This is a genomic window from Paenibacillus sanguinis 2301083 = DSM 16941, from assembly GCF_000374825.1.
Lineage (GTDB): Bacteria > Bacillota > Bacilli > Paenibacillales > Paenibacillaceae > Fontibacillus > Fontibacillus sanguinis.
This window is the reverse complement of the sequence record NZ_KB895376.1, coordinates 234,138-291,808: the sequence shown is the minus strand read 5'-3', so window position 1 is coordinate 291,808 and position 57,671 is coordinate 234,138. Positions and strand designations below refer to the sequence as shown.

The window sequence follows — 57,671 nt, the reverse complement described above, 5'->3', positions numbered from 1 at the left end:
AGTTGCGGCGGAGCCGGGTAAGGCAACGGCTAGCGTCAAAGAAGAAACCCCTGTATTGAAAATTCAGCCATCTTGGGCTTAATTTACTTATAGAGGTAGTTCAACAGGTCAACTAAACCAGACTTGTTGAACACACACTTATAGCGGCAGTAGCACGAGTGCAAATCAAAAGATAAGTTTGTGAACAAACTTTATACGTTATTAGGCAGAAAGAAGAAGTTCCCTCATGTAGATGCGATGGGAGCTTCTTTTTGGCATGTTGTAAAGGTTGTGTAACTAAGGGATGTACTCTAAAATAAGGATACGATCATAAAAGCGTATAGATTATATTTATATACCGATGGAAGGGGTGAGTGACATAGGAAGCCGTAAAAGTGAGAAAATGGCCCATCCCCGGGGTGATGATTGTCCTGTAGAATTTACGTTGCATATTATTGGCGGCAAATGGAAGGGATTATTGCTCTATCATTTGATGGACGGGCCAATCCGGTTCAATGAGTTCCGGAGAATTTGCCCAACCATTACCCAGCGGATGCTGACCTTGCAACTTCGCGAACTGGAGGACGACGGTATTGTGCATCGTGAGGTATACCGACAGGTGCCGCCGAAGGTGGAATATTCCTTGACCCCATTCGGTACTACGCTGATACCGATTATTGAAAGAATGAAGGAATGGGGAGAGCTTTACAAGAAAGAGGCTCTTCATCGAAGCCAAAATCAAACAGAAGTATAATTGCCTTGCGATCCGGTATTCCGGGTCGTTTTTTTATGCGGCGAAATGATGTACGTGCGGCAAGCTTCTATTTGCGAGGAAGACATCCATTTCAGAGAATGGGCTGAAGCCGGGTTCTAGCATCCGGGACAAATACATATCTATAAGTATAGCGGGGAAAAGGTATAAGAGAGAAGACGTGGGGAGTGCAGATGGGAATGATGCAGCAGCATAGACTAATTGATGAGCATAAGAGAAAAGGAACGGCGGATTCTTTGAAAATAAATATAATACCTAGAGTGACACAACCAGCAGGACGTGAAGAGAGCGACAAGATGGAGGCGGTAAAACGCAGAGGGAAATTGTCGGGTGGCCCAGGTTTGCCAAGCGATAAGGAGAAGCCGCAGGGACGGGGGCAGGTGGCCGTGGCCGATACAAGGAGCGGTCGCCTGCTAGCCGGCCTGCGGGGAAGCGCTGCCGCCCGCCGTGCTGGCAGCAGGCGGCATGGGCCGCCCGCCGCGCCTTGGCTGGCGGCGCTGGCCGTGCTCGCGCTGGCGCTGCTGCTGCCAGCGTTGCTCACCTGGCGCGCGGCTGCGCCAGCAACGCCGCCGGACCCGGCCGCGGCGCAAGCGGCGGAGCCGGGCCCGCGAGACGCGCGCCCCGCTGCTCCGCCAGCCCCCCCTGCCGATGTGGCGCTGGCGGATGGGGTGCCGGTGCGCGTGCATCTTACGCGCACGGGCAAGATCGAGACCGTGCCGCTCGAACAATACGTCACCGGCGTGCTCGCCGCGGAGATGCCGGCGGACTTCGAGCTCGCGGCCCTGAAGGCCCAGGCCATTGCCGCCCGTACCTATATCGTCCGGCGATTGGCCATGGACGAGACCGGCGATATGGCTGGCAAGGCCGCCGACGTCAATGACACGACGGCACACCAGGCTTACCTGTCCCGCGTGGTTCTGATGACCTGGCCGAAGCAAGGCAAGGCAGCGCAGCTTGCGAAGCTCCAGGAGGCAGTGCGTCAAACGGAGGGGATTGTCATGACATTTCGCGGACAGCCCATTACCGCTGCTTTTTTCTCATCCAGCGGAGGGCATACGGAGAATTCGGAGGAATACTGGTCCCTGAAGGTGCCGTATCTCCGCAGTGTGGCCAGCCCATGGGATGCCGAGGTGCACCCCGAGAGCAAAGAGACAATCGAGATGCCGCTCGCACAGCTTTATCGCAAGCTGGGTCAGCCGATTCCCAAGACAGTTCAGTCTGCGATTGCTGCTTTCGCTCAAGGGGAGGGGGGAAAGGAATTCAAGCTCAAGGCGGATAAGCTCTTTCAAACCCTCTCCTGGACGACTGGGAGACGGGTGAAAGAATTCCGAATTGGAGACAAGACATATAGCGGACGAGAATTACGAGAGAAGCTGGAGCTGCGATCCAGTCAGTTTACCTTGGCTTTGGACGGCGACAAGGTGAAGATTACAACCTATGGATACGGGCATGGTGTCGGAATGAGCCAGTGGGGGGCCAACGGCATGGCCCGGCAGGGATTCACCACAACGCAGATTCTCAAACACTACTATACGGGGATTGATTTTGGGCAGGCGTCTTCCTTTTTGGAAAAAATTTAATATAAACGAAGTATAAAAGAGTTGACCCCGGTAACACTGGTTACTGAGGTGATGAACAAATGAATGAAAATCAGAACAAACAATCCCACGAGGAGTCTTCTAAAAAAGGATTGGGAGAGCCGGCAGCCCCGGTATCCGCGTGGAAGAGATTATTGTCCAAGAGATGGGTTTACCCGGCAGCATATGTGGCGGCAGCGGCAATTATACTAACCTTAGTGTGGGTCTACCAGGATGCGAGCAACAAGCCGATGGACTCGACCCCCGCCAGCGTGACCGATGTCGTCGATTTGTCCGGCGAGGAGGCTGGAACACAACAAGGGATGAACGGGGAAGAAGCGACCGAAGTGATTGCGTCTGCGGAAGACCTGGCCTGGCCGGTAGCTAACAGCGCCGAGGTAACTGTCGTCAAGCCGTTCTATGAGAAAGAAGGCACGGCAGAACAGCATCAGGCTGCCTTGGTTCAGTACAATGATACGTTTACGCCGAATACAGGGATTGACCTGGCACGGGAGGACCGCAAGCCATTTGAAGTAACCGCCGCGATGAGCGGCAAGGTGACAAGAGTGGAAGAGGTGCCGCTGCTGGGGTATGTGGTGGAGATTACTCACGCCAGCAACCTGAAGACCTTGTATGAGAGCCTGTCGGAAGTAACGGTAAAGCAGGATATCGAAGTCAAGCAAGGCGATGTAATCGGTAGTGCCGGGCGCAATGAAATCGAGAAGGATCTCGATAACCATCTGCATTTCGCCGTTTACGAAAACGACGAACTGGTCAATCCGGAAACTGTGCTTCCGAAGAACTGAGTTAAACCCATCTAACCTATAAGGCAGGCGCTTATTCTTCATAGCAAGGATGTGCTGCTGTTGCCCAAGGAGAGCGAAAGCTCTCTTTTTTTACGTTTATAAGCTTAGTCGGGAAGGAGATCATCACATTTGTTGCTCCCCTTATTTTCAAGGTTGTCCGTAAAATAAATGGCCTCGCCTAGGCTTGTCAGGCTTGGAAACAAAGAATATATAGGCCCGCCCCTCATATAATGTACCAAACTATCTCGAGTTGAGGGAGGCGGGAGCGTGCACGATTACATCAAGGAACGGACAATTAAGATAGGTCGGTGCATCGTGGAGACGCGGCATACGGTTCGGACGATTGCCAAGGAATTTGGCGTATCGAAAAGCACGGTGCACAAGGATTTAACAGAACGCTTACCGGAGATTAATCCGGATTTGGCCGATCAGGTCAAGCACATTCTCGAATACCACAAATCCATTCGCCACCTGCGTGGAGGAGAAGCGACAAAGATTAAGTACAAAAAAAAGGGGGAACCTAAACGAGAGGTGATCAGCTCCTTGAACTAGTGTTTTGTGCAACAGCGTCCTAGCGGACGATTATCATTGAATCCATCCCCTAAAGTATGGTATTTTTAAATATGGTATAGGATAATGTGGATTTTCATCGATTTTTGCGGAATTTCGACTTATTGCGCTAACGACTTTTTTACCATATGGCATGGAAATAGGCAGCACTTCCTTTCCGTGATCTACAAAAATACGCTTTGGGGGATCAAATGATGAGCAAGGATATTGGTATTGATTTGGGCACAGCCAATGTGCTGATTCATGTAAAAGGAAAGGGAGTTGTTCTTGACGAGCCTTCTGTCGTGGCCATTGACAGCGATGGGGGACGGGTGCTGGCCGTGGGTGAAGAGGCGAGACGCATGGTAGGCCGCACGCCTGGAAATATCATTGCGATTCGTCCTTTGCGGGATGGGGTTATTGCTGATTTCGAAGTTACGGAAACGATGATGAAATATTTTATAGATCAGGTAGGGGGCCGAAGCTGGTACAGCCATCCGCGAATCTTGATATGCGCACCAACGAATATTACATCCGTCGAGCAGAAGGCGATTCGGCAAGCTGCCGAGCGTAGCGGCGCCAAGGAAGTATTTCTGGAAGAAGAGCCGAAGGCGGCTGCCATCGGCGCTGGCATGGATATTTATGAACCTAGCGGCAACATGGTTGTTGATATCGGTGGCGGGACGACGGACGTGGCGGTGCTCTCTATGGGAGATATCGTCACGGCCTCGTCTATTAAAATAGCAGGGGACAAGTTCGACTCGTCCATAATCAAATATATTAAAACCAAATATAAGCTGTTGATCGGGGAACGTACCGCAGAGGACATCAAGATTGGGATCGGGACGGTATATCCGAACGGACGCGTGGCCGAAATGGATATTCGCGGTCGCGACATGGTATCCGGGCTTCCGCTGACGATTACAATTACGGCTAATGAAATTCAAGAGGCGTTAGCTGATCCAATCTCTACTATTGTAGCTGCGGCAAAATCGGTATTGGAGCGCACTCCGCCTGAATTATCCGCTGATATTATTGATCGGGGTGTTATCCTGACAGGGGGAGGCGCTCTGCTGAACGGGTTGGACGAGCTGCTTGCCGAAGAGCTGCGGGTGCCTGTGTTGATTGCTGAAGACCCTATGCATTGCGTTGTGAAGGGAACGGGCATTATGCTTGATAATTTGGACAAGGTGCTTAAGAAAAAGTTCTGATTCGCCGATATATAAAGAAATGATCCGGCTCGCAAGGGCGCTGAATGTAACTGAATGAGCTGAATATATAGATGGTTTGGAGGGAAGGCCATGTTAAGAGGTCTCTATACCGCAGCTTCCGGTATGCTAATGGAGCAGCGGCGTCACGATACGGTGACGCAGAATATTGCCAATTTGAATACCCCGGGTTATAAGCAGGTGAACACAGTAGCCCATTCTTTTCCCGAAATGTTGATTTCCTTGGTTGGAGATCAGCAGACGGGTGGACAGCGTGCTATCGGAAAGCTCATGAACGGAGTGTTTGCGGAGGAGAGCCTTGCCTCGTTTGCGCAAGGGGATCTGGAGGAGACCGGCAAACTGACCGACTTTGCCTTGATTTCCAGACTTAGTCGGCTTGATCCGGCGACTGGAGAGGCGATTACTTTTGATGCTTCCGGGAAGTTTGTGACTGAGAATGGCGAAGTAATTTACCAGCCCCAGGCATTTTTTGCTGTGGAAGATCAGGAAGGCAATGTTCGCTATACGCGAGATGGCACCTTTCAAATAAATGCACAAGGCGAGCTACGAACCTCTGCGGGGTACCAGGTGCTTGATGTAGATGGTGCCCCTATCATTTTGCCTGTTGACGTAGCGGTTGATACTTTAACTAGTGATGGTGCAGGGAATTTGACAGGAGTCGACACTATGGGGTTACAGATTGACATTGCTACCCTGGGGATTAGCATTGTGGAGCAGCCTCATCAATTGGTCCGGGAAGGACAGGGGGTCTACCGTGTTGACAATGAGCAAGCCGCTGGCGTACGCCCTTTGACCGAAGAGGATGCAGCAGAGGTGCGGCAAAGATTCCTGGAAGTATCCAATGTGAGTACAGCCCAATCGATGGTTGATCTCATGACGGCTCAACGGGCTTATGAATCGAATCAGAAGGTAATTCAATATTACGATAAGAGTTTGGATAAAGCGGTTAATGAAATTGGCCGTGTATAAGCCGTGTATAATATGTAGATTGCTTATAACAGGAGGTGCGGTATGAATAACTCCGTCGTTAGTGCGATGGTAACCATGAGCGGGATACAGCAACGGCTGGATTTGCTCGCTGATAATATAGCCAATGTGAATACGGTAGGTTATAAACGCAAGGAAGCCAGCTTTGAGGATACCTTGACCCAGGTACAGGGTCATACTGCCGATTTATCCTTACCTGGCCGGTCAACGCCATTGGGCTTTAACCTTGGCTTTGGCTCGAGAATGTCGCATATAGGGTTGAATTTTGTACAAGGCTCCTTTAAGGAGACCGGAAACTTTACCGATTTGGCGATTGAAGGGAATGCCCTGTTCAGTGCTCTGACTCCAGATGGCAACGTGGTCTATACTCGGGCGGGGAATTTCCATGTCCAGCCCGATCCGGAGGATGGGGAAGCCGCTTTTCTGATGAATAATCAAGGTTATGTATTGCTTAATGCAGAGGCTGAACCGATTACCTTTGCTGCTAATGCAGCGCTAAGTATTGATGAACAAGGGAATATTTTTGCTACAGAAGGAGAGGGGATCACTCCTCTTGGCCGAATTGCCTTGCTCACTCCACAACGGCCGGAAGTACTTGAGCAAAGAGGGGAAAACCTGTTTGTTCTGCCTGGCGGAGTGGAAGCAGCAGATGCGCTGGTGGATACGCTAACCCTTCCGGAGGACCGTCAAGCACGTGTGCGTCAGGGTGTGCTGGAGCAATCTAACGTAAATTTGACTGATGAAATGGCTGAGATGGTGCAGGTGCAGCGCGCGTACCAATTGGCGGCCCGGGCATTAACTTCTGGTGAGACGATGATGGGCCTGGCCAACAACTTGCGCGGATAGGTGGTTTGGGCATGAGTAAAGATGAGAATGAACCGGTAGTGAGTCGTGCGACGTGGGTTGCGATCCTGCGCATCGTCGTTATATTGCTGATTCTTGTACTGGCTTTGGTCGGAGGTGCATTCGTCGGCTATGTTGTCTTCGGCAAGCAGGACCCGTCGGAGATTTGGAATTGGTCCACCTGGCGTCATGTATTTGATCTGGTATTTGCCCCTTAGTTTTAAGGGGGGGAGTTAAGGCGGGTTGCTTCTCTCTCCAATTCAATGTTAGAATAATTTTATATGATTTTTAATCATATGTTTTATTACTATATTTTAAGAAAAGGAGATTAAGCCAAAAATGAGATTCAAAAAAGCAATCATCCTGAGTACCGCATTAGCTTTAACCATTTCCGGAGCTGCTCTTACTAATCCTGTATATGCCGCGAAAGCTACTAAGACGATTAAAGCGGTGTATAATGATATTTCCATCGTTTATAACGGTACTATCTTGCCATCAGATGCTGCTACTGAACCGTTTATGATTAATGGTACGACCTATTTGCCTCTTCGTATGGTGGGCACTGCACTGGATAAGAAGGTGTCGTGGGATTCCGCCAATAAACGGGTAGTCATCGTGGATAATGGGATTACGATAGACCAAAGTACGGTTACGTCGCTGAATAATCAAATCAATTCGTTAAGTCAGCAGCTTGCTGCAGCCAAGTCCGAAGCAGCTTCCAAAGATGCTATGATTGAACAATTGAAGAAAGAAAAAGAAGACTTGCAGAAAAAGGCGAATGACAAAGACGATGTTGATCTGGATGATCTGGAAGATGATCTGAACCATGATTATGGTGACTATAAAAGCACAGAAGCTGAAATTGTGTTGAGTGGGAATGAAAGAAATGTCACGCTTCGTGTGAATGTAGATGAGAAGGGCTGGAACGATTTATCAAACAGTCAGAAGAAGAGCTTTATTCAAGATATTGTAGATGAAATCTATGATTCTTATAAATCTGTAAAGATTTCTGGCACGGTTCGTAATGATAGAAATTCCAATACGCTTTCCACCATTTCTGTAACATCCTCCGGCACGGCAAGTCTGAAGGATAAGTCTTCCAGCTCTAGTGATTTGGGGGATCTTGAAGACGACTTGAATGATGATTATGGAACTTATCAAAGTGTCGATTTTGACATCAAGCTATCCGGTGACGAAGATGATATTACTGTAAAAATTTATGTTGACAGAAAAGATTGGGAAGGCTTGAGCAGCAGCAGAAAAAGTAGCTTTAAGAAAGCCATCATAGATGATATTGAAGATGAATATGATGATGCTGATATCAATGGCTATATTTACGATGAAGACAAAACAAGCAGCAGATTAGATGATTTTTCTAACTAATTCACAATTGTTGCAATAATTAACTGAAATAAATACTACAAATAGTAGCACGGCCTCAGGTTCTATTTTTCGGACTGAGGCCGTTTACTATTTCTGCAGGTTTTAAGGCCAAGTAATCGGACAGTAATTCGACCGATAGGAGTTTTCTTTTTAGGCGCGGAAAATGTATAATGATGGGGGACTGTATGTGAAAAAAGGGCTTTATCTGTAAACGACATGCGGTCGTTTGCGGATAAGCCCCTTATCTTAACCTTCGCTTCTGCAGAGGCGAAGGATAATTACAGTGTGACCGGAACCTGCCGTTTTTATTCACTTTGAAAGGTAGTTCAAAAAGTCATCTGTTGATCACGAAACGGGTCAGATTGAAAACCATGATGCCGGATACAATGAACTGAAAGGAGAAATACATATGTTGAATACAAATGAAATTCAGGAGATTTTGCCTCATCGTCCTCCCTTCCTGCTGGTGGACCGGATTATTGAATTGGAGGAAGGAAAGCGTGCTGTCGGGATTAAAAATGTAACGATTAATGAGCCTTTTTTTACCGGGCATTTTCCCGGCTTTCCGGTAATGCCTGGTGTACTGATTACTGAGGCGCTTGCTCAGGTTGGAGCTGTAGCTATGTTAAATGTGGAAAGCAATCGGGGAAAGATTGGCCTCTTGGCCGGACTGGACGGATTCCGTTTCCGTGGACAAGTCTTCCCGGGGGATACGTTGCGCCTTGAGGTCGATATCATTCGTATGAAAGGCTCGATTGGCAAAGGCCGGGCCGTAGCTAAGGTAGAAGATAAGATCGTCGCCGAAGGCGAAATTATGTTTGCTTTGTCTTAACAGGTTAAGGAGGAGAACCAGCGATGACAGAAATCAGCCAAGCCGTTCTGGAGAAAGTAGAAGGATGGTTGCAAGATCCGTCTATTGATGAAGAGACCAAACAGGAATTACGTGACTTGGAGAAGACGAACCCGGTAGAACTGGAAGATCGGTTTTATCGGGATTTAGAGTTCGGTACAGGAGGGCTGCGTGGTGTTATCGGTGCGGGCAGCAATCGCATGAATCGCTATACGGTAGCGCGGGCCTCCCAGGGCTTTGCGGATTATATTTTACGGGCACATGCAGGCAAGGCTGGCCAACCTTCGGTTGTGATCGCTCATGATTGCCGCCATTTCTCGCCGGAGTTTGCACTGGAAGCTGCCTTGGTATTGGCCGGTAACGGCATTGTAGCCAAGCTATTCCCATCGTTGCGCCCAACGCCGCAGTTGTCCTTCAGTGTGCGTGATCTCGGCGCTACTGGCGGTATCGTTATTACGGCAAGTCATAACCCGCCTGAATACAATGGCTACAAAGTATACAATGCCACCGGGGGACAGTTGGTGCCGCATGAGGCGGAGGAGGTCATTGAGCGGATTCAGGCCATTTCCTCATTTGCGCAAGTGAAACGTCTGGGCCGTGAAGAAGCCGAGACCAAGGGAATGCTTGTTTGGCTTGGAGAAGCTGAAGACGAGGCATTTGCGGAAGTGGTGGCAAGCACTAGCGTGAACCGTGAGCTTATGGCCGCAGGGGCTGCCAAGGACGTGGTGGTAGTCTTCACTCCATTGCATGGAACCGGGAATTTGCCGGTGCGGCGCGTATTGGAGAAGATCGGCTTTACCCAGGTTCATATTGTGAAGGAGCAGGAGCTGCCTGACGGCGATTTCCCTACCGTTAAGTCCCCGAACCCGGAAGAACGGGAAGCCTTTACTATGGCTATTGAACTGGGCAAGCAGGTGGGGGCTGACCTGCTCATTGGCACCGATCCTGATGCCGACCGGATGGGAGCTGTTGTAAGAACGGCAGATGGAGAATATGAAATTCTGACAGGTAACCAATCTGGCTCCTTGCTCGTTTACTATGTACTTAGCCAAATGAAGGAAGCGGGAACGTTGCCGGAGCATGGGGCTGTAGTGAAAACAATCGTAACCAGTGAGCTAGGGGCTGTTATTGCCCGCCACTATGGAATAGAAGTGTTTAATACGCTGACAGGCTTCAAATATATCGGCGAGAAGATGAACGAGTTTGAAGTCAGCGGAGATTATACTTATTTGTTCGGTTATGAGGAAAGCTATGGTTATCTGGCCGGGAATTATGCCCGGGACAAAGATGCTATCGTGGCCTCTATGCTGTTTTGCGAAGCGGCAGCTTACTACAAGCGCCAAGGGAAAACGCTGCTGGATGTTCTTGAGGAACTGTATGCCCAGTTTGGCTACTACCGGGAAACACTGGCTTCCCGTACATTGAAGGGCAAGGACGGTCTGGCGCAAATCAACTCATTGATGGAGGAGTTCCGTTCTACGCCACTTCAGGAGGTTGCCGGTATCCGTGTGGCCAATGTGCTTGATTACACGCTAGGCCTTGATGGACTGCCAAAGGGCGATGTTTTGAAGTTTTTGCTGACGGATGGCTCGTGGTTCTGCTTGCGTCCTTCCGGCACGGAGCCGAAAATTAAATTTTACTTCGGTGTGCGAGGAACATCAAATGAGGATGCCAAGGCCAGACTGGAAGCGATGCAGCGGGAAGTGCTTGCCCGGGTAGACCGTTAGGAAACATTTTGAGGAGGTACCTTAGTGATTCAGAGTTGGCAACGATGGAATAACGGCTCCCGCAAATGGTTGTGGGTTTTAGTGATCGTGGGAATATTGGCATCTTTGCCAGTAATCGTACAACGGGTACAGACAGATTCATCTGCAAATAAAGTGGAGTTTGTCTTTAATTATCGGGCCTTGGTGGATATTTCGTCCTATCAAGCAGATCCAGCAACCTTTATGGATGAGCAACTGGACCGATTGAAGGAAGCTGGCGTGACAACGATGGCCATGTTCGAAAGCACGCTGGATGAATTGTCGAAGGCGCGGCGGATTATGGTTTTTAGCTCGCTGGAAGCGGCCAAGCTGAACCAGAGTGTCATATCACCTGATGGCAATTACACCTATATTGCGTTTACGAGTCAGGCGAATGAAGAACAATTAAGTTCCATGATTAGAGAAGCATTTGGCCGATTCGATGTAACGGTAGCTAACTGGAGTTATCAGGATCAGGCTGGACTGGTTATCGGCATGGGTATTGAGGAAGCGTTGATGAAGCCCTTGCCGCTGGATCCGATTGCATTCTCGATGCTTCAGGATAAAGGCTTCCATATTCTCCCCCGATTGTCCGACAACGCACCTTATGATCAGGAGGCGTTGAATGAGCAGCTAGCCTTCTTTGCCGAACATGGGGTTACGCGTATTTTGTTTGATGGCGAATCCGTGAAGGGATTTAATGAGGATGAGGCGAAGAACAGCTTGCAAGCCTTTGCCAGTTTGTTGAACGAGCATAAGCTGGGCATTGTGGTCATTGAGGGGCTGAAGACACCGCAGAAGGGGTTTAATACCCTCGCTTATCTTACAGACTACAACGTGGTTCGTCTTCATTCAGTGACTGACGGCGAAGCAGTCCAAAGCCCGGAAACGTTAGCGGATCGGTTCGTTCTGGCGACAAAGGACCGGAATATCCGGATGGTGTATCTTAATGCATCTGCTTCCAAGGATGCTGGCAAAGCGGCAATTACGAACCCCATCGAGAACTTGGTTCGTTCGTTGCAGGCTCCGGGGAATGCGGTTCAGCGTATTGAAAATAACGGGTTCGAGTTTGCTCCTGCTGAAGCATTTACAGTACATGACGCAAGCTGGCAAACTTATTTGAAGGTATTGGTTGTGCTGGGAGGTGTGGCATTCATTGCGTTACTGATATCGTGCTTCACACCTTCGTTAACCCTAGCTTCCTTTATCCTTGGCTTGATCGGCTCAGGCGGGTTGTATATTCTCCGTCCCGATCTGTTGGAACAGGCGCTTGCCCTGTTTACTGCGATTAGTGCGCCAACCATTGCTATGGTGCTGGCTATTCGCAAGGTAGAGGAGCTTCGGGAAAAGCACCCGGATATGACAGGGGCACGCCGACTGACCCATACTCTCGTTTTGTATTTGAAAACCTCGGTATTGTCGCTTGCTGCTGTACCTTTTGTAATTGCTCTGCTGAATAACATTACTTATAGTTTGGTGCTGAGCCAATTCCGTGGTGTCGGTTTGCTGCATCTGGCCCCGATTTTGCTCATTGCCATTTATGTATTTCTGTACCGTGGCAATTCCGTAGCGGAGGAGCTTCGCAATTGGTTGCGGATGCCGATTACAGTATTGTGGGTTGCGATCGCTGCAGTTCTGGGCGTAGCCGCCTTATATTATTTATCCCGTACCGGGAATGCGGGAACGCTGTTGCCTGGGGAAGCTGCTTTCCGATCTTTCCTGGAGAATGCCTTTGGCGTACGTCCTCGCAATAAGGAATTTTTGCTCGCGCATCCGTTATTCATCGTTGGCATCTTTGCAGCCTGTCGTTATCGTTGGCCGCTGTTCGCCATGATTCTGGCGGTTATGGGTCAATTATCGATGGTGGATACATTTGCGCATATTCACACTCCCGCCGTCCTGTCCTTGATTCGCGGTGTACTGGGGTTGGGGTTGGGGCTGGTGGTAGGCTTGCTTGCCGTACTGGCTTGGCAAATCATTGAAAGGTGCTGGAGCAAATGGTCGCCACGACTGCTAAAACCATAGTTCTGTCGGGGTATTACGGGTTTCGCAACAGCGGGGACGAAGCGGTGCTGGAGTCTATTCTGCTTGCCTTGGAGGAAGAGGGTCTGACGTCCGGAGTGGACATCAAGCCTGTGGTCCTGTCCATTGATCCGGAATGGACAAGCCGTACTTATGGGGTGGAGTCTGTACACCGGATGAAATTCGGTGAGGTAAGGAAGGCTATAAAGAACAGTGACGGTCTGATCAGCGGCGGCGGCAGCTTGCTCCAGGATGCGACAGGCTTGAAGTCAATCCCTTATTATTTGGGGATTATCAAGCTAGCGCAATGGATGGGCAAGCCAACCTTTGTCTATGCTCAAGGGATTGGACCGGTGCATCGGAAGATGTTCTGCCCATTCATCGCATCGGTTTTTCGTCGCTGTGACTACATCTCGGTGCGGGATACGGAATCCGCCGCATTGCTTCGCGAGATGGGAATCCGCGGCAAGGATGCTGTACAGGTAGTCCCCGACCCGGTGATGGGACTTGTTCTGGAGGAAGGCGATCCTGAGAAGCCAACTCCGGATGAGTTGCCTATAGTGGGTGTATCTGTTCGTTTCTGGAATGGGGAGCGAACGGATCTTACGCAGCTCGCCGAAGGGCTTGCGCTGCTCTGCCGCCGTAGGCCGGTGCATATCCGCTTTCTTCCTTTTCATTTTCCTGGTGACGATGAAGCTTCCCGCTTCGTAATGGAGCGACTTGGAAATGTGAAAGAACGTGGCTGCAAGGTAAGCATTGCGTCAGAAGCAGAGCACCCGCAGGAGATGCTGCGGGAAGTGAGCCGCTGCAGCCTGCTGGTGGGGATGAGGCTGCACAGTCTGATCTATGCTGCTTCTCAGCAAATTCCATTGCTCGGCATCTCCTATGATCCGAAGATTGATCATTTTCTTGGCCGGATTAACAGTGTTCCGGTAGGGACAACGGAGGACCTGGACCCGAGAATTCTGGCAGCGGAAGGCGAACGTCTTCTGCAAGAAGCTGAAGCCTGGCGCAAGACTCGTGAGGCGCAGATTCATGCACTGAAGCGGGAGGCGCGGGTGCCGGCGCAGAAAATTGCCGAATTTCTACGAAAGTGATGGGGGAGCAAGAGGATGACCAAGATGAATAAAGGTATTCCTAGAGTCTCGGTATTTGGCGTTGCTGTGAGCAAGTGGGGAATGGAGGAGACGGTGTCTTACTTAACGGACGCTGTTTCTGCAAGGCAGCCCCATCATATTATTACGGCTAACCCGATTATGATGATGGCAGCCATTGAAAACCCCGGGTATAAAGCAATGATGCAAACTGCGGAATTGATTGTTCCGGATGGTACCGGCTTGGTATGGGCGACCCGCAAAGGCGGCGATCCCGTGAAGGAACGAGTCCCCGGGTATGAACTGCTTCATGAATTAATGAAGCAAGGAGACCGCTTGGGGTGGAAGGTGTACCTGCTGGGCGCAGCACCGGATGTGATTAAGGAGACCGCTCGACGCTTGGCCTTACAGTATCCTGGAACAGAGATTGCCGGTTATCGGGATGGGTATTTCACTGCTGAAGAGGACCAGGAAGTGGTTGCCGGGATCGTCAAGGCGAAGCCCGATCTCTTGTTTGTAGCCCGTGGTGCGGATACTCAAGAGCCGTGGATTGCAAAATATAAGGACCAGCTGCAAGTGCCGGTAATGATGGGGGTAGGCGGAAGCTTTGATGTTATTTCGGGACGAGCCAGACGGGCGCCGAAATTGTTCCGCAAGCTGCGGTTGGAATGGCTGTATCGGCTGCTGAAGGAGCCTACCCGCTTCCGAAGAATGCTTGCGTTGCCCAAATTCGCTGTGCGCGTATTGCGCGAGAAAGAAAACCTAACGAAAATGGGCTAAAATGCTCGATTTCTATGGATTTGAGCGTTTTTTTGCACAAAAACAAAGTTGGAGTTTCTTTCTAAACAGAGTATAATTCATTCCGGCAGAACAATTGGAGGTCGAAATGCATGTTGATGATTTATATCATCGGGTTTATTGTTTCTCTTGGCTTGGCTTTGGGCCTAACGCCGCTCGTTAAGAAATTTGCTATCAAGTTCGGCGCTGTGGATGTTCCCAATGCGCGCAAAGTGCATACGCGAATCATGCCAAGACTCGGTGGTTTAGGAATCTTCTTATCCTTTGTCATTACGCTTTTCTTGCTGCTTCCGATTCTTCCGGATATCTTCACGGTACGCGAAGTAAACTTTATTAGGGCCTTTCTGGTGGGAGGCACATTAACAATATTGCTGGGAGCGCTGGATGATCGCTTCGATTTACCGGCAAAGCTGAAGTTTCTGGTTCAGATCGCCACTGCTTGCATCGTTGTATTTGTCTTCGACATTCGTCTGGAATTCGCTAATATTCCGTTCCATACCTATGGTGCAGTCGAAGCGTGGATCGCCATTCCGTTCACGATTATCTGGATCGTTGGCGTCACCAATGCCATTAACCTGATCGATGGCTTGGATGGTCTTGCTGCCGGGGTTTCGGCTATTGCCATTGCTACGATTGCTGTAATGGCTTTCCTGATGGGCAATATCGTGGTTGCTTTAATATGTCTGTTGCTGCTCGGCAGCATTATCGGATTTTTGTTTTTTAACTTCCATCCTGCGAAAATATTTATGGGCGACTCCGGGGCGTTGTTCCTGGGCTTCAGCTTATCGCTTTTGTCGTTGCTCGGCTTTAAGCAGGTTGCCATTGTATCGTTCCTGACGCCACTTATTTTGATTGGTGTTCCGTTGTCAGATACGATGTTCGCCATTGTACGCCGCTTTATGCAGAAGAAGCCCATCTTCTCGCCTGATAAGGGACATCTTCATCATTGCTTGCGCGAGCTTGGCTTTAGCCACCGTCAGACGGTACTGATTATTTACGGTATAGCCGCTTTCTTTGGTGTGTTGGCCATCATTCAGTCCTCGGCTGCGATGTACAACGCCAATTGGGTTACCTTTGTCGTCATCTGTGTCATGGTGTTTTTTTTGCAGATCGGAGCCGAGGTTATTGGGCTCATCGGCAAAACGAAGCGGCCGTTGCTCGATTTTCTGGCGCGCCTGCGGGTAAAGGAAGAAACCGGGCGTGGTAGTATCAAGTAAACGGCGTAAAGCGCAACAATTTAGCGATATTAAATGAAGTAACGATTCCCGTAACCTTTGCTAAAGCTTTGGCGAGCAAAGGTTATTTTTATGGAACTATAAAAAATTAAATTACTTGATCCGATATACTCTATAAGTAGTTTGTGAGGAAAACGAATTAAAGAGGAGGACAAAAAGTTGAAAAAAATACTTTCCATGTTAATGATTGTTGCACTATTGATTACAGTGGTGCCGACAGCTTGGCCTGGAACAGCAGATGCAGCTTCAGGAACGTACTTTATTTTTCCGAATGAAAGGTATGCAATCAATGATGCGCGTGTTGTTAATACCGATCGAGTCGATCTAACGGGCTCTTTTAATAATGTGAATAAGGACACCATTTCATACAGCGTATATCAGTTGTCCAAAAACGGTGATGAGGTGAGTTCGAACGTTGGACAGACGGGAAATATCTACCCTAGCGGATCAGAATTGAAAATTCTGAATGTTAAGCTGTTTTCTGGTCTGAATAAAATTGTTATCCAAGGCAAAAAGGGCTCCTCTTCCGTATCAGACACGATCTATATTGAATATCGCAATGGGCCAACCTTGTCTGATCTGTCCGCTAGATTAAACGGTGATACTGTGCCGTTATCTGAAGGGAAGCCGGCGGTACTATTTGCTTCTGCAGTTCAAGAAGGTGATTCCGATACTCAAATTGTGATCAGCGGTTTTGCTAAAAATGCTAACAAGGTGACGATTGATACTAACGGGAAGTCATGGACTTTTAATGTATCCAGTTCAAATGATTACAGATTTACAGCAGGTACTGTTAGAGTTAACAAAGGAAATAATATACTTACCATTACGGCTTCCAATAACGATCAGTCCGTCACGACGACGCGGCAGGTTACATTTTATAATGGGGAATTGACCTTTTACGATACTTATCTGAAGGATACGGATGATAATACGATCTCGGCTGATCTCACCACATCGCCTGATTTCAGTGTGGTGGATACGAATAATATCGAGATGCACGGAACCGTGCTGGTCCCATTTGCCGAAACAGCGCCGGATAACGTGACACTCCAGATATCCAGCAGTCCTGCGCTTACTCCAACTAGCATTGTAGTTCCGAGCAGTGATTTTTCAGAGAAAACGAACAGTTATGTAAAAGTGCCTTTTGTAATCCCATTTAATTCTGGCGCCGCTTTTGATACAAAAATCAATCTGAATTTGAAAGTGGACGGTCTTAGCGGGTCGGAGGACTTTTTCTTTCGTTTGCGAGACAAGGGAAAATCATATATTCATGAAGTGAACTATTTGCAAGGCTATAACAGTAGTACTGGCAGCAATGAAGCTTATAACCTGACCGGAAGTTCGATGGAGGATAGAACGACTGATATCCATTCTGTGCCTGCCGGGATAGAGGTTATCGTTGTTTCTAAGGAAACAGCGACAGATGCCAATAAGCTAACCATTAGAACGTCGGATAGTGCCATTCAATTGAAAGAGATTGTTCCTTCAAATGCAAGCTATCAGTATACAACGAGAATGATTAACGGAGTGCAGACCTCAGTGAAACGGATTGTCGTCTCACTAGATTCGCTTCCAAGCGCTACCAGTACAATTCCGCTTGAATTGGTAGACGGTTCTGGCACCGTATTTGATTCGCGAGCTCTGAATGTTAAAATGTTGTACGGGCCTTATGCAACGTTCAACAGTGTTTATGACGGGCAGCAAATTAAAATCGATACAAATGAGCCTGGCGAAACTAGAGAGCAAAAATTAGATGCTGTCGATCATTTTAAAGGGCAGTTATTCAATATCAGCAATAAGTCAGATATTAAATATACGGGTGCTGATCGGACTGTATCTTTGTATATTAATAATGAACTAGTGGCATTAGAAGCTGATGGAGAGGTGTCTTCTTTCCGGGTTACAGCGGGAGGTGAGAATGCTGCGGCGGATGCTCTAGTTGTTGGGGCTAATACCATTCGGTTTGTTTATCAATCCGGTTCGGATTCTTATGTAAGAGAAATTAAGGTCAATATAACGACTTCCAGTATCGCATTGATTCCAGTGGAAGGCTCGATTGGGATTGTTCCGTTCACTTATGATGGGGAGAGCCCACGAGATAGCTACAACGATGTGAAGATCACTAAAGCGGATCCGAATTTTGTTGGAGGAAATGGCTCGTACACAACAACCAAACCGAAAATGAATATTTTTGGTACGTTTGATTTCATTGACTTAGGCAGCAGAATGAATAATGTTCAAGATGTATTGGACAAGGTTAGCGGCAAGAGTGGTTATAAGCTGAAAATTGAAGCTTCTGACGGGAAAACGACAGAATGGTCTTTGGATGATACTTTCTATGGCGATGATAATGCGAGAACTGTATTTAATTCAGGAAGTACGATTGATGATCTGGCTGTATACTATCATCCAAAAGAGGAAGACTTCAGCTTTGTCTTGTTCAATCAGTCTGTCCCGCAGGATGGCACGGCTTTGATTTATAATTTCACTTTGTACAACGGTGAGGGGAGTAGTGGGGCTACTTACCGTATGGAAGTGAGATATTCCACATCTTCTCTGAATATTGTACGTCCGGTTACGAACAATATGAAATTGAATCAAAATTTTGTGGAAGTTATTGTAGACTCGCCTAATGCGGATAGTGTGACTATTGATGGCGAGACGGCTGAAAGAATAGATTTTGATGCTGATTATGATGGAGATATTGATTACCATTCCGTTTTTAGCTACATTGTTAAAGGCTTGAAGCCAAATAAGGAAACCAAGATTTCAATCGAGGTCGCGATTGGCGATCAGAAGTTGAAAGAGGAAATAAGGGTAACTTATGTTCCGGCCAACATTCCAGGTGCTCAAGTGATGGAGACAATGAAGAAGTCTCATAAGGTATTTGAAGGTAGTCTTCAATTGACATTCCCGACGAATACAAGCTTGCTGCGCCATGATTATTATGCACCGGAGAGATATAAGGATCAGGTGTATACCAAGCATGACTTCCTGTTCGGAATAGCCAACGGAGAAGATGGTGCTGTTGATAGATTCAATGACTTGGATGATCGTAATAACTTGTTCAAAACTGGTGAGCAATATTTTGTTGGCGAATTCCCGGATCGCTTTGGCAAAGTCAGTCCTGTGTTCTGGATTGATGCAGGTATCGCGGACGATTTGAAGACTGATGTCTATGACCCTGTGACCAAAGGGGTAGGACCTTATCAGTTATCTAGCACTTCTCGGGTGAAGAGCTTCTATAACCGTTCGCCTGAGGATGAACTGATTCCTTCCAAGAGAGGGGAACTGACTCTGACATATGATTCGAGTGTTACTGATGATGCGGGGAAACTGATCACAGTTCTGCATTTTAATCCAGAATCAGGAACATGGGAGAATATTGGCGGAGTTGTCAATGCAAAGAAAAATACGATTGAAGTTCCGTTTGATCAATTTGGTTATTATGTTGTCGCCAAGCTGGGAGAAACGTACACGGACATTATTAGTCATCCTTATGCCCGTGACTATTTGGAAACCCTGTATGCTAAAGGGATAATGAATCCGGAAGATCCATCCGTAGGGTTTAAACCGGATATCAATATTAAACGTGCTGAGTTTACTCAGATGATTGTTAAGGCTCAGCAGCTTCCGTTGAATTACTTGGGAAGACTGTCGTTTGATGATGTTTCCAGAAGTTATACTAATAATCTATGGGATTTCCGTTATGTGGAAACTGCGGCGCGGGCAGGTATTATCAAAGGTATTCAGCCACGGGTGTTTGATCCAGACAGCAACATTACCCGTCAAGATGCAGCGGTAGTCATGGCTAAGGCTCTTAATTTGAAGCTGCAAACCAAGCGGGAGACAGTGAATAAAGGATTGGCCAAATATTTCAAGGATTACGCAGACATTGATTATTATGCTGCTCCTTCAGTGCTTGCTATTGCTCAAAAAGGCTTTATTAGTGGCTCGCCTATCGACCCTAGCGATCCTAAAAAAGGCTATAATTTTAATCCAACCTCTTTCACGCTACGCGGTGATGCCGCTGTTATCGTTGGAAGAGTAATGGCTTCAACTAAGAAGCTTCCTGCTATGTAAAAAGATGTAATTTGTGCAAAGCACCTCTCTGTGAATGATTGGAGAGGTGCTTTTTTTGTTGATATACCAAGTCCGCCCCCGACTTTATAAATGCCTGTTCAAGTATCGATTTCAGATTGAGCCGGGAAACTGTATCGTGAGGCTAAGAACGGAAAAGAAAGATTTGTTTTTCTTGGAATGCACTATCGTAAAACGGAAACCTCACGTACGGTTTAATTAGGAGGGCGGAAATTCATCTGCCCTTTATTCTAGAATGCACGTCAATACGGGGAAATTTGACTATGGCTATTCGAGGGATGCATAATAATTAATATACTTATAAATTGGGGGGAGCAAGGTAAATGAACTGGATAAAGTCTGCAATAAATTGTTGAAACCCTGTATGAGATGGAACGTAGTAAACTAAGTCTATAAAAATACAAAATAGAAATATTGGAGGGGAGTGAAGAGATGTCTCATTTTTCAATTAAACGTCCCGTGACGGTATTCATGTTGATTGTTACATTAATCGTCGGTGGCGTTATTTTTGCAACGCGGCTTCCTGTCGAGCAGATGCCAGAAATGGAGTTCCCAGTAGCGATGGTTGCCACAAGCGTGCCTGGCGCTACACCTTCGGAAGTTGAAGAGCTGGTGACCAAGCCGATTGAAAGTGGCTTGGCTTCGATTCAAAATGTGGATACCATCCAATCTCAATCGGGAGCCGGTTCGTCTCTGGTCATGGTGATGTTTAATTATGGCGTTGATCTGGATCAGGCCACACTAGATATGCGGGACAGCTTGGACAGAGTTAGGGGAGTGCTGCCGGATTCGGCTAATTCACCTCAGGTTCTGAAGATGGACATAAATTCGATGCCAATCATTAACCTTGCTTTCACTGGAGAGCAAGATGTCAACAAGTTGCAGCCTATTGCCGAGGATATTATTCAACCGCAACTGGAAAGAATTCCTGGTGTGGCATCTGTTAGCATTACAGGCGGGCAGGAACGGTTGATTCGAGTTACTATAGATCCTGCAAGCTTTGGCCAGTATGGCATATCCTTGGATCAGATTAGTCAAGCGCTGGCTGCTAATAATATTTCGGGGTCGGGTGGTTCAGTCACTAAGGGAAATAGTGAAATTCAAATTCGTGTCCAAGGGGAGTATCAAGCAGTATCCGAAATTGCTGAAACTCCAATTAATATAGGAACGTCGACCATTCGGTTAAAAGATATAGCTACTGTAGAAGATTCTTTATCTGATGTAACCACGATTTCCACTTTTAATGGAACTCCTAGTATTAATATATCTGTTACAAAGGCTTCAGGTGGGAATACACTGCAAATTGCAAGAGCCGTCAAAGACAGCTTGAAGTCTATTGCTGATGACTTGCCGGAAGGAACCAAGCTGGAAATGGTGACAGATGCTTCCGAACCGGTTAGCGATTCAGTAAGTTTGCTGCTTGAGCACGCAGTTATAGGTCTTATTATTGCTGCGGTTATTCTTCTATTATTCCTGAATAGTACAAGATCAACGATTATTGCAGCAATTGTTATCCCGATTTCATTTGTTGCTACCTTCATGATGATGTACTTTTCCGGTCAGACCATCAATATTATTTCGCTTGGTGGCTTGTTGCTGGGATTAGGTTCTTTCGTCGATTTCTCGGTCGTTATTATCGAAAATATCTTCAGACACCGACACGAAGGCAAGAGCATGATGCAGGGCGCGTTAGAGGGATCCAAGCAGGTAGGTAATGCCGTCATGGCATCCGCGCTTGCTCAGATCGTGGTTTTCCTCCCAATCGTCTTCGTTGAAGGCATGGCGGGCGAGATATTCAAGCCGTTGGCATTAACGGTCATATTCTCCCACATTGCTGCTTTGGTAGTGTCCTTGATGATTGTACCGATGCTAAGCTCTCGCTTCTTGCCCAAGCTACCTGATGAGTCGGTATATACCTCTGGTACATATAAGGGGAAGAATCCGATTGTATGGTTCAATATATTCTTTGAAAAAGTCAAGACAGCCTACGGAAAATCCTTGAAGTGGAGTCTGGGTCATAAAAAGATGGTCTTGATAGGTACAGTGCTTCTGTTTATAGGCTCGGCAGCCTTGTTGCCTCTCGTGAAATTTGAATTCATTCCTGAAATGGATGAAGGACAAATGACAGTAGCTATCGAGATGCCAAAAGGGGCGAAGCTGGAGGACACGGAGCAAGCTGTAAGCAAGATTGAACAAACCCTATTGGACATCCCTGAATTGGAGAACGTCACCGCAACGATCGGTTCAGGTGGGGGGTACGGCAGTGGGCAAGCAACAAATGAAGCCACACTGACGGCAACATTGGTGGATGAACGCAAACGTTCGACCGGTGAAGTTGCCTCTGAAGTACGACAAAAGGTTGATAATATCCCGGATGCGGAAATTACAGTCTCCGGTGCTGCCTCCCTCTCTACAGGTTCTGCAGTGCAGATTAACCTTACGGGCGACGATATGGAAGTTTTGAGAGAACTTTCGAATCAAATTGTCTCAGAAGTGAAGAAGGTGGAGGGGACAGTTAACGCAGCCAGCTCGCTGGATGCGGTGCGTGAAGAATACACGTTATCGGTAGATACTAAAATGGCTGCAAGGTACGGTTTATCAACTCCACAAGTCTTGTCAGCAGTTCGTACTTCATTCGAGGGGACGGTAGCTACAAGCTATCGGACTGGTGATGATCAAATTGATGTAGAAGTTGCGTTTCCAAAACAATATCAGCAGGATTATTCTTATCTTGAGTCACTGCGGATTGCAACAGCCCAAGGTCTTGATGTTCCTCTGATGTCGGTGGCCAAGTTAGAGCTTAAGGAAGTACCTGATACAATTACTCGTAAGAATCAAGCTCGTCAGGTATCAATTACGGCCGATATTGAAGGAAACGACTTGGTCTCTGTTAATAGTAAAATAGCAGCGATGCTCGATAAGTTGCATCTGCCGGATGGCTATTCAGTGGATACTGGCGGCGGCGAGCAAGAACAAATGATGGAATCGTTCATGAGTTTGGGGATTGCTATCTTATTATCAGTAGCCCTGATCTATATGGTTATGGCCGGACAATTTGAATCTTTGTTTACCCCATTCGTCATTATGTTCTCTATTCCAACGAGTCTCATAGGTGTAATTGTTGGGCTGGTTGTCACGGGCTCAAGCTTGAGTATTATTGCCTTGATCGGCTATATCATGCTCGTCGGCCTTGTTGTTAACAATGCCATTGTGATGATTGACTTTGTCATTCAACTTCGCCAAGAAGGGATGGGAGGAGAACAGGCGGTATTGCTCGCGGCTACTGAACGGATACGTCCGATTCTGATGACTACGCTAGCAACAGTACTTTCGTTGTTCCCAATGGCTTTCTCACATGACGTTTCAAATGCCACGATGGCGCCTATGGCTGTTGTCGTTGTGTTTGGTCTTAGCTTCTCGGCATTAATTACGTTATTCCTGGTTCCTGTCGTTTATATTGTGTTCGATAATATAATCGCAAAACGAAAAGACCGGAAGATGAAGAAGCAACAACAAAAAGGAACCAATGCTCAGATGAAGCTGGAGCAAGAGAGTATTCAAGCTTAAAGAATATGACTAGAATAGTGAGGTGGGGAACAACCATGAAGAAAAGTATGACTATGTTATTAATGCTCACGTTATCCATTGCGATAGCGGGTTGCTCGGGAGGGCAAAATCCAGCGACTGTAGCCGAAGAACAAGCGGTTTCTGTCGAATTGGGTGTGGTCGAGAAGGGGAGTATTGAAGCGGAAGCCGGTATTGTAGGGACATTGGCTCCCAACAAGACGGTGCAAGTGTCCCCTGAGGTTAGCGGTGTTATCAAGAGCATCGATTTGAAGATCGGGCAAGCTGTTAATCAGGGAGATGTCTTGTTCACATTAGATCAGCAAAACATTTTGGATAGCATCAAGCAGGCGAAAGAGTCATATAATATGGCCGTTGCCAGCCTTAAGCAAGCTGAGGATGGTTCTCAGCAATCCATTCAGCAAGCAGAGTCTGGAGTTGATCAGGCCCACAGTGCTCTTATACAAAGGCAAAATGCTATTCAACAGGTGCAGGTGGGGATCGCTGATGCAGAAAATGCTAATCGAGATGCCCAAAGCAATTTGAGACGAACACAGGAATTGTTTGCGGCCGGGGTTGTCTCCCAATCCCAGCTTGAGCAGGCCCAAACAGCGGCGAAGCAGGCGCAAAGTGCTTTAGAAAATGCCAATCTATCGTATAAAGATGCGCAAACGGCTTTGAAGAGTGCGCAGACAAGTTATGAAAATGCCAAAAAATCGTTGGAATTGGCGCGGCGTTCCTCTGGAGTGCAAGTAGCCAAAGCCAGCATTAATCAGGCGCGTGTAGCCTTGGAGACGGCTCAGAGTCAGTTATCCAAGACCAAAGTTGTGGCCCCTATTTCAGGAACCGTGTCGGCAGTAAGTGGAACAACCGGCCTGTTGGTTGGACCGCAAGCTCCTGTTGTAACTATTGCCAATACCAGTCCGATTCTGGTAAAGGTGAATCTGGCCGAGTCTGAAATGATGGATGTCAAGGTGGGATCTTCCGTCTCAGTTGAAGTTCCTTCATTAAACAAGAAGATCGATGCCAAGATTACAGCCTTGGGGTCTGTCATGGATCAGAGCCTGAAGGCGTATCCTGTCGAAATTTCTGTAGATAACCCGGACAGTACCCTTAGAGCAGGTATGATGGCTAATGTGTATATTCAATCCGGGAACGAGCAAGGGCTGCTGATTCCTCAGGAGGCCGTAACCGAAAGTGCTGGCGTGAAGTATGTATACACGGTAGATGGAGATAAAGCCAAGAGAGTTGCTATCGAAACTGGGTCGGAGAGCTCCACCAAAGTAGAGGTAACGAAAGGTCTGGCTGAAGGCCAAAGTATCATTGTGAAGGGAATCAGCATGCTAAGCGATGGCTCGAAGATATCTGTTGTTAACCAATAATATGTAACGAAGCGTCCTTTCATCTAAGATGAAAGAGCGCTTCGTCCTTAAACCCCTAAAATACCCCTGATTTGAAAAAATATAGGGAATAATTACTTGGTGACGGCGGGTTTCATTTGAAGATATAATGTTGACTACAGGGAAAAAAATTTTTTCAAATATCGCAACTTTTTAAAACCTGTAACGTCTAACCTTGTGAGCATGAAGTTGCTAGTGACAATATTGTCATTACTAATCGCTTCGAGTGACAAAATGCGATAAAAAAATCTTTACCTTCTCACAATAGCATTGTATAATACTGGAGTAGTTGTGAGATTTCTATTTTCTATCATTATCCTGGTTTCAAGCTTCTGTGATATTGTCACAGATATCATTATAAAGGGTTGGACTTTACTCGGAAAGGAGGTGTAATGACTGATGAGTAACATAACTCGAGACAAAAAAAATAATACTAAAGTTAATGATATTCAAGGAGGAGAAAAAAAGGTTATGACAACAAAGTTTAATAAAAAGATTATTAACGTGCTTGCTACAGCAACTTTGATTGCTGGGGTAGCTGCACCAATTACGGCACTGAGTGTTCCAACAGTTGTTGAAGCAGCTGGTACCGGAACTATTAAGGCCCTTACTACACCAACAATTTCTGCTAAAGATGCGAATGAACGTGTGGGGAACGTAGTTTTTGAAATCCCTAAATTTGCTAGCCTTGAAGCAGGCGATACACTTGAAATTGAGTTGCCTTTTGACTTGGCTGAAAAAGAATCAGTTACATCTACAACTTACAGCATTGCAGGAGCTGATTTTGTTGCATTTGATTTGGAAAAATTCCCTGATGCAAAGAACAAACTGGAACTGAGTAATGAAGGTGATGTCGAAGTTATTGACAACGGGGACTTCAAAATTACTGAACAGTCCAAAACTGACCGGATCATTGTGGAATATATCGGCAAACCTGTAACTCTTACAAAGGATCCTGCTGTCTTCACATTGACACTTGGTGCTCTGTATGTAGAAGAAGGTGAAAATGGTGAAGCTAAAGTAAGATTTAGCGCTCCTTCTTCCAGCCCATTCCCTGCTGGTGAGGCGATCGTTGCTAAAGTGAACGACGAGAACAACAGTATGAATTTGTCTTTTGGCAGCTTGGATACCTCCAATGAAGTATTTACTCCAAATCTTATCTTGGAAGAGCCATTTGCCGGTGCACTCAACGAAAGCACTGAAATAAAAATCAAGCTTCCTAAGGGATATGAATGGGATGACTTGAGAGAGAATAAAAAGATAGAAACTATCATTGGTAACTTTAAAGCTGAATGGCTTGACGTTAAGCCAGATCCAGACAAAAAAGAAGAATTGATCATTAAAGTTAAAAAGGATGCAGATGATCGCAAGAAGCTTGGTCAAACAAAAACTCCAACCAAAATTGAAATTCCTTTCAACTTTATTGTTGAGGATTCAAGCAAAGTAAAAGAAGGCGAAATTATCGCCCGTGTAAGTGGCGACACGACTACCAACATTACAGAAGGCAAAATCGGTACTTACGGTGAATATGGTTCAACACTGACGGCTGAAGATGCGCCTACTCTGATTGCTGGCCGAGATGAGCAAGAAATTGCTGAATTCCATTTGACAGAAACTATTGGTGAAAGTATCGTAACTGGTGCGAATGGACGTTACCTGGAAATCACCTTGCCTGAAGGTGCAAGATGGCAGCCAGAATATGAGCATGATGAGAAGAAAGACGATCCTGCTGACCTTACAGGAACTATTAAAGACGAAGGCGTAACTTTGAAATTTGCAGGATATACAGGTACTAATAACCGTACAGCCAAGTTTAAAGCAGAACGTACAAATGATACCGATGCGGCTACCCTGGATTTTGAAGATCTGGAAGTAGCTTTGGCCCCTGACTTTACAGGTGACTTGAAACTTGCCTTTGGTGGATCCGCAGGTATCGAAGGTGAACTGGTAGTAGGTAAAGTGGTTGCTCCTGTTACTGCATCTGTTGAGACAACTCCAGAAGTAGTTATCGGTGCCAGAGAGCAAAAAGCTGGTGATTTCACCATTAAAGAAGGAGCCGCTGGCGCTTTGGTTGATGACAAGGAAGTTCGTCTTGAACTGCCAGATGGAGTTAAATTTGCAAAAACACCAACAGTGAAAGTTTCGGGTGGAGATCTGGATATCTCGAACGTGAAGAGATCCAGCAATGATAAAGTAGTATCATTCAATGTTGATGCTGAGAGCGATACGGCTAGTACAATTTCTGTTTCCGATGTGAGCATTATTGTAGACCGTACTGTTCCAGAAGGACCAATCGAATTGTCTGTTAGAGGCGATGCTGTATCTGAAACTCAAAAATACTCCGATTGGGAAGATAATGATGCTGTAGCTAAGGTATCTGTAGCCAAGGTATCCACTCCTGCGCCAACAGATCAAACTACTGAATCGGTATTCACTATTGGAAGCACTAGCTATACTGTAAATGGTGCTACTTACACTGCTGATATTGCTCCTTATATCGAAAATGGCCGTACATTCTTGCCAGTTCGTTATGTAGCTGAAGCTGTAGGTGTATCCAAACAAAACATCAAGTTTGATAAAGCAACTTCGACGGTTACTTTGCTGAAAGGCGACCGCGTCGTACAAATCAAACTGAATACTAACCAATTGATCATCAACGGTGCTGTTATTCACATGGATGTTAAAGCATCCACTAAGAGTGATCGTACTGTCCTGCCAGTTAGCTGGGTAGCTCAAGCTTTGGGAGCAAACATCAGCTATGATGAAGCTACAAAGACAGTTAAAGTAAACAACTAATCTTTGTGGGTTGGTATTGAAAAAGGGGTTCCTCTTGGAACCCTTTTTTTCATAGTATTGTATCAAGCATCGATTTTTATACATCTTATTATCTGGTTTTTTAAAAATAAAGGAGAAGGAGCATATGAGATGAAACGATTCAGCTCGGGTTTACTTTCCACATTACTTCTATCTTCTGCTATAGCCGGGGGGGCCTCCGCTAATGCTGCAAATGATATCAGTGTAGTTCTTGATGGCGTACCCCGCACCTTTGAGCAGAAGCCCGTACAAAGCAATAATGTTACTCTGGTTCCTATGCGGGCTCTGTTTCAATCCATGGGTGCTCGAGTGGACTATGATCAAGCCACCGGGTTAATTACCGCAGCCAAAGGGAACGATACGATTGAACTGAGAGTCAACCAGACGGTTGCTTACAAGAATGGGCAGAAGATGACATTGCAGGTTCCTGCCAAGCTGATTCAGGGTTCTGTTTATGTTCCGCTTCGTTTTGTAGGGGAAGCGTTTGGAGCCCAGGTAAGCTGGGAGCCCGCTACATTAACTGTTCGGGTTGATTCAGCTGCCAAGGCAGAAGAATCAGGTCATACTGATCCGCTGGCTCCAGCTCCTGATGCCAGCAAGGAGCTGCCATTGGAGACAAATACAGAGCCGCTTTCTTATGAAGATGCCGTTGCACTTGCCATTTCTCATAGCAATGATATTAAATCCCAAGAGAAGGCTCTCAAAATTCAGGACAACAATTTAGAGGATGCAGCAGATAACATTGACTATATTCCCGCTTCTAACCAGGGTGGCAACCCGGATGCCAACTCTGCCTGGAATAATTACAGTCAATCCCAAATCAAGTATCTTGTCTCCAAAAAGCAATTAGAAGTTACTAAGGAAGGATTAGCCTATCAGGTAAGAAGTGGACTCAATTCCATTATTAACGCTATTGAAGCCAAACGTTTGGCAGATCTGAGCTTACAGGACGCAGAATGGAAGCTGCGGATTGCTCAGACCAAATTGTCTAATCAGATGGCTAGCGAATATGAGGTTACTCAAGCACAAAATGCCGTTGAACAAAGCAAGGCAGCAAGGGACGTTGCAGATAAAAATTTGAGCGAGTCCTACCGGGATTTGAACGCTTTAATTGGTTATAAGCCGGATCAGAAGTACGAGATTGTAGATGTCCCTGAATTTAAGGAATTTGAGGATGACGTCGATGCTCATGTAGGGAGAATACAAAAGGATAGTCCTACTGTTTGGATGGCAGAGCGTGGCGTCCAGCAGGCGGAACTTAATCTTGATTATTTTACATTCGTGGGGCAGACCGTCAATTCTTATGATAACGTGAAGATCGATGTCCAATTGAAAAAATTGAGTGTTGCAGATGCCAAGAAGCAGCTTGAGGATGCAGTTCGACAAACCTATGATCAAATCAAGAAACTGGAGACACAATATAGCCAGCTTCAGGCATCCATTGGTAGTGCCAATGAGGCCTTGAATGTTGTGCAGAAGCGTTATGAGTTAGGTATGGCAACAGAATATGAAGTGTTTGAAGCACAACTGCAATTAGAAACATTAAATCAACAGATAATAACCATTGTTACCGGCCTGGATAATGCAAAGTTGGCTTATTCCAAACCATGGCTGGTAGCAGCAAGATAAATTCATTGTGAAAATAATATGTGTAGGGCGGGGTCAAAAGATTTGGCCCTGTTTTTTTGCGCAACTTTTATATAAGATGAAGCGTTTATATGAAATGAACATGTAATGATATCACAGCAATGAGGGAGGAGAAGTATTGAGTAAAATTTCATTGGTTACAGCGGCTGCTATCTTGACAGCATCGGTATTGACCCCCCTATCATCACACGCAACGGCTGCGGGTATCCCTGGGGCAGCCAAGCTGAAGACAGCGGCAAGCCAAGGCACGGTACATACATTAGCCAATTTGCCTCCAGTAAAAATCACCGCCAAAAGTGTAGTGCGACTGACAGATGTAAACATTTTGACTCTTGACCATGAGAATGTTCTGACCTATACATTATTGGTTCAGAATAATGATAATAAGGCCATTGATTTGATTGACTATTGGTCTAAGGTTAAAACGGTAAGCGGGACTATATATAGTACATCATTGATTAGCCAGGACAAGGAGAAGAAGAAGGTAGCGGCCGGGTCTTCCACCACGTTAACGTTCACCACTCGGGTAGCCAAGCATATTCAACCTCAGCATTTAATTTTTCAAGTCATTAAATGGGATTTTAGCCAGCCAGGTTATGAGGCACTCAAAGGGCAATTCAAGGTACCCGCAGGCTATTTGATGTCCACCCCTTCAAACCAGTCAAAAACATTGCCCATTACCGATGCTCGTATAAAGGCTCAGGTAGAGGGAGTGACAACTTATGCCTCCGGTGATTACAATTATGTCAGCCTGAAGCTAGCTTTATCCAATCAGGGCTACAGATTGTTTGAGGCTCCCGACTTTAAGTTTGTTATTCGTACAGCTACGGGATTGAGCTACCCGCTAACATTAGATCCCGGAAGCGTGGAGTACAAAATCCAGCCTAATGACAAGAAAATACTTCATTTGACAGCTCAAATTCCGAAAGCAGTCAAGCTATCAGGTATGGGATTACAGATCGCCATTGAAGATGAGACTGCCAAACAGAGCCTGCCGATTGCTACCATGCAGTTGCCAAATGAAGCTAGTCAATGGAAAGCCATACAACCTGGCTCTGAAACCTTGTTGCAGGTGAAAAACGGGAAATTAGCTGCACAGGTTGGTCAGGTAACGATCACTCAGAACGATGGAGAACATTTATTATCTGTGCGTGTTGCTTTGCGCAATACGGGAGCAACCGTAGTGGACTTGCCTGAATACCAGTTTGAGTTGCATACTTCGGATGGCTATCGTCTGCCTGTGAATCTTCCGGCACTTGAGAAGTTGACCCTCCAGCCGCAGGAAGATAAATACATCACTCTATCGGTAACCATACCCAAGAATATCAGCACGGTTAACCCACGTCTATTTATGAACCTGCCACTCTCGGAGGAGAATAAGGAGAACTTGACTTACCCGGTAGCTATCTTTGCGTTGCCTGAGCTACACCCGGTAGAGAATATGATAGGAACAAGGCAACAAATTCAGACGAAAAATGGAGCTTTGGGGGTTACTTTATCTTCCGTGCAGAAGCTGCCATGGGGCGATGGCCAAATGATAAATGCCAAAATTACTATCGATAACCCCAATGCAAAGACACTGCAATTACCGGATTTAAGCGGGGTTCTACAGATGGACTCTGCCGAACTAACGGAAGAAACGAAGCTGGTGCTCACGCAGCCTGATCGGCTGATCGGGGCGGGCATGTCTACAGATATATATGTAGTTGCGAGGGCTCCGGGTTATCTGAATTTCAACCAGCTTCAAGTTGTGCTCCGTGAGAAGTTAGGAGAGAACAGCACAGACTGGGTACGATTTGGTAATACAGGCAATATTCCAGAAATAACCGATATTCCATGGGGGGCTTCGTTTACATTCGATACGCTAGGACGCAAGCAAGAGATTAGTGTATTGAATTCCCGCATCTACAGCAGCGTATCAAGCGATTTGCTTTATGCCGAGGTCATGGTTGAAAATCTTGAAGAGTACTCCATGGATCTTTCCCAATTCGTGGGTGCCTTCCAAACCTCGAATGGTCGAACATATAAGGCATCAGTAAGCCAAACGGACAGTCAGATCGGACCGGGAGAAAAGAATATTGTTACGTTCTGGGCAAAAGTAAGGGAACCTGTGTCAACAAGTTATGTCAAGCTAATTATCGGGGAAGGCATTACTGATAACAAATTAACACCAGTTAAAGGCGAGGCTGCGGGCTACGTCAATGGGGTAGCCATGGAATTGGATATTGTAAAACCGAGAGTGAAACGCTCCTTGCGGGATTTGCCACTATCGCCTTATGAGCTATCTGTAAGAAAGGTCGACGTTGATTTGTCCGGCCTGGTGAGCTTCACCTATGATCTTAGTCATGAGACGGGCTACGATCTCGGTGAGACCAAGCATAAATATTTGTTTGAAATCAAAGATTCCAACGGATGGGTGTTTAACAAGGAATTTGTTCCTGGGGTTGACCTTCAGGTCATGGATGGCGGACGAATGAGCTTCAGTCTTGACCGTGCCCTGTTGGAAGATTTGACCGAAGATGATGATTTCGATTTGACCATTTATGATCTGTTTGAAAATCACAAGGTTAAACTGGGTAGCAGATCACTCTACTATTCTGATTCCACGGATGATGCGGATTCGGATGATACAGATTCGGATGAATAACAGGATTTGTGCCTGGGAGATTTGAGTCAAGGAGGACGGGAATGAAAAAGATATGGAATATTGTACTTCCGGTTGTCGTAGTAGGCATTAGCTTGTGGAGCGGAGCATTGTTGAATTTGACTACAGGAGGAGCTAGTGCCGCAACGCAACCAGGCACAAGTGAGGATCCTGTGGTAACAAAAAGCTATGTAGATAAGGCGATTCAGCAGGCATTAAGAGGCGAGAATATTCCGTCCCCTACCCCGTCTCCGTCTCCTGCTCCATTGCCCAAGGATAATGACAGAACTCCTCCAGCGGTGGCTGCTCCGGTAGAAGTGGTGACGGTTAAGCCGGGGCAAAAACTGATTGCAGATGCTGGAACAGAATTTGTTGTTCGCGCAGGCCTTGCTGTAGTCTATAGCAAGGATGTCGATGGGGTTACGGATCTGACAGATGGTATTGATATTCCTAACGGATGGGTAGTATCCAAAAACCATTTGCTCTCCTTTCCCAGAGAAGGGCGAGGACTTCAGGTTCAACCTGGCAACGAATATAGCCTGACGGTATTGGTACGAGGGGCTTATTCACTCAAGTAAATGAAGTCTTTTTTTCCCTGCACAGACAATAACTCTTTAGCATTGATTTTCCGCTCTTGCGCACTCTATAAATGTGGACAAACATTGTGGAGGTGCGTGAAGGATGACAGCAAAGCGTAGGACCAAGCTTGTTCCGGAAAGCCATGCTGTGTTGACTCGGTGGAAGCTGGAAATTGCCTCAGAGTTGGGTATACACCTTGGAGGTAGTACCCCCCTGGGAACAGGTGATGCGGAGTTCGGGAATGAACTGGGAATGTATGCTCCAGACACGGCTCAGTACTCTTCCGGGAGTATGGGTTATCTTACATCACGAGAGAATGGCTCAATCGGTGGTGAAATTTCCAAGCGCCTGATTGCCCAGGCCCAGCAATCATTTCTTTTGCCCTAATCTTTGACATGAGTAAGGTAATGCGATATCATGGCAAATAAGGAATGTCTACCAACCCTTTTCCTAGGCTGTAAGGGAAAAGGGTTGGTTTTTGAAATTATTTGGATATACAAGATAACCGTCATGTTATCTTAGGGAGGCTGGATTCATGTCTATTCAAGGGCGGCACTTGTTTACTTCCGAGTCCGTTACCGAAGGGCACCCGGATAAAATTTGCGATCAGATATCTGACGCAGTGCTGGATGCATTTTTGGCAAACGACCCTTATGCCCGGGTTGCTTGTGAAGTATCGGTAGCTACTGGGCTTGTATTGGTGATTGGCGAAATCAGCACTAGATCGGAATATGTTGATATTCCTGCAATTGTACGCAAAACGCTTAAAGAAATAGGTTATACTCGCGCCAAATTTGGTTTCGATTCAGATACGTGCGCCGTTTTGACTTCATTAAATGAGCAATCTGCCGATATTGCCAGAGGCGTTAACGTTGCATTGGAAAATCGCGAAATTTCCTCAAAGGATGAGGATACGAATAATATTGGTGCTGGCGATCAGGGCTTGATGTTCGGCTTTGCTACAAATGAAACACCGGAGTATATGCCATTGCCGATTGCTCTGTCCCACCGAATTGCTCGCAGACTGGCTGAGGTTCGCAAGAGTGGAATACTTGACTACCTTCGTCCTGATGGAAAGACACAGGTGACAGTAGAATATGTTGACGGAAAACCGTCACGGGTAGATACAATTGTAGTATCCACCCAGCATGCTGAAGATATTCCTCTCGAACAGATACACAAGGATGTTCAAGAGCAGGTTATTTCTTCGGTAGTTCCTGCTGAGCTTCTGGATGAAAATACGAAATATTTTATTAATCCTACAGGCCGCTTTGTCATTGGTGGACCACAAGGAGATGCCGGGCTTACCGGGCGTAAAATTATTGTAGATACTTATGGTGGTTATGCGCGTCATGGCGGTGGGGCTTTCTCCGGGAAGGATCCGACCAAAGTGGACCGTTCGGCGGCTTATGCAGCCCGTTATGTCTCCAAAAATCTTGTGGCTGCCGGTCTGGCAGATAAATTGGAAATTCAACTTGCTTATGCGATTGGTGTAGCCAATCCGGTATCTATAAACGTAGATACATACGGTACAGGCAAAATTCCGGAAGCGAAAATGGTAGAGTTAATCCGCAAGAACTTCGATTTGCGTCCGGCAGGTATTATTGAGATGCTGGATCTCCGGCGTCCTATTTATCGTCAAACAGCAGCCTACGGGCATTTTGGTCGAACAGACCTGGATTTACCTTGGGAAAGAATCGATAAAGCCGAAAATTTAAGAACGCAAGCAGCTCTTTCATAGTTAAAGCTACCCAAATACCTTCAAGCGTACGTGACCATATCTTTATGATGTGGCACGACCTTGGAGGTTTTTTTGTGTTAACATTCAGTACTTTAACACACAGCCCAAAAATATACTTGCAAACTTGCGCAAAAGGTGGTATTTTACTTAATGACTAAATGACCAAAAATAAATATTAGTCATTCAGTTCAATGCAGCGATTAAGGAGGCTTACCATGACAAGTGAAATAAATCGCCGTGAAATGATTATTCAAGCAGCTGAGCGTTCATTTTCTTTGTTTGGGTATAAGGCAACAACCATGGATCAGGTTGCGAAAATTGCAAACGTAGCGAAAGGGACGATTTACACATTCTTTGCCAACAAGGAAGAGCTGTTTAATGTAATATTGTGGTCAATTATTGCAGATATGAAGTCTGTGACGGAAGAAACGATTGTTGAGGAACGTAGCTTTTTTGAAAATCTTTATCAAAGCATGGATGCTTTGCTGGAATTTCGGAGGAAGCATGAGATGCTTGCCAAGCTCTTTCAGGAGGTGCGTAGCTTTGGAACACCCCAGGCTCGGGAAGGATTAGAGAAGGTTGAACAGGCCATTCTTGACTATCTTGAACGGCAGCTTGTGAACGCCGGGCAGCGTGGGGAGATTAGTTCGCTGGATCCCAAGGTAGTTTCGTTTGTGATGCTCAAGCTTTACGTAGCCTTGACTCTGGAATGGAACAGCCATTATGAACCATTATCGAGAGACCAGATTAAGGACTTTATGAGTATTTTTCTGGCCGCTGGTCTTTCCACAAAACAATCAGCAACAAATAAAACTAAAAAATGATTCATAAGTTTTCTAGGGAGTGATGAGAGATGAATAAGCTTAAGAAATTTGTAGAACCGAAAGTTCTGGTTTATGTAGCTATTGCCTTGCTTATTGTAAGTGGAATCTGGATTCTAAACTCAAACCGGATTACTTCAGGCAGTGAGAAGGCCAGCCGTCCGACAGCAACCATTGAAGCCGATCAATTAAGTGCCAGCTTCAAGGTTGGGGGCCGAATTATTGAGATGCTGGTGGAAGAGGGGGACGAGGTTACAAAGGGCCAGGTCCTGGCCAGGATAGAAAGTGATGAAGTCAAGGCCAAGGTAGCTCAGGCGGAAGCAGCCCTCGCCGTTACTGAAGGGCAGATCGAGCAAGCTGCTGCTTCTGTTACTGCAGCCAAGGTAAAGGAGCAGCAGGGCCAGGAGGCAGCGTCGTTGACGGCCGAAACCATCAATCATCAGGTTGAACAGGCCAGAGCGGTGGTCAAAGCGGCGCAAGCCAAGGTAGATAGTTTGAAAACAGGGGTCAGACAACAGGAATTAAAACAATTGGAAATTCAAATGCAAGCGGCTAAAGAGGCTTATGATATCGCCACGAAGGCTTTGACCCGTACTACAGAGCTTTTTAATGAAGGTATAGTGAGTCAGGCTGATCTGGATAAAGTTAAAGCTACCTCTATACAGGCTAAAGCGACCTATGACGCGGCAGTCGAGCAGCATGATATGGCTAAGAAGGGTGCGCGTCAGGAGGAAATTGATGCGGCAGTAGCGCAATTGGAGCAAGCTAAAGCTGCATTGGCCTTGGCAGAAGCGAATCAAGCGCAGGTAGAAATCAAGCATCAGGACGTTCAGGCGGCAGGCGCCCTTGTTGAGCAGGCAGAGGCGACCCAACGCACCGCTAAGTCCGGTCAATATCAGGCTGCGGCAGCATTGGAGGAAGCGACTACGTATTTAGGATATACCAAGCTGTATGCGGCAGTCGATGGTGTTGTTTTATCTCAGTCTGCTGAACTTGGGGAAATAGTAGGTTCGGGTTTCCCGGTATTTACCATCCAACAAACGGATTCGGCAAGAACTGCTAAATTTTATTTGCCAGAGACAGAAATATCCGGATTGAAAAAAGGGGATACGGTTCAGGTCAAGCTCGTTGCTGACGGCACAATGTATAAGGCTAAAGTAATTACGCTAGCTCAGGCAGCGACCTTCGCTTCGCAAAAAGCAACACAAAATGGAGGGGATGTAGATATTCGCTCCTTTGGAATCAAGGTAGAATTGATAGATTTGCCGAACGATACCCCGACCGGAATGACATTGGAATGGTACGGGAAGGACAGTGGAGCGATGCAAGCCGACAAAGCGGGTGAAGCCAGTGAATGAGGAGCTCACTGTCCGATATGCGTTAGCTGATGAATGGAAAAAGATTTTCCGTGATCGGGTTATTTTCACGATTCTTCTAATTGGTCCTATATTTTATACTTTTTTTTTCGCGTCTCTTTATAGTCATCGTACGTTAACAGATATCCCTATGCTGATTTATGATGAAGATCAGAGTCAGTTGAGCCAGGAAATTATTCAAGCGCTGGATGTACATCAATCGATAAAAATTGTTGGTGAGGTTCGCTCAGCAGAAGCCCTGAAGGCAGCAATCGACAAGGGGGAAGCAAGAGCCGGTGCTGTTATACCAAGGAATCTGGAGTCGCTGCTAAAGCGCGGTACAGCTACACCGATCATTACTTTTGTAGATGGAACGAACTTAATGATTACAAATTCCGTGCTTAAGGGAGCCAATGAGGTTGTAGCTACTTACAGCTATGGGGCCTCATCCAAGCGAATGCAGCAGCAAGGAATGAATGATGTACAAGTGGGAGCCGCTTTGTCGAACATTCCTTTTAGCTCCCGAGCGCTATACAATTCAACCTTTGATTATGAGGATTTTCTGGTTACGGGGATGGCAGGCACTACTTTACAGCAGGTAGTTTTTATGGCTGTGGGAATGGCAGTTGCGCGTGAGAAGGAAGATAAGACCTGGGGGCGGTTTGCAGTATGGAAGAGAAATCCCTGGAAAATCGCCTTCGTCAAAATGTTCCCGTATTTCTTGATAAGCATAGCTAATATTTTCGTTGTTACGCTCATCCTTACTTCTGTATTTGAGTTATCATTCCGTGGCTCAGCGTGGTCCCTGCTATTGATAGCGATCATTTTTTCCTTTACTGTAGCTGCTATTGGCTATGTGATCAGCCTGATAGCTCCTAATAAAATTATTGCATTGCAGGTTTCCATGTTAGTGGCCTTACCCTCCTTCTCCTTGTCAGGACATTCCTGGCCACTTGAAGGGATGCCTGATTTGCTACAGGGTATCGCTCATGTATTGCCGCTAACTTATTATCTCGAAGCGTTGCGTTCAATTATGTTAAAAGGCTTATCAACGCCTTATATATTGAACAGTTGTATTGCTACGGCAGTAATCGGTTTGGTCGCTTTACTGATCGGGCTGCTTTACTCTCGCTTTATTTCATTCAGGAAAATAGCGGGGCAAGAAGGATAGCTTGAAAAGGAAAAATCCTGATGCGGGGGAATACCCTGAATCGGGATTTTTTTTAAGATTATAGAATTTATAGGTTTTCAGCGTAGCTGAACAATTCTATAATCACAAGAAAAACTACCGCTTAACGTGGTCTGGCTTCAAAGAGAGTACATCAATAGATGTTTTTCTTATGCACAGGTTATCCACCGAATTCACAAAATCCACAAGCAATAGATGGATAAATATAAAAACATATGTATTTACCCACAATATCCACAGTGTTTATCCACAAAATCAGAGTTATTGTGGATAATTCATGATGCTATTCATAGATTTCTTGATCTAATGAATTCAATTGCCTATTTGCTAGATTTCTTTAACAATCTTGTTTTTTTTCGTAACTTTTCTGGCTAAATACAGTCTATAAATAGAGTACTAATTAGCTCGGAGGCGGGAGGTAGTCCTGATCCGGCACAGATTTTGTTTAAACAGATGGGAGAGTCGTTATTTAAAATGGTAGTCAAACAAGAGAAAACTGCAAGAGTAGTCGTCAAATCAGAAGCTGCCCGTCCTAACTCGAAATTCACCCGCTTGGCCGTGAGCCATGGCAAGAAGCTGGCATTGATTACGCTGGCGGGATTAATATGGATTCAACCTGTCATTGGACTTGGTCCATTGGGGGGGAGTGCGCTTACGGCGGATGCTGCTGCCAGCCAAATAGCGAAGCGCGGGGAAGAAATGCTTACCTCTGGAGCCAAGCTCGTCAAATACGAATATACAGTCAAACGCTCTGGCAAGTCGGTGAAGGTGCTGGCCAACGTGATTGAAGTGGACTTGACTAACCCCTATGTTGAACTGGATGTGATGACGGGCAAAGGGGGGCAAGTAACGACCAGACAAACGGTAGAGAACATGGCCAAAGAAAACGGAGCCGTAGCTGGCGTGAATGGCGACTTTTTTGCCACCCGGGGACAGGGGGTTCCTATGGGAGGAGCCGTATCCCAAGGAACGATGATCACCAGCCCCGCTCAATTGCAAGGAATGTATGCCTTTGTAGTGAGTAATGACAGAACGCCGATGATTGACCGGTTCAGCTTTAACGGTACCGTAATCGCTGAAGATGGAAGCACTTTTCCTCTTAGCGGAATTAACCAGGAATCGTATATGATAGAACCTGAAAAGACCTATAGCCATGCAGGGAAAATGTACCTTTATACCAGTGCGTGGAAGGCGGAGGCGCGGCCGGCAGACAGTTCAACGACGCCGACAGAAGTGCTGGTGCAGGACGGCGTTATCACGCAGATATCCTTGCAGTCTGCTATCCCAGGACCTGTGCCGCAGGATGGCTATATATTGCGCGCCCATGGGGCTGCTGCGGAATATGTGGCTTCACACCTTACAGTAGGCGCGCGAGTGGATGCTAGTTATGAGCTGCACTCCCAAACTGGTGGACAAATCATCCATCCGGCCGACCTGAAAGTGATGATTGGCGGACATACCTTGCTGGTGGATCAGGGCAAGGCTTCCGCATTTACTCGTTCTACCACATCTATTAGCGGGGGAAGCGCGGTAGCTCGCACCGCTGTCGGTTATTCCAAGGATGGGAAGAAAGCTTATATCATTACCGCCGAGAAGAATAGCAATAGCAGCGGGATGACGTTGAAAGAATTGCAAGGCTTCATGACAGGCATTGGTGTCTGGAAGGGTCTGAATCTGGACGGAGGCGGCTCTACCACGATGGTGACGCGGCCGCTTGCTGAAACGGATGCCCAGCTAACATTTACCACCTCCAATGGCTCAGCAGGGCAACGGGCAGTTGCCAATGGCTTGGGTGTATTCAGTACGGCCCCGCAAGGGGCGGTGAAGGGGCTTAAGGTAAGTGGCGCATCCACGCTGCTGATTGGACAAACGGTTCCTTACTCCTTGAAAGGCTATGATACCTACTATAATCCGATGGATACAGGAAATATCCAGGCTTCATGGAAGGCCAGCAATGGCAATGTAGTTTGGACTGATGGAGGATTTAAGGGCGTGAAGGCGGGGACGGCCAAAATAACGGCATCCAGCGGAGAAGCTAACGCCAGTAAGGATGTGAAGGTGCTGGGCGGCTCCGATCTGGCGAGCTTAACGCCGGGTACAACCTTTGCCCCCTTGGAGGCAGGAGCTAGTGTAACGGTTGCCGTCACGGCGAAAATCAAAAATGGAGCTGCGATTGAAGTACCTTCTGAATCTGTAAAATGGACCTTTAGCGGCATGAAGGCTAGTGTAAAAAATGGAGTGTTGACTGTACAGTCCATTAATGATGGGGCGAAGTTTGCTTATGCAACGCCTTCTTATGACGGATTTACCGGTACACCGGTGGTACTTGCAGCTTCCTTGGAGACGATCTGGGAAAGCTTTGAGAATATCAGCTATCCGATTTTCTTTACTGGGCTTCCAGCGAGCGTGACCGGATCGGCCACGATTGTGCCAGGCAGCGGAGAGCGTGCCAATTCCCAAGTGCTTAAGCTTGATTATGATCTGACCGGGGGAAGTGGCAGCAAGTTTGCTTATGCCGAGTTTAACGGGGGAAGCGGTAGAGCGATTCCGAACAATGCTACAGCATTAACGGTGGATTTGCTTGGCGATGCCAGTCTGAACTGGGTGCGCGCAGAGCTGTCCGATGCCGACGGCAAGCCCGTATATGTCGACCTGGCCCGTCCGATGGATTTCACCGGTTGGAAGACCGTGACCGCCGACTTGACAGCAAATACGATAAAATTCCCGGCCAAGCTCAAACGGCTGTATGTCGTGAACGTAGAGGAAGGCCAGGATGAGCGAGCATTGACTGGAAGCGTGTCCTTTGATAATGTGCGCTTCACAGCACCGGCTATTGAGGGAGATGCAGGCATGACGAGTGCCAAGGCTGTCATGGTGTTGGGTGAGAAAACGATGACGGTTAATGGCAAAAAGCAAGCTTTAGAGGCAGCGCCTTTATTGCAAAACAACACTACGTATGTTCCGATCAAATACGTAATGGATACTTTTGGGGGCAATGCAGTATGGAATAGTGAGGCTAAAAAAATTACGGTCACCCGAGGGGCGACTACCCTAGAGCTTAACGTGGGCAAGAAGGAATTTTTGCTGAATGGAGCTGTGAATAAAGCAGATGTTTCACCAATAATTGTAAATGGTAGGACTTTAGTCCCGCTTCGTATGGTATCCGAGCAGCTTGGGATTGGCGTAAATTGGGAACAGAAAACCAAATCTATTACTCTCGAATCATGATATGATGAGTCTGGAACTATATGGACTAAAGAACGGAGAAGGATGAAGTGGATTTCCAAGCCGATGCCATTGATCGCGTCATTAATAATGCTGTAACCGTCATGGAAAATAGCAAGCTGCAAATCCTTGAAATACTGGAGTCGGCCCGCAATGAGATGAAGACTCTTAACAATGAACTGCAAAATGTCATGAAGGAAACGGCAGAAACGGTAGAGAAGGTAGATCAACTCGAAGTGAATTATCGTCTATCCCGCATCCGGCTGACGGAAGTCAGCCGTGATTTTGTGCGGTACAATGAGGAGGATATCAAGCAAGCTTACGAGAAGGCCACGCAGCTTCAACTCGATTTGCTGATTTATCGGGAAAAGGAGATGTACCTGAAGGCCCGTCGCGACGAGCTTCAGAAACGGTCCCGAGATGTGGAGAAATCGGCTGAACGTGCAGAGACGATTACTACACAGATGGGAGTCGTACTGGAATACCTCTCTGGCGAACTGGGTCAGGTGACACGTATTTTGGAATCAGCAAAAAACCGGCAAATCATCGGGTTGAAAATTATTTTGGCACAAGAAGAAGAGCGTAAGCGGATATCCCGTGAAATTCATGATGGGCCTGCGCAGCTACTTGCCAATCTAGTGCTTAGGACGGAAATTGTAGAAAGAATGCTTGCGAAGCAGGAATTTAAGATGGTACAGGACGAAATAGTAGATTTGAAGGCGCAGGTGCGTTCCAGTCTGGAAGAAATGCGGAAGGTTATTTTCAATTTGCGCCCGATGGCGTTGGATGATCTGGGTCTTATTCCAACCTTGCGCAAATATGTGCATGATTACGAAGAGAAAACAAAGATTCGGGCTACCTTTGAGACCCGAGGCAAGGAGCATCGGCTATCCTCTTCTATGGAAGCAGCTATTTTTCGTCTGGTACAGGAAGCGCTCACCAATGCGGCGAAGCATGCTTATCCCACCTATGTGAGTGTTGAAATCACCTATCAGGTGCAGATGCTGCGTATTATGGTAAAGGATAATGGGTTAGGCTTCAAGGTGGAGCAATTGGAGCAGCAAACAAATGGACACACTCATTTTGGCTTGATCGGCATGAGGGAGAGAGTGGAATTGCTCGAAGGCAGGATGGAAATTGAATCCACAGCGAATTTGGGAACACAAATCGTCATCCACATCCCGACCAACACACAGAAGGGAAAGGAGTATCAGGATGGATAATGTTATAACTGACAGCAGAACAGCAATACGAGTTCTCTTAGCTGACGATCACCAATTGTTTCGTGAGGGTCTTAAGCGAATTTTAAATATGGAGGAAGATATCGAGGTTGTTGGCGAATGTGCGGATGGAGCACAAGTGCTGGAGGGCTGCCGTCAGTATGAGCCTGAAATTGTCTTGATGGACATCAACATGCCGCAACTGAATGGCGTTGACGCGACAGCAGAGCTTCGTGAGGCTTTGCCAGAAGTAAAGGTCATTATTCTGTCGATTCATGACGACGAGAGCTATGTATTTGAAACACTGCGCAAGGGAGCAACCGGCTACCTGCTGAAGGATATGGAGGCCGAATCTCTGGTCAACGCTATTCGTACCGTAGCAGAGGGAAATGCTTTTATTCATCCGAAGGTTACCGGAAAGCTGATTCAGCAGTTGCGCCGTATGGAATATTTGAGCGAAACTGGAGCTATCGCCGAGGATAACGCGATACGTGAAGCGGGCGTCAAGTTCGTAGCCGGAGATGATAATCCGCTGACGCGCCGGGAGGCTGAAGTGCTTCGGCTCATGGCCGAGGGACGCAGTAACAAGATGATTGGCGAGCATTTGTTTATCAGTGAGAAGACGGTCAAGAACCATGTCAGCAGTATTTTGCAAAAAATGGATGTGGACGACCGGACACAGGCGGTTATCAATGCCATCAAGTTTGGTTGGGTTACTTTATAGAGGCAGGTGCTGAAAACCTGACCTTTTGTACTCGTATCAGGTACATATTGACTGGATCGTAAATGAAAAACTTAATCTGGCGGATTTCCCGGAAAGCTAACGGAGGGAGCCCAGTAACCGACCTTTAAGCAGCGGCATATATTGTCGCTATAGGGAGGTGAGTCCTGTGGTTCCTTACATGGGTTGGGTACTGCTGGGTTACGGGCTGGCCGCAGCACTCGTGCATGTATTTCATGGCTTGCATTTGCGGAAAGGGCCCAGGGAAAATCCGGTTCTTCATTACATTTTAGTGACAAGCAATCATGGACAGCAGATGGAATGGTATTTAAGGGCTCTGTCGTGGTATGCCCATTTGCGGGGAATGCCGCTCAAGGTAACGGTACTGGATGCCGGCTCAGAGGATGATACGGTGGCGATTGCATGGAGATTCCATACGCAAGGCGAGATGGAATTAACTGTGATCGGTTTGCCTGCGGTACAAACGGAGGATACGGAGGAATCGGCCGCTGATTTGAGGGACGGTTCGCCAGTTTATATCGACCTTCGTATTCCACAGGAGGCGGGCAAAATCCCTTATGTCCATGTATAAATGGAGTCCTGACCAACAGCATAGGAATAGACTGGCGCATAAGCATGCGCAGTACAAGGTGTGAAGCACACTCTCATGAATGGCGATAAGCCGGAGAGTGTGCTTTTTTGCGTTCCGGGACAGCGGATTCGGAGTGGTTCCGAAAGGAGGTGATATATGCGGGATAATGTGACTGGGGCCGTATTATAAAGGGATTTTAAAGGGATTTTCATGAAAAGAGGAATTATCTCAAAATTGTTGAAATATGCTTGAATTTGCTATATTTTAGGGGGATTTATAAGTGAAGATAGGCTTATATGCCATTAGGATGATACACGGATGGGAAATGCGAGTGAGCCTGGATATAAGGATGGATTGGATGTGGTGGAGCAGCGGGGAAAGAATCTGTCCCTCTGCTATGTATTTATTGGCTGCTGAGCTGCCTTTGGGGTGGGCGGTAGCTGTGAAGGATGGTTTTGTGTCCAGGGAGGGGATGGACCGCTGGGATGGGGAAGATTGGGGGCATTTTTTGCAGGAAATGCTGCGGGAAGAATGGGCTGAAGAGATGATTTTGCAAAAGGGACAAGCAGGGGAAGCCTGGGAAAGGCTCAAAGGGGCGGCGGGGTGGATGTGGAAGCAAACGGGCGGAGAGCCGAAGGGAGAGATGCTGGCGCAGGGAATGATGACTTATTCGCTTGCTCATGATGAAGAGACTGTGCAGCGACTAGCGGCACTCCTAGAAGGCCGCTCGCTGCTGGAGGCAGAGCTGCAGCAGCTGCTCGCGGAACGCTTGCCCGGCGCAGCGCAGGCATGGCGATCCGTGGTTCAGCACGCGCATCTGCAAGGGCGCGTGGAACTGACGGCGGGCGTGGAGCGCCTGGCCCGCCGTCCGGTTCCGGGCCTGCGCGGTCGCCCGGCCCGGGGCCGCTTCCGCTGCCGGCGTTGCGGCAGCGAGGTGCATCGCCGCACGCCCTGCGGGTCGTGCGGCTCTCGCGGCTGCGCCTACTGCGAGGCCTGCCTCGCGCTCGGGCGCAGCCGCTCTTGCGCGCTGCTGCTGCGCGGCAGCAGCGCAGGCGCCGTGCCGCCTGCCAGCGGCGGCACAGCCCCTGCCCCCACCGGGTCCGTGCTGGACCGGTGGGGGCTAAGCCCCGCCCAGCGCCGCGCGGCGGGGCAGGCCCTGCGCTTCCTGGCGGGAGCGCAGGAAGCGTCTTCCGCGCCGCAGGGTGCGGCGGCGCGGCCAGCAGCAGCGGGCTTCGCGGGGACGAAGCCCGCCGGACATCAACCGCAGGCACAGGGGAGCCTGCGGAAGCTTGTCAGCCGTCTGGGTCAGGCTGTCAGCAGCTTATTTGAGCGGCCCCGGATGCCAGGCGAAGCAGGAAGCGGGGCTGCCCGTCCGCCCCGCTTCCTGCTGTGGGCAGTTACCGGAGCGGGCAAGACGGAAATGATTTTCCCGCTGCTGCGTTATGTATTGAACGCTGGCGGCCGTGTACTTGCGGCGACGCCACGTCGGGATGTCGTCCTGGAATTGGCCCCGCGAATCGCCAGAGCTTTTCCTGAAGATAAGGCAGCTGTGCTTTATGGCGGCAGCCCGGACCGCTGGGAGGACGCCCGGATGATAGTGTCCACCACACACCAATTGCTGCGATTTTATCATGCTTTTGATTTGGTCATTATTGATGAACTGGATGCGTTCCCGTATCATAACGATCCCATGTTGGCGTTTGCTGCTGAAGCGGCTTGCAAACCCGAAGGCCGATTTATCCTGTTGTCGGCTACACCTCCCTTAGCGATGCAAAGAGCAGCCCGGGCAGGCCGTCTGCCGCATGCCAAGGTACCGGCGCGATTTCATGGATATCCTCTTCCCGTACCCAGGCGGATTGACATGGTCCGTCTGGAACAAAGCTTGCATCGCCAATCTCTACCTTCTGGCCTGCTGACACCTTTGCGTCACTCTGCTCAGCGTGGAGCTCAAATTTTTATATTTGTTACGCGTATCCGCCAAATTGCTCCTTTTACTACGTTATTAAGGCGTTATTTCCCCGGGCTTCCGATTGAAGGGACTTCTTCTCAGGATGAGCATAGGGCGGAGAAGATAGTAGCTTTTCGGAATGGGAAAATCAGAATGCTGGTCACAACGACAATTCTGGAGCGCGGGGTTACGGTGCCCAAAAGTGATGTATACATAGTTGATGCAGACAGTGATTTATTTGACGAGGCTTCACTAGTCCAAATGGCTGGGAGAGCCGGCCGTTCAATAGAGGACCCGCAGGGGATCGTGATCCTGGCCTCCAGAGAGTGGACGAGATCTCAGCGGGGAGCAATCCGGCAAATCAAAATGATGAATGCTTATGCGAAACAAAATGGATTTTTGAAGGAAAAGGAGGCTATATAAATCATGACAAATGCACCTTTTGGTTTGAACGATCAAGGAGTTCGAGGGAGAAGACGAAATTGGGATCGGGTGAAGGCCGCCTGGATTCCCCGAGTCAATATCATCCCTCCAGGAGCAGCATCAACCGTGGCAGTTCCTTCATACTACGACTTCAATAGAGAGAACACAGTATGGTCCAATGTGATTTCTCCCTTACATAACTTGCTTGCTCCGCCTGGTATCCCTTGTCTAACGTGTGGCAAGATGATTTCTGGTCGGGTTCGCGGTTATCCGGAGATTTGTCTTTCTTGCTATGGGTCGATTCCCTGGATTCAAAAGCCGCGTTGTCTGGTGTGCGGTCGTCATGTGGGTTGCCCGGATTGCACCCGTGATCCTCAAATCCCCCGCAGCTTCGTAATGAACAGGAGTGCTGTAGCCTACAACTCGGCTATGCGTGAATGGCTTAGCCAATACAAATTTAAAGGAAATGAAATGTATGGTACGGTAATGGCCCGGATGATTGGCCGGGCATACCGGCTCATGGTTAAGGAGCTTGAAGGAGCGGCGCAGGGCAGAAAAATTCGTTTTGACGTAGTCACCTATGTGCCCGTTAGCAGTGACCGGATGCAGGAGCGTGGATTTAATCAGACTGCCCGTTTGGCCTATGGCGTGGCTTCAATTGGCAGGATTCCGCTGATATCGCTTTTGGAGCGTCCGCAGCATGCGGAGAAGCAAAGCTTCAAGAGCAGGTGGAAAAGACTGCGTGATATGCATCATGCCTTTTGCCCATCTGCTCAAGCCCGGGAACGGTTAACGCAGATATTGGCTGAAGCAGATAAAAGGCGTCAAGGCTTCTCTTTATTTACGCGTCCCCCGTTCACTCAAGCCGGTCCGGACGCCCCCTTTACACGCCCTTTACTGGATCATCCTACTCCTGTTCGAATCCTGTTGGTGGATGATGTCTATACCACAGGCAGCACGATTGCAGCCGGTTCACATGCGCTTCAGGAGTTATGCAGCCAGTTGGGGCGGCAAGCTGAGGTATATAGTTTAACTTGGGCAAGAGCCTAAATATTACATTCTTTTGCGTGGCGTTTACAAAATGATGGACGAACTCCTTATGAATGAGTTAATCTAACATCAGGTGAAGTTTTCATTTGGATGGAGGGGACGAAGTAGCATGGGGTTGAATCTTGGGAATTGTCCGCGCTGCGGAAAATTGTTTGCCAATAATTTCAGAGACATTTGTCCTGCCTGTATAAAGGAAATTGAGGAAGAATACGAGCGGTGTCTAAAATATTTGCGTGAGGAGAAGACGGCTACGATTCAGGAGGTTCATGAGGCTACCGGCGTCTCCATTAAGCAAATCACCAAGTTTATTAAAGAAGGTCGTATTTCGGTGGCCAACAATCCAAACATGATGTATCCTTGCGAGGTGTGTGGTACGATGATTCGCGAGGGGAACATGTGTGACTCTTGTCGGGCCCGCCTGACTCGTGACTTGACGGCTGCAGCCAAGAAGGAAGCACTACGACCTAATGACAAGGAAGATAGACAGGGTGGCAGCGGTGCCTACAATGCTATCGACAAATTTCGTAGTCCTTAACGACTAAATCTCTGAGCTTCTGGCATAATAATGTGAAACATCCAATGGTTCGCTATTAAAAATGATTTGAAAGCCGCCGATAAACTTATTAAAGATTATCGGCTTTTTTATATGGAAAGAAAGGTGGAGCCCATGAAAATCAATGAAAGCGGACGGGTCGGAGCCATCAATAGCTATCAACGTCAAATCGAATCCCAACGTAATGATTCAAATAACAAAGCACGTCGTAAAGATGAAGTATCTATATCCACAGAGGCCAAGGAATTGTTAAAGGCACAGGAAGGCAATCTGTCTCCTGAACGTGCTGAGCGAATTGAGGAACTGAAGTCTCAAGTATCCGCGGGAACCTACCATGTGGAGACGGGCAAGTTGGTTGAAAAGCTGATCCCATACTTTAAGTCTTATGATCAAGAATAGGAGACTACGATGACCATACAGCCTCTTGTACATGCATTGCACCTACTTGATGAGTATCATCGTGAGATGATTGATGTTGCTTCTCAAAAGAAACAGGCAATTATCGAGAATGATGTCGAGCAACTTGTGCAGATTATGAATCAAGAATCTCGTATTCTCAAGCGAATTGAACAGGCAGAGGCCCAACGAATTGAGCTATGTAGACAATTTCTCAAGGCCAAGGGAATCAAGAGTGAGTTGAACCTGACCATTACAGAGCTTATACGACTTGTTTTTGACCCGGAGGAGAAGAGTCAAATTCAGCAAGTACAGAATCAATTGTCAGCTTCTTTGGCTGAAATTAAGGAACTCAATCAATTAAATCAGCAGCTAATTCAGCAATCGTTGCATTTTCTTGAATTCTCTATGGAGCTGTACGGTGGCAGACAAGACCAAGAAGCAACTTATCATCATCCCTCCGATAAATCGGCAGGGGTGCAGCGTTCAGGTTTATTTGATACAAGAGCATAGAGTGTGCTAGAAGGGGGCTAGGAAGTGGCATCTACTTTTCATTCAATAGAAACGGCTAAGAGAAGCTTGCTCACACAGACAGCAGCGCTGAATACAACAGGACATAATGTAGCCAATGCCAACACGGCAGGCTACTCGAGACAAGTGGTAAACATGAAGGCATCCATTCCAATGGAGGCCTATGGGATGAATCGCTCTGTATCTCCCGGCCAGTTGGGAACAGGGGTCGAATTTGACTCCATCAAGCGGATTCGCAATATATTTCTGGATAGTCAGTTCCGTGGGGAGAACAGCAGTAACGGAAGATGGACGATTCAAGCAGAGAATCTGGCCAAGCTGGAAGGTATTATGAATGAACCCTCCGATACCGGGATTAGAACGGTGCTGGATAATTTCTGGAAGGCATGGTCTGATTTGAGCAAAGATCCGGAAAATGCGACCGCCCGGAAGATTGTGCTGGAAGCCGGGGTAGCCATGACGGATGCGATTAACTATATGAATCGCCAAATGGATAATTTATCTACCGATCTGACAACAAGCATTGGCATGAAGGAGCAAGAAGCCATCGGCTACCTGGAGTCCATTGCGGATTTGAACACCTCCATTACAAGATTGGAGGGGCTTGGCGATGATGCCAATGATCTGAGAGATCAGCGGGATTTATTAACGGATAAGCTGTCCAAGATCATGAATATTACGGTTACTGACGAAGAGACGGGTTATAGCATTATGATGGGTGGGACGCAGCTGCTGCAAGGTGGCGAAGTGCAGGTTCAAGCATCCCCCCCCGGGAATCCAGCAGGCTCTTTCCTGGTGCAAGGCTTTGCATCAGGTGCGTTGCAAGGCGGCGAGGCCTACGGCATCATATATTCTCGTGACAACTATGTTGTGGATAGCAAGGCGCAACTTAATGATTTGGTCAATTCAATTATGAATGGGCAAATTGAAAATGTGTCAATCCCGGCAGGCTCTATGCTGCCTGAGGGCATCGTGGTGAAGCAAGATACCACAGTCACTGTTAATGGTACAGATCAAATCATCACCGCCGGAACCACCTTGCCAGCAAACAGTGTGTTGAAGACAGCAACGACGATTGATGTTAATGGCTTTAATGGTTTACACCAGCTTGGATTTACCTTGAATGGAACTACAGATCGTGGTCTGCCATTCTTTGTAGGTACTGATGCGGGCAGTATGACGATTAACCCGGCCATTCTTAATGACTCTAATTTGTTGGCAACATCACTTCGCACAGAAGCAACAGGTACTGGTGCTGTTGTAGTCAAAGGGAATAATACATTGGCCTTGCTCATGTCGGGTTTAAACGAGGCTAAATTCACAGCTGCTGATGGAACCAAGTCGACAATAAATTCCCAGTACGCTGCGATGGTAGGGGTACTGGGAGTTAAGGCGCAAGAAGCACAACGCCAGGCAGACAATTCGGATGTGCTGGTGACGCAGGTGGAGGCACAACGTCAATCAGTTAGTGGTGTATCGCTGGATGAAGAGCTGTCCAATATGATGAAGTTCCAACATGCCTATGCATCGGCTGCCCGGTTTATGACGACTTTTGATCAGCTTCTGGATAAATTAATTAACTCTACTGGTATAGTAGGCAGATAGGGAGTGAGAATGTATGATCCGAGTAACATCTAATATGCTTAATAATCAAATGCTGCTTAACCTCAATCGTAATGGTGTAAATATGAATAAGCTGCAGACCCAATTAACTACTGGCCGTAAAATTAATAAGCCATCAGATGACCCTGTCGGCATAACCTACTCCATGCGTTATCGTGCAGAACTATCCTCAAATGAGCAATATCAGAAAAATGTAGACAGCGCCCAATCATGGCTTGAGGCTACGGATACAGCGATAGATCAGGTGGGCAGCATTCTGCACCGTGTTAAGGAATTAACTGTGCAGGCATCTAACTCGACCAACCCGCAGTCCGCGCTCGATAGCATTAATACCGAAATCAAGCAGCTTAAGGAGCAGCTGCTGGATATCGGAAATAGCAAAATCAATGGCAAGTATATATTTAATGGTCAGACCTATGACAAGAAGCCCTATGATTTTCCCAAGGGGGCGGATAATATTTCTGATACGTCTACAGCAGGAGACCTGACAACAGATCCTGGTGAAATTAATTATATTATTGGTGACAATATTCAATTGTCGGTTAATATCACGGGGAATGATTTATTTGGCAGTCCAGCGGATCAAAATGGAGATCATATCTTTACGATGCTGGATCGATTAAGTGGAGCGCTTGAAGTGAGTGACTTCGATACCATTTCGGAGCAATTGGATTTCATTGATTCCAGAGTGGACAAGGTATTAACTACCCGGGCTATAGTAGGCGCCAAGGCCAATCGGGTAGATTTGATGCAAGGCCGTCTGACGGATCTTGAGGTGAATCTGAATGATATGCAAGGCAATGTAGAGGATGCAGACTATGAGAAGGTCATTCTGAATGCCAAGATTCAGGAAAGTATCTATAATGCTTCATTGTCTACCGGGGCCAAAATTATATCTAATTCTTTAGCTGATTTCTTGCGGTAGGCGGTGGAAGCTATGATACCACAGCTTCAGATTCATCAACAGCCCTCGTTGCTGTCTATTGAATCAACAAGGGCATCCTTATCTATTCGTCAGCAACGTCCGGATTTCAACATTGAAACTCGTAGAGCGGATCTGAATATAGAGCAACCTAGACCTATCATGGAAATTGATCAGCATGAAGCCTGGCGTGCCTATACTGGTGGTCATCCTCTAGAGATGAATCAGCAGATTTATTCAAATTTGCCGAGTTTGTTCCTGCAAGGCCTGGCTAAGAAGGTTGAGCAGGGCAATCAACTGGCACAGTTCCATAAGCCCGGCAACTCGATTGCCGAAGTATATGGAACTGACTGGAAGCGGGATCCTTTCGTTGAATATCGAGCGCCAGCTTCGTATGACAACGTAGATATTCATGTGCAGCGTAATAACCCTGTAATACAAGCTCAGGCTAATCCGCCACAGATTCGTGCGCGTGCTTATATACCGGACATTGAGTATCAACCAGGCAATCTGGATGTTCGGGTGAAGCAATATGCATCAGTAGAGATTATTCCTCCTGACGTCGATCAAAGGAAATAATAGGGTATAATATTTATGTAAAATAGCTATAGCGGTATGAAGTCCGGCTATAGCTATTTTCTGTTATAGCTCAAGTACAAATTTATGGAGATGATTACGATGGAAATTGCAACGGCCCAATTTGGAAGCATTGAGGTTGCAAGCTCACAAATTTATAGCTTCCCTAAAGGGATTCCCGGCTTTGAAGAGCATCACCAGTTCGCGGTAATTGACATGGAGGATACTCCTTTTTCTTATTTGCAGTCCTTAATGCAGCCTGAAATATCATTATTGATTACAGATCCATTTGTTTTTTGTAAAGAATATGAATTTGAGCTGCCAGCTACGGTGAAAGAGGAGCTTGAACTGGGGACAGAGGTGCAGATTAGAAACATAGTTACGCTGCAGGAGCAGGTGCAGCAGTCCACGATGAATTTGTTGGCACCGCTTGTTTTCAATACAGCTAATAACAAAGCCAGACAAGTCATTTTGCATGATAGCCCTTATACCTCGCGCCATTTATTATGGGGGAGTTCTTCGCCAGAGAAGGGAGCGAAATAATATGCTTGTGTTATCTCGCAGAGTAGGTGAGTCCATCGTAATTCAGGATAATATTGAGATCACGGTGATTGGTGTAGAAGGCGATAATGTCCGTATAGGTATTAAAGCCCCCAGACAAGTGGAAATATTTCGTAAAGAAATATATTTGTCTATCCAGGAGTTGAACAGACAATCGGTTACACAAGGCCAAGCGGATATTGCCAAGCTTATGGAAAAGCTCAATCCCTCTTCTTAGTGAATTTAAGATTGAGCCAGTCTGTTATACGAAAATTTTTTAGAAAAATAGTCCATTTGCTCTAAATTTCCGAATTGTCCCTGTCGATATATGTATAAGACGCTATTTCGGAAGGGCGGCCGACCTTAACGAAAGCAAGCGGACCACAAGGATGTGGAATAAACTTATTCAGGGAGGAAATTATCAATGATTATCAACCACAATATTGCTGCATTAAATACTCACCGTCAATTGGGCGCTAACACTGGCGCATCTTCCAAGAACCTGGAAAAATTGTCTTCCGGTCTTCGCATCAACCGCGCTGGTGACGATGCTGCCGGCTTGGCAATTTCCGAAAAAATGCGTGGCCAAATCCGTGGTTTGGATATGGCTCAGAAGAATGCTCAAGATGGTATTTCCTTGATTCAAACCGCTGAAGGCGCATTGACTGAAACTCACAGCATCCTGCAACGTATGCGTGAATTGGCAGTTCAAGCTTCTTCCGACACCAACGAAGGCGTTGACCGTCAGAAGCTGCAATCCGAGGTTAACGAATTGTCTAAGGAAATTAAACGTATTTCTACTGACACAGAGTTCAATAACCAAAAAGTACTGAATGGCGAATTTAACGATAAAGTGTTTCATATCGGTGCTAACTCTGGTCAAAGCATTAAATTGTCCATCGGTGACATGAGCAACACTGAGTTAGGTGTTAATGGCTATGTAGGTGTAGACTCCAATGCTCTAAACGACAAAATTATTATTACAAACAAAGATAATCAAGCCTACAAGATTAAAGTAACTGATGTACAAGATGAGACTGGAGCGGAAGTTAAGAAGACTACAGCTACCATGGATCAAAATGGTTTAATCACTATTGCTGTCAAGCAAGCTGGGCCTGGTGTCGATGGAGCTGGTGATCCTGTGGCAGGAGCTGTTACTGGTACTTATGAAGACGTTATAAATGCTCTGAAATCTCTTGGTCTTGAAGCTGAGGTGGCTACTGGAACTACTGCTACTGATGTTGTTGTTGCTGCTGATATTACTGCTGCAGCTGCAGCAGACACTGATGTAGCGGAAGCAACTGTAGCAGATGATACGGTTGGTGTTAGCATCTCTACCCAACGTTCTGCTGATAAAGCAATCACTACAATCAACAATGCTTTGAACGCAGTTTCCGAAGAACGCTCTAAACTGGGTGCGAACCAAAACCGTTTGGAACACACCATTAACAACCTGGGCGCTACTTCCGAGAACCTGACAGCTGCTGAATCCCGTATCCGTGATGTGGATATGGCGAAAGAAATGATGTCCTTCACGAAGAACAACATTTTGACTCAAGCTGCTCAAGCTATGTTGGCTCAAGCTAACCAACAACCACAAGGCGTACTGCAATTGCTTCGTTAAGATTCATTTGCATAAACCTCAAGAGATTCCGAGTTATTCGGAGTCTCTTTTTTTATTTTTTCCTAAATCTAATCTCCTGTTATTCCGATATAACACATAGAAGGATCATTTGAGAGAAGGTGTAATGATGAATCTGCAAATTTCATTTTCGGGAGCTCAAAGTACAAGCCCTGGCAATTATCCTCAACCCTCCAAGGTCGACATTCAGAGTACGGTCTTACTCAAGAACGAACGTGAACTACAAAATGCGGAGCGGCAGGGGCGTGTTGTTTCTTTAGGTGAAGAAGAATTGATTCGTTCTATTGACAAGGCCATTCAGGCCCTGCAAGGCCCGGAGACAACTGTAGAGATCAGTGTCCACGAGAAGACCAATGCGATTATGATTAAGGTCCTGAACAAAAGCACGGGGGATATTATTCGAGAGATTCCGCCGGAGAAAACATTGGAAATTGTAGCGAAAATGATGGAATTTGCAGGTCTCATCATTGACGAACGATTATAGCTAAGGAGGTTTACTTATGAGAGTATCAGGTTTAGCATCAGGCATGGATATTGATTCCATGGTCAAGCAGCTTATGTCAGCCAGACGCACGCCACTAAATACCTTGAATCAAAATAAGCAAATACTCGAATGGCGTCGGGACAACTATAAACAAGTGAACAGCAGCTTGGTTGATTTTCGGCAAAATAAGATTGGAAATGAGTACAGAAAATCTTCAGCTATGGCCATGTATACCTCTGAGGTGACGGGAAATAAAGAAGCCATTAGCGTTAGAGCAACCAATACTACCAATATGACCACGATGGAGGTACAGGTAAATAGGCTAGCTACACAAAGAACGCTTAGCTCCGAGAAGCTGGAGGGAGCGAGCCTATCTACTAAGCTGAGCACCTTGCAGCCGGAACCTGAGGGCGGCTACTATGTTCAGGTGAATGGCAAAAAGATAGCATTCTCCGGTTCAGATTCCCTAAAGAACGTCATTGATAAAATTAATGGTGACACTTCAGCAAATGCAGTAGCCTCCTTCGATGAGGCCTCACATAAGCTTGTTATTAAATCGCGTTCATTTGGCAGCGGTGAGGAGATCACAAGTAACTTGATGCCCAATATGACATTTACAGATGGCAATGCGGCTGAAGTAGTCATCAATGGTGAAACTTTTACACCAAATAGCAATACAATCACGATGAATGGTGTGAGTATCACGCTATTAAAGACTAGCGCAGAAAGTTCTACCGTCACTACCAAGGCAGATGGCAATAAGGCCGTTGAAACAATCAAGTCTTTTATAGAGGATTATAATGCGCTGATCAAAGAACTCAATTCCAAGATCAGTGAGAAGAGATACAAGAACTTCGCACCACTAACTGCTGAACAGAAGAAAGAATTGGAAGAGGATGATATCAAGCTTTGGACAGAAAAGGCGAAGAGTGGTCTTCTGCGTGGGGATACCATTATCAGCGAAGGTCTTTCCAATATGCGCAATATTCTCATTGAGTCTTCTGTCAAGCTTGGCGATAAGAATATCTCACTTCCCGACATCGGCATCACGACAGGCACGTATACCGAGAATGGAAAGCTGTATCTGGATGAGGCCAAGCTACAACAGGCAATCACGGAGAATCCGGATAAGGTTATGGAGATGTTTATGGGCTCTACCGACGGCAGCTCTAAAGGGATTTTCGATAAACTATACGACACAACTTTAGTTACCTTGGAACGTATTTCGGATAAAGCAGGAACCTCTAAATATAATGGAGATCTTACCCAAACGTTAAACGAACAAAGTACAATGGGTAAAGAGCTTACAGATATGGAGGATCGAATTGCGAACTTGGCCAAGAAGCTGACGGCCATGGAAAATAATTATTACACCAAGTTCAATGCTATGGAGCAAGCCATTAATAAACTTAATTCTCAATCTGCTAGCATTACCAATTTGCTGGCACAATGAGAATAGTGAAACTAGGAGTGAACCACAATGATTACATCTCCTTATGAGAAATACAAGCAATCTTCGGTACAAACATCAACACCGGCACAATTGCTTATTATGCTGTATGATGGTGCAATTCGCTTTACACGGGGCGCTATGGAGGCTATTCATGCTGAGGATTACCAGAAAAAAAATGAATTAATCGGCAAGGCTCAGGCCATTGTCAGCGAATTAAGAGCATCCTTGAATCACAGCTATGAGATAGCAGCACAGCTGGATAAAATGTATGAATATATTAACTACTTGCTTATTGAAGCAAATATTAGAAAAGAAGCAACCCGGGCTGAGGAAGCGCTTGGTTATTTGCTTGAGCTGAAAGAAAGCTGGGTTCAGGCCTCTAAAGAAGTAGCTGGTGGGCAAGCGAATGCCAATGGATGAACTGCTGGAGCAGCTCGAACTGCTGGATGAAGAGATGCTCGATCGTTCTGATCAAGCATCTACTGCGGAAGAATGGACAGATTTCATAGATCGAAGACAGAGAATTGTGGAAGCTATAGTGCAATATGCAAGCTTAAGCCCATTGTTGTCAGAACAGAAGCTTAGACTAACTCGCATTCAGATGAGTGAGGATAAACTGCGAGAATGTATGGTATCACAGAAGCAAGAAGCTGCGGACTGGTTACGGCAACGAGAGCAAGCGAAGCTACAACGTAATGTGTATGAGACAGCTTATTCTCCTGAAAGTATGCTGATGGATCGTCGTAAGTGATCCCATAAGAATAGGCTAGTATATAAGCATTGATAAGAGCATGGTGTTTCAATATATACACGATATGGGTATTTAATAAGTATCCACTCGATGTACAGGTCTTTGACATGGTTATAGACAAAAATCTACAATTTATTTACAGGTAAACCTTTTCTTTGGTAATTGACATTGGCCAAGCCTGGGTGGTATAGTCAAAATGTGGGGCTTGGTTACAGGCGACACTCTTATTTGATAATGAAGGGAATGTTAGTGCATGCAAGGTAAAGTAAAATGGTTTAACGCAGAGAAGGGTTATGGCTTCATTGAAACTGAAGAAGGCGGCGACGTATTCGTTCACTTTTCCGCAATCCAGTCCGAAGGCTTCAAGACTTTGGAGGAAGGTCAATCCGTTGAGTTTGAAATCGTGGAAGGCGCTCGCGGACCGCAAGCAGCTAACGTAATCAAACTGTAATCATCCCGGCATAGCCGACCTACATATGAACGGTACGATGGTTAACAATTGAAGATTCGCTAGCACACACCCTGGGGCAACCCGGGGTTTTCTTATGTTGTTTAATTCTTATGTTGTTAGCGGATGTTCACTGAAATGAGGGGAACGTTTTGCATAGAATAAAAAAATTACTCCGCTTTCTCCCAGCGCTGTTGCTAATGCTTGTCCTGTTCCTGTCCTCTTCACAGTCTTATCAGGAACAGACCCTGGTGCCTGATATTGAAAAAACGACCTCACAGCAATCGATCTCTGATTTCTTTGGCGGGATGCGCTTTAGCTATGGGGGACGGGAGATTAGTGTAGAGAGTGTGGGGAGTGCCGGCTTTATTGAGTTTCTTATTCGCAAGGCGGCGCATTTTGGCAGCTATGCTCTCTTGGCGATGCTGCTAGTGTACGCGTTAGGCGGTGTAGAACGTGTAAGGGGACGCAGACGTTATGTGTATGCCTGGGGCATAGCGCTCTTATATGCATGCAGCGATGAACTGCATCAGGGCTTTACACCAGGGCGAACGGCCATGCTGCAAGATGTTATTCTGGATGGGATAGGAGCGGCTTTTGGAACGGCAGTAGCGGGGTTATGGGGCTTCTGGAGCCAGCGGAGACAGCGAAAGTTGTTGGAAAAATAACAGGAGGCGGCCTTTGTTTACGAACCCCTAACACTTTTTACTTTGGCTTTACACCATGTTATAATGAAGGTGCAAAGCAAAGGAGGAGTGCCCTATGAATTTTAGTATTCGTGGACAGCAGATTGAAGTGACTGAGGCCTTGCGTGACTACGTAGACAAGAAGCTCAGCCGGCTTGAC

General features: G+C 46.8%; 50 protein-coding genes (2 of these 50 cut by a window edge). All 50 read left to right on the top strand.

Features of this window, described 5'->3' with window-relative positions; translation table 11 throughout:
• Positions 1-82, top strand: the 3' portion of a protein-coding gene (gene murA, locus C557_RS0101390) for a UDP-N-acetylglucosamine 1-carboxyvinyltransferase (RefSeq protein WP_018750022.1). It extends 1,262 nt beyond the left edge of the window; 82 of the gene's 1,344 nt are visible here — the last part of the coding sequence; its start codon lies off the left edge, out of view; it ends in the stop codon at positions 80-82.
• 300 nt (positions 83-382) lie between these two features.
• Positions 383-733, top strand: a complete 351-nt coding sequence (locus tag C557_RS0101385; protein ID WP_018750021.1) for a winged helix-turn-helix transcriptional regulator — start codon at positions 383-385, stop codon at positions 731-733.
• 197 nt (positions 734-930) lie between these two features.
• Positions 931-2,331 carry a stage II sporulation protein D gene (gene spoIID / locus C557_RS22795; RefSeq protein WP_240472899.1) on the top strand — a complete coding sequence of 467 codons (1,401 nt, stop codon included), beginning with the start codon at positions 931-933 and terminating at the stop codon, positions 2,329-2,331.
• 59 nt (positions 2,332-2,390) lie between these two features.
• Positions 2,391-3,134, top strand: a complete 744-nt coding sequence (locus tag C557_RS0101375; RefSeq protein WP_018750019.1) for a M23 family metallopeptidase — start codon at positions 2,391-2,393, stop codon at positions 3,132-3,134.
• A 267-nt stretch (positions 3,135-3,401) separates the two neighbouring features.
• Positions 3,402-3,686, top strand: coding sequence for a sporulation transcriptional regulator SpoIIID (spoIIID, locus tag C557_RS0101370; protein ID WP_018750018.1), 285 nt, complete (start codon positions 3,402-3,404; stop codon positions 3,684-3,686).
• Between the two features lie 209 nt (positions 3,687-3,895).
• Complete coding sequence (mreB, locus tag C557_RS0101365) at positions 3,896-4,894, top strand: rod shape-determining protein (protein ID WP_026263232.1); 999 nt, start codon at positions 3,896-3,898, stop codon at positions 4,892-4,894.
• A gap of 90 nt (positions 4,895-4,984) precedes the next feature.
• The gene (locus C557_RS0101360; protein ID WP_018750016.1) at positions 4,985-5,881 is read left to right on the top strand and encodes a flagellar hook-basal body protein; all 897 of its coding nucleotides are present in this window, start codon (positions 4,985-4,987) and stop codon (positions 5,879-5,881) included.
• A gap of 42 nt (positions 5,882-5,923) precedes the next feature.
• On the top strand, positions 5,924-6,745 hold the full coding sequence (locus C557_RS0101355) for a flagellar hook-basal body protein (protein WP_018750015.1): 822 nt from the start codon (positions 5,924-5,926) through the stop codon (positions 6,743-6,745).
• Between the two features lie 11 nt (positions 6,746-6,756).
• A complete protein-coding gene (locus C557_RS0101350; RefSeq protein WP_018750014.1) occupies positions 6,757-6,960 on the top strand; it encodes a DNA-directed RNA polymerase subunit beta in 204 nt (67 codons plus the stop codon).
• Positions 6,961-7,081: 121 nt separating this feature from the next.
• On the top strand, positions 7,082-8,125 hold the full coding sequence (locus tag C557_RS0101345) for a copper amine oxidase N-terminal domain-containing protein (RefSeq protein WP_018750013.1): 1,044 nt from the start codon (positions 7,082-7,084) through the stop codon (positions 8,123-8,125).
• A gap of 409 nt (positions 8,126-8,534) precedes the next feature.
• Positions 8,535-8,957 carry a 3-hydroxyacyl-ACP dehydratase FabZ gene (gene fabZ / locus C557_RS0101340; protein WP_018750012.1) on the top strand — a complete coding sequence of 141 codons (423 nt, stop codon included), beginning with the start codon at positions 8,535-8,537 and terminating at the stop codon, positions 8,955-8,957.
• 23 nt (positions 8,958-8,980) lie between these two features.
• The gene (locus C557_RS0101335) at positions 8,981-10,702 is read left to right on the top strand and encodes a phospho-sugar mutase (protein ID WP_018750011.1); all 1,722 of its coding nucleotides are present in this window, start codon (positions 8,981-8,983) and stop codon (positions 10,700-10,702) included.
• A gap of 24 nt (positions 10,703-10,726) precedes the next feature.
• Positions 10,727-12,745, top strand: coding sequence for a DUF5693 family protein (locus tag C557_RS0101330; protein ID WP_018750010.1), 2,019 nt, complete (start codon positions 10,727-10,729; stop codon positions 12,743-12,745).
• Complete coding sequence (csaB, locus tag C557_RS0101325; RefSeq protein WP_018750009.1) at positions 12,718-13,839, top strand: polysaccharide pyruvyl transferase CsaB; 1,122 nt, start codon at positions 12,718-12,720, stop codon at positions 13,837-13,839. The genes C557_RS0101330 and csaB overlap by 28 nt, the downstream gene beginning before the upstream one ends.
• A 15-nt stretch (positions 13,840-13,854) precedes the next feature.
• Positions 13,855-14,616 carry a WecB/TagA/CpsF family glycosyltransferase gene (locus tag C557_RS0101320; protein ID WP_018750008.1) on the top strand — a complete coding sequence of 254 codons (762 nt, stop codon included), beginning with the start codon at positions 13,855-13,857 and terminating at the stop codon, positions 14,614-14,616.
• A gap of 110 nt (positions 14,617-14,726) precedes the next feature.
• On the top strand, positions 14,727-15,851 hold the full coding sequence (locus C557_RS0101315) for a glycosyltransferase family 4 protein (RefSeq protein ID WP_018750007.1): 1,125 nt from the start codon (positions 14,727-14,729) through the stop codon (positions 15,849-15,851).
• A gap of 177 nt (positions 15,852-16,028) precedes the next feature.
• Positions 16,029-19,955 (top strand): S-layer homology domain-containing protein, encoded by a 3,927-nt coding sequence (locus C557_RS0101310; protein WP_026263231.1) that lies wholly within the window; start codon positions 16,029-16,031, stop codon positions 19,953-19,955.
• Positions 19,956-20,405: 450 nt separating this feature from the next.
• Complete coding sequence (locus C557_RS0101305; RefSeq protein WP_018750005.1) at positions 20,406-23,540, top strand: efflux RND transporter permease subunit; 3,135 nt, start codon at positions 20,406-20,408, stop codon at positions 23,538-23,540.
• A 35-nt stretch (positions 23,541-23,575) separates the two neighbouring features.
• On the top strand, positions 23,576-24,919 hold the full coding sequence (locus C557_RS0101300; protein WP_018750004.1) for an efflux RND transporter periplasmic adaptor subunit: 1,344 nt from the start codon (positions 23,576-23,578) through the stop codon (positions 24,917-24,919).
• Between the two features lie 417 nt (positions 24,920-25,336).
• Positions 25,337-27,733 carry a copper amine oxidase N-terminal domain-containing protein gene (locus C557_RS0101295; protein WP_018750003.1) on the top strand — a complete coding sequence of 799 codons (2,397 nt, stop codon included), beginning with the start codon at positions 25,337-25,339 and terminating at the stop codon, positions 27,731-27,733.
• Between the two features lie 129 nt (positions 27,734-27,862).
• The gene (locus C557_RS0101290; RefSeq protein WP_018750002.1) at positions 27,863-29,380 is read left to right on the top strand and encodes a stalk domain-containing protein; all 1,518 of its coding nucleotides are present in this window, start codon (positions 27,863-27,865) and stop codon (positions 29,378-29,380) included.
• A 136-nt stretch (positions 29,381-29,516) separates the two neighbouring features.
• Positions 29,517-32,045 carry a hypothetical protein gene (locus tag C557_RS0101285; RefSeq protein WP_018750001.1) on the top strand — a complete coding sequence of 843 codons (2,529 nt, stop codon included), beginning with the start codon at positions 29,517-29,519 and terminating at the stop codon, positions 32,043-32,045.
• 41 nt (positions 32,046-32,086) lie between these two features.
• Complete coding sequence (locus tag C557_RS0101280) at positions 32,087-32,620, top strand: hypothetical protein (RefSeq protein ID WP_018750000.1); 534 nt, start codon at positions 32,087-32,089, stop codon at positions 32,618-32,620.
• A 103-nt stretch (positions 32,621-32,723) separates the two neighbouring features.
• On the top strand, positions 32,724-33,008 hold the full coding sequence (locus tag C557_RS0101275) for an alpha/beta-type small acid-soluble spore protein (protein WP_018749999.1): 285 nt from the start codon (positions 32,724-32,726) through the stop codon (positions 33,006-33,008).
• 148 nt (positions 33,009-33,156) lie between these two features.
• Complete coding sequence (gene metK / locus C557_RS0101270) at positions 33,157-34,362, top strand: methionine adenosyltransferase (protein WP_018749998.1); 1,206 nt, start codon at positions 33,157-33,159, stop codon at positions 34,360-34,362.
• A 215-nt stretch (positions 34,363-34,577) separates the two neighbouring features.
• Positions 34,578-35,186, top strand: a complete 609-nt coding sequence (locus C557_RS0101265; RefSeq protein WP_018749997.1) for a TetR/AcrR family transcriptional regulator — start codon at positions 34,578-34,580, stop codon at positions 35,184-35,186.
• 29 nt (positions 35,187-35,215) lie between these two features.
• Complete coding sequence (locus C557_RS0101260; protein ID WP_018749996.1) at positions 35,216-36,541, top strand: HlyD family secretion protein; 1,326 nt, start codon at positions 35,216-35,218, stop codon at positions 36,539-36,541.
• The gene (locus C557_RS22790; RefSeq protein WP_083930060.1) at positions 36,498-37,709 is read left to right on the top strand and encodes an ABC transporter permease; all 1,212 of its coding nucleotides are present in this window, start codon (positions 36,498-36,500) and stop codon (positions 37,707-37,709) included. Before C557_RS0101260 ends, C557_RS22790 begins: the two co-directional genes overlap by 44 nt.
• A 492-nt stretch (positions 37,710-38,201) precedes the next feature.
• Positions 38,202-40,955, top strand: coding sequence for a stalk domain-containing protein (locus C557_RS0101250; protein WP_240472898.1), 2,754 nt, complete (start codon positions 38,202-38,204; stop codon positions 40,953-40,955).
• A gap of 47 nt (positions 40,956-41,002) precedes the next feature.
• Entirely contained in the window at positions 41,003-42,175 is a 1,173-nt protein-coding gene (locus tag C557_RS0101245) for a sensor histidine kinase (protein WP_018749993.1), read from the top strand.
• Positions 42,168-42,896 (top strand): response regulator, encoded by a 729-nt coding sequence (locus C557_RS0101240; protein ID WP_018749992.1) that lies wholly within the window; start codon positions 42,168-42,170, stop codon positions 42,894-42,896. The genes C557_RS0101245 and C557_RS0101240 overlap by 8 nt, the downstream gene beginning before the upstream one ends.
• Before the next feature lie 166 nt (positions 42,897-43,062).
• Positions 43,063-43,485 carry a hypothetical protein gene (locus tag C557_RS0101235; protein ID WP_018749991.1) on the top strand — a complete coding sequence of 141 codons (423 nt, stop codon included), beginning with the start codon at positions 43,063-43,065 and terminating at the stop codon, positions 43,483-43,485.
• A gap of 358 nt (positions 43,486-43,843) precedes the next feature.
• Positions 43,844-45,856, top strand: a complete 2,013-nt coding sequence (locus tag C557_RS0101230; protein WP_018749990.1) for an ATP-dependent helicase ComFA — start codon at positions 43,844-43,846, stop codon at positions 45,854-45,856.
• 3 nt (positions 45,857-45,859) lie between these two features.
• Positions 45,860-46,906 carry a ComF family protein gene (locus C557_RS24795; protein ID WP_154656103.1) on the top strand — a complete coding sequence of 349 codons (1,047 nt, stop codon included), beginning with the start codon at positions 45,860-45,862 and terminating at the stop codon, positions 46,904-46,906.
• A 115-nt stretch (positions 46,907-47,021) separates the two neighbouring features.
• Positions 47,022-47,441: a TIGR03826 family flagellar region protein gene (locus C557_RS0101220; protein ID WP_026263228.1), complete on the top strand. Its 420-nt coding sequence runs from the start codon at positions 47,022-47,024 to the stop codon at positions 47,439-47,441.
• Between the two features lie 132 nt (positions 47,442-47,573).
• On the top strand, positions 47,574-47,858 hold the full coding sequence (gene flgM, locus C557_RS0101215) for a flagellar biosynthesis anti-sigma factor FlgM (RefSeq protein WP_018749987.1): 285 nt from the start codon (positions 47,574-47,576) through the stop codon (positions 47,856-47,858).
• A gap of 9 nt (positions 47,859-47,867) precedes the next feature.
• On the top strand, positions 47,868-48,368 hold the full coding sequence (gene flgN / locus C557_RS0101210; RefSeq protein WP_018749986.1) for a flagellar export chaperone FlgN: 501 nt from the start codon (positions 47,868-47,870) through the stop codon (positions 48,366-48,368).
• Between the two features lie 24 nt (positions 48,369-48,392).
• On the top strand, positions 48,393-49,991 hold the full coding sequence (gene flgK / locus C557_RS0101205) for a flagellar hook-associated protein FlgK (protein WP_018749985.1): 1,599 nt from the start codon (positions 48,393-48,395) through the stop codon (positions 49,989-49,991).
• Between the two features lie 13 nt (positions 49,992-50,004).
• A complete protein-coding gene (gene flgL, locus C557_RS0101200; RefSeq protein WP_018749984.1) occupies positions 50,005-50,934 on the top strand; it encodes a flagellar hook-associated protein FlgL in 930 nt (309 codons plus the stop codon).
• A 12-nt stretch (positions 50,935-50,946) separates the two neighbouring features.
• Entirely contained in the window at positions 50,947-51,510 is a 564-nt protein-coding gene (locus tag C557_RS0101195) for a DUF6470 family protein (RefSeq protein WP_018749983.1), read from the top strand.
• Between the two features lie 99 nt (positions 51,511-51,609).
• Positions 51,610-52,050, top strand: a complete 441-nt coding sequence (gene fliW, locus C557_RS0101190) for a flagellar assembly protein FliW (RefSeq protein ID WP_018749982.1) — start codon at positions 51,610-51,612, stop codon at positions 52,048-52,050.
• Between the two features lies 1 nt (position 52,051).
• Entirely contained in the window at positions 52,052-52,285 is a 234-nt protein-coding gene (gene csrA, locus C557_RS0101185) for a carbon storage regulator CsrA (RefSeq protein ID WP_018749981.1), read from the top strand.
• 186 nt (positions 52,286-52,471) lie between these two features.
• Positions 52,472-53,671, top strand: a complete 1,200-nt coding sequence (locus C557_RS0101180) for a flagellin N-terminal helical domain-containing protein (protein WP_018749980.1) — start codon at positions 52,472-52,474, stop codon at positions 53,669-53,671.
• 127 nt (positions 53,672-53,798) lie between these two features.
• On the top strand, positions 53,799-54,173 hold the full coding sequence (locus C557_RS0101175) for a flagellar protein FlaG (protein WP_018749979.1): 375 nt from the start codon (positions 53,799-53,801) through the stop codon (positions 54,171-54,173).
• A 16-nt stretch (positions 54,174-54,189) separates the two neighbouring features.
• The gene (gene fliD / locus C557_RS0101170) at positions 54,190-55,626 is read left to right on the top strand and encodes a flagellar filament capping protein FliD (protein ID WP_018749978.1); all 1,437 of its coding nucleotides are present in this window, start codon (positions 54,190-54,192) and stop codon (positions 55,624-55,626) included.
• 27 nt (positions 55,627-55,653) lie between these two features.
• Positions 55,654-56,046 (top strand): flagellar export chaperone FliS, encoded by a 393-nt coding sequence (gene fliS, locus C557_RS0101165; protein ID WP_018749977.1) that lies wholly within the window; start codon positions 55,654-55,656, stop codon positions 56,044-56,046.
• Positions 56,033-56,377, top strand: coding sequence for a hypothetical protein (locus C557_RS0101160; RefSeq protein ID WP_018749976.1), 345 nt, complete (start codon positions 56,033-56,035; stop codon positions 56,375-56,377). Before fliS ends, C557_RS0101160 begins: the two co-directional genes overlap by 14 nt.
• A gap of 253 nt (positions 56,378-56,630) precedes the next feature.
• Entirely contained in the window at positions 56,631-56,828 is a 198-nt protein-coding gene (locus C557_RS0101155; RefSeq protein ID WP_007132290.1) for a cold-shock protein, read from the top strand.
• Between the two features lie 149 nt (positions 56,829-56,977).
• A complete protein-coding gene (locus C557_RS0101150; RefSeq protein WP_018749975.1) occupies positions 56,978-57,493 on the top strand; it encodes a VanZ family protein in 516 nt (171 codons plus the stop codon).
• Between the two features lie 94 nt (positions 57,494-57,587).
• Positions 57,588-57,671, top strand: the 5' portion of a protein-coding gene (hpf, locus tag C557_RS0101145) for a ribosome hibernation-promoting factor, HPF/YfiA family (protein WP_018749974.1). 468 nt of this gene lie beyond the right edge of the window; 84 of the gene's 552 nt are visible here — the first part of the coding sequence; it begins with the start codon at positions 57,588-57,590; its stop codon lies off the right edge, out of view.

Excerpts from the sequence above, each read along its gene's own strand:
- C557_RS0101385 (WP_018750021.1), top strand. The coding sequence starts at position 383 with ATGGCCCATCCCCGGGGTGATGATTGTCCTGTAGAATTTACGTTGCAT.
- spoIID (WP_240472899.1), top strand. The coding sequence starts at position 931 with ATGATGCAGCAGCATAGACTAATTGATGAGCATAAGAGAAAAGGAACG.
- C557_RS0101375 (WP_018750019.1), top strand. The coding sequence starts at position 2,391 with ATGAATGAAAATCAGAACAAACAATCCCACGAGGAGTCTTCTAAAAAA.
- mreB (WP_026263232.1), top strand. The coding sequence starts at position 3,896 with ATGATGAGCAAGGATATTGGTATTGATTTGGGCACAGCCAATGTGCTG.
- C557_RS0101360 (WP_018750016.1), top strand. The coding sequence starts at position 4,985 with ATGTTAAGAGGTCTCTATACCGCAGCTTCCGGTATGCTAATGGAGCAG.
- C557_RS0101355 (WP_018750015.1), top strand. The coding sequence starts at position 5,924 with ATGAATAACTCCGTCGTTAGTGCGATGGTAACCATGAGCGGGATACAG.
- C557_RS0101350 (WP_018750014.1), top strand. The coding sequence starts at position 6,757 with ATGAGTAAAGATGAGAATGAACCGGTAGTGAGTCGTGCGACGTGGGTT.
- C557_RS0101345 (WP_018750013.1), top strand. The coding sequence starts at position 7,082 with ATGAGATTCAAAAAAGCAATCATCCTGAGTACCGCATTAGCTTTAACC.
- fabZ (WP_018750012.1), top strand. The coding sequence starts at position 8,535 with ATGTTGAATACAAATGAAATTCAGGAGATTTTGCCTCATCGTCCTCCC.
- C557_RS0101335 (WP_018750011.1), top strand. The coding sequence starts at position 8,981 with ATGACAGAAATCAGCCAAGCCGTTCTGGAGAAAGTAGAAGGATGGTTG.
- csaB (WP_018750009.1), top strand. The coding sequence starts at position 12,718 with ATGGTCGCCACGACTGCTAAAACCATAGTTCTGTCGGGGTATTACGGG.
- C557_RS0101320 (WP_018750008.1), top strand. The coding sequence starts at position 13,855 with ATGACCAAGATGAATAAAGGTATTCCTAGAGTCTCGGTATTTGGCGTT.
- C557_RS0101315 (WP_018750007.1), top strand. The coding sequence starts at position 14,727 with ATGTTGATGATTTATATCATCGGGTTTATTGTTTCTCTTGGCTTGGCT.
- C557_RS0101305 (WP_018750005.1), top strand. The coding sequence starts at position 20,406 with ATGTCTCATTTTTCAATTAAACGTCCCGTGACGGTATTCATGTTGATT.
- C557_RS0101300 (WP_018750004.1), top strand. The coding sequence starts at position 23,576 with ATGAAGAAAAGTATGACTATGTTATTAATGCTCACGTTATCCATTGCG.
- C557_RS0101295 (WP_018750003.1), top strand. The coding sequence starts at position 25,337 with ATGAGTAACATAACTCGAGACAAAAAAAATAATACTAAAGTTAATGAT.
- C557_RS0101290 (WP_018750002.1), top strand. The coding sequence starts at position 27,863 with ATGAAACGATTCAGCTCGGGTTTACTTTCCACATTACTTCTATCTTCT.
- C557_RS0101280 (WP_018750000.1), top strand. The coding sequence starts at position 32,087 with ATGAAAAAGATATGGAATATTGTACTTCCGGTTGTCGTAGTAGGCATT.
- C557_RS0101275 (WP_018749999.1), top strand. The coding sequence starts at position 32,724 with ATGACAGCAAAGCGTAGGACCAAGCTTGTTCCGGAAAGCCATGCTGTG.
- metK (WP_018749998.1), top strand. The coding sequence starts at position 33,157 with ATGTCTATTCAAGGGCGGCACTTGTTTACTTCCGAGTCCGTTACCGAA.
- C557_RS0101265 (WP_018749997.1), top strand. The coding sequence starts at position 34,578 with ATGACAAGTGAAATAAATCGCCGTGAAATGATTATTCAAGCAGCTGAG.
- C557_RS0101260 (WP_018749996.1), top strand. The coding sequence starts at position 35,216 with ATGAATAAGCTTAAGAAATTTGTAGAACCGAAAGTTCTGGTTTATGTA.
- C557_RS0101250 (WP_240472898.1), top strand. The coding sequence starts at position 38,202 with ATGGTAGTCAAACAAGAGAAAACTGCAAGAGTAGTCGTCAAATCAGAA.
- C557_RS0101240 (WP_018749992.1), top strand. The coding sequence starts at position 42,168 with ATGGATAATGTTATAACTGACAGCAGAACAGCAATACGAGTTCTCTTA.
- C557_RS0101230 (WP_018749990.1), top strand. The coding sequence starts at position 43,844 with ATGTGGTGGAGCAGCGGGGAAAGAATCTGTCCCTCTGCTATGTATTTA.
- C557_RS24795 (WP_154656103.1), top strand. The coding sequence starts at position 45,860 with ATGACAAATGCACCTTTTGGTTTGAACGATCAAGGAGTTCGAGGGAGA.
- flgM (WP_018749987.1), top strand. The coding sequence starts at position 47,574 with ATGAAAATCAATGAAAGCGGACGGGTCGGAGCCATCAATAGCTATCAA.
- flgN (WP_018749986.1), top strand. The coding sequence starts at position 47,868 with ATGACCATACAGCCTCTTGTACATGCATTGCACCTACTTGATGAGTAT.
- flgL (WP_018749984.1), top strand. The coding sequence starts at position 50,005 with ATGATCCGAGTAACATCTAATATGCTTAATAATCAAATGCTGCTTAAC.
- C557_RS0101195 (WP_018749983.1), top strand. The coding sequence starts at position 50,947 with ATGATACCACAGCTTCAGATTCATCAACAGCCCTCGTTGCTGTCTATT.
- fliW (WP_018749982.1), top strand. The coding sequence starts at position 51,610 with ATGGAAATTGCAACGGCCCAATTTGGAAGCATTGAGGTTGCAAGCTCA.
- csrA (WP_018749981.1), top strand. The coding sequence starts at position 52,052 with ATGCTTGTGTTATCTCGCAGAGTAGGTGAGTCCATCGTAATTCAGGAT.
- C557_RS0101180 (WP_018749980.1), top strand. The coding sequence starts at position 52,472 with ATGATTATCAACCACAATATTGCTGCATTAAATACTCACCGTCAATTG.
- C557_RS0101175 (WP_018749979.1), top strand. The coding sequence starts at position 53,799 with ATGAATCTGCAAATTTCATTTTCGGGAGCTCAAAGTACAAGCCCTGGC.
- fliD (WP_018749978.1), top strand. The coding sequence starts at position 54,190 with ATGAGAGTATCAGGTTTAGCATCAGGCATGGATATTGATTCCATGGTC.
- fliS (WP_018749977.1), top strand. The coding sequence starts at position 55,654 with ATGATTACATCTCCTTATGAGAAATACAAGCAATCTTCGGTACAAACA.
- C557_RS0101160 (WP_018749976.1), top strand. The coding sequence starts at position 56,033 with ATGCCAATGGATGAACTGCTGGAGCAGCTCGAACTGCTGGATGAAGAG.
- C557_RS0101155 (WP_007132290.1), top strand. The coding sequence starts at position 56,631 with ATGCAAGGTAAAGTAAAATGGTTTAACGCAGAGAAGGGTTATGGCTTC.